Genomic DNA, 56,237 nt, shown 5'->3' with positions numbered 1-56,237 from the left:
TAAGTTATTAGAAAGGCTCTAGGGCGTCACATAAGGTGCGACCGGAAATTGAGCAGAATCAGTTACTTAGCGCATAGTCCGCGCGACCGAAATTCGACTCAGCGCCAACAAAGATCCGATTTTCGCGCCCCGGCGCCATTAAAGTTCCGACTTCCCACGCGGCCAGCCCGCAAGGCACCCAACGCAGGCCGTGAGAATGCTTGCCTGGTCACACGGCGTCATTCACGCGCGGGAAACCGATCCAAGCATGTAGGTCGGGAGTTTGCTGGCGCACAGCTGAGACTTGGTTGGCGATCAGTCGGGTCATATGGTCGTAAGCCCTTGAAGCTTGATGGGAAAGGCCGCTCGCGAACGCCGATCGTGATGAACTGCGAGGCGATCCGGCCGGCTTGGCATCGGACCCAACCATGGCCACCGTCGTTCCGGCCGGATGGCCGCTTACCGTCGGTATTTGTGGGGCGGATCAGGTCACTCGACGGCGATGAGCCGGGATGCGGCAACTCCAACCGTCGTGGGCTTGTCCCGCCCGGTCTGGGCTTCGCACCGCATCCATGCCCCTCTCCCGGGCTCGCATCCGTCCCCATCGCTTTCGACCGCGCAGCTCGCCGCTTCCAGGACGTAGCGGTTCACCCAGCAAATTCCTGCCGGGCGGTTCGGGACCGTGTCGGATGAATGGTGGCGCTTGGTTGCGGCTTGGGTGGCGGCGGATCGAGGCTAAAGTGGCGCGCGGTCGGCCTTTACCCGGTCAAGCGCATGCCCCAGCTCACGATTTCCGTTTCTGCCTCGCGAATGTCCAGTGACGCAGATGATGAAGGCCTCGTCCGTAGGATCACCACGATGCGGTGCGGAGGTTGGCTACCCCCTGTCCTGGCTGTGAGCGGCGAGGACGCCCGCCGGCACAGGCCCGCAGGTCACGTAATGCGGGCATCGCGGACAAGCCCTCTCGTCAGGTTCCGAGGGGAAGTCGCACGCGAGGATGCCCTCCGCGATCAGTCGCAGCTTGCGCTCGCGGTTCGTTCGCTTCCTCGGGGTCAACGGGATGTCCATCACGCCGTCCCCGCTCAGGTGGATGGCCTCGACCCTAGCGCCCGCGCCGTGGCGCAGGCCGGCAGCCATGAGGTAGGCGGCGTAGACGAGGTCGTCCTCCTCCTCCTTCCTCCGTCGGCCGGTCCGCACCCTTCGGTAGACCGTGGCCGCCCCATCGCCGCGCACCTCGTCGGGCAACACGACGAGGCCGAGGCCGCCGAGATCGATGGTGACGGGCTCGCGCAGCCCGGGGACATGTCCTTCCCGGGTTCGCATGAGCGCCTCCACCAGTTCGAACCCCATCCGTCGGAGCTCGTCGGCATATCCCTCGGTCGGTCCCTTCTCGGACCAGACCGCGTCGAAGCGCGCCCGCACCGCCTCAAGCGGGAGGCCCCAATTCCGCGCGTCCTCCCTGAGCCAGCGCAGTACCTCGTGCACCACGTCGTGCATCCTGACGAAGGGGGTCGAGCGGCGACCGCCGGCCGCGCCCAGCACGTGCGTGTAGAAGAAGCGGCGGGGACACCGGTCGTAGAGTGAGATCTGCTCGGCGGTGAAGGAGGGCGACCCCTCCCACGCGACGCCGATCCGGTGACGGTCGGGCTCGGGCGCCTCGCGCAGGTGCAGCGGCGGATCGGGCACGTCCCGCACGACCTCGGCGACCTTGTCGAGGAAGGGCGAGAGCGGGCGCCCGCTTCCGTTCGTCTTGCGGCGCGCCGCGAGGAGGGTGAGGTGACGCCGTGCCCGGGACGCCGCGACGAAGAACAGGCATTCCTCCTCCTCGGCATGACCGCGCCGGACCGCGTCCAAGCCCGACAGACCCTCGGCGCCGGCGACGAGCCCGTCCGGGGGCGGGCAGCGCGGGGTCCGGCCGCCGCTCGGAAATCCCTGGCCGACCATGCCGGGGATGTGCACGGCCTCGAACTCCAGGCCCTTGCTGGCGTGGACGGTCATCAGGCTGACCCCGTCCATCGCGGCCGCGGCCGCAGGCATCTGGCGGAGATCCCGCTCCTCGGACAGGAGGACCAACCGCCTCGTGCGGTCCAGCAGGCGCTGGATCGGGAGCCCCTGGCCCGGCGGCAGCTCGCGGCAGAACGCGAGGAACTGCCAGAGGGCCACCATCCGCATCCGGTCCCGGGTCCGGAGCGGCGGGCGGAGATCGGGCAGCAGGTACCGGCGGTCGAACAGCAGGCGGCAGAGCGCCTCCCAGGGGTGGCTGGCCGCGCCCAGGCCCTGAAGGTCGGCGCGGAGGTTCGCCAGCGCCGTCGCCGCCGGGGCGCCGAGCGGGACCGCCGATTCCGTCGCCCATGCCATCGGCTCCTCGCACCGCGCGAGGACGCGCTGGAGGCGGCCGACATCTTCGAGCGGCATCGCGTACCGCGGCATGCGCGCGACCCGGGCCAGGGTGCCGGCCTTGGGATCGACCAGCAACGCCAGGACGGCGAGCAGGTCGCGGATCTCGTTCCGCTCGAACAGGGTGCCGAGAAACAGCACAGGAACGTCGCGCCGTTCGAGCGCCGCCGCGACCGCGGCCAGGCGGGCGTTGCCTCGGCACAGGACGGCCTGGTCCCGGAAGTCCACGCCGTGGACCTGGCGCAGTTCGAGGATGCGGGCGGCGATCGCGGCGGCCTCGTCCTCGGGGCGTTCGACCTTGCGCGTCTCGGGGTGCGCGTGCGAGGGCCCCGCGTGGGCGGTGAGGTCGAGCGGCAGGACGCCGCGCGAGGCCGCCATGCCGGTCGCGAAGGCCGAGAACGTCGCGACGACCTCCGCCGACGAACGGTAGTTCACCGTCAGGCGCCCGATACGGGCACCGGGAAAATCGGCCCCGAAACCCGTCATGTTGGCCGACGAGGCGCCGCGGAACCGGTATATGGATTGGCGGGAGTCCCCGACGACCCAGAGCCGCTCGCCCCCGCCCGCCAGCGCCTTGAGCAGCCTGACGCTCGCCCGGTTCACGTCCTGGTACTCGTCGACGAGTATGTGGCGGTGCTTGGCGCGCAGGATGTCCAGGGCGCCGTGGTCCCGCTCCAGCAGGAGCGTCGGCCGCATGACGAGATCGCCGAAGTCGAGCCGGCCGAGCCGCCGCATCTCGGCGTCGTAGACGCGATAGACAGCAGCGACCTCGATGGCCTTCTCGGCGCGCAGCCGCTCCTCCCCATCGTCGCCGGCCCGCTCCGCCATCCGCTCGGCAAGGGCCATGTAGTCGTCGGGAAGGGTGAGCTCGTCCTTCGCCCGGGACACCGCGGAGAGGATGTCGCTCAGGTCGAGAGTGGGGTCGTGCAGGTTCCGGAAATGACGGAGCGGCAGCCGCGGGACGAGATCTTCGAGCATGCCGACCGCATCGGCCTTGTCCACGAGCCGCGGATCGTCGGGCAGGGCCTCGCGGTCGTGGAACTGCCTCAGGACGTCGAGGCCGAAGCCGTGGAACGTGCCGATCCAGGCCGCGGCGGCCGCCTCGGGCAGGCGGGCGGTCAACCGCTCGACGGCTCGCCGGCCGCCTTGTTCGAGAAGGTGAGGACGAGGATCTCGGATGCCGCCGCCCCCCGGTCGAGGAGCCATTCGATGCGGCTGACCAGCGTGCGCGTCTTCCCCGTCCCCGGTCCAGCCTGCAGCAGGTACGGGGTGCCCTCATGGAAGGCGGCAGCCCGCTGGCTGTCGTCGAGCGGAGGCCTGGCCCCGGCATCCGGCTCGGCCCGTGGCAGGTGCTCCGGCAGCAGCAGGCAATCGGCCAACTGCTGGGCGACGAGGGCGTCGGGCAGCCCGGTGAGGCGGACGATGTCGGCGGCACCGTGCCCATCCTCCAGGAAGAGGCGTCGTGCCAGGCCCCGCGGCAGGACCAACTCGCGGGCGAACAGGTCGGCCTGCAGCTCCCGGCGCTCGCGCCGGCCGTAGCCCTCGACCTTCTCCACGCCCGTGGCGGTGGCCTCCACCGCGCGGCTCGGGTCGATGTCGCCGTCGACGATGACGTCGTCGGGATCGTGCAGGACGGCGTGTCCCAGCTCGTGCCCCGCGAGCAACGCGTTGGCCGTCGCGTCCCCGCGGTCCTCGCAGGCGATGGCCGGGAGGGTCGGATCGTAGAGGCCGCGCCCGCCGCGGAGGTAGGCATCGCCGGGACGCAGCCAGCTGAGATCGATCTCGTGGGCATCGATGGCCGCGACCACGAGATCCAGGGGGCGGAGCGGATTAGCGCCGCCCTCGACAGCCGCCGCGTGGACCTGCGCCGCCCGCGACCTGACAACCTCGAACGCGTCCACGGCGGCGATGCCCTTCCTAAAGCGATGCCAGGTGCCGCTTCTGCTCGTCGCTCAGCCCGGAGCTCTCGATGGCCTCGGCCAGCGATTGCTTCTCGACGGCCTCCGGCTTGACGTCCGACTTGAACCGCGCGGCCACGGGCACGCGCGCGGGCCCCGCGAGGAAGCGGGCAAGCTCGTCCGCACCGGTCCCGAGCGCCGCGGCCAGCCGTGCCAGGAACCCGGCGCTCAGATCCTCGACGCGGATGAGCCGGTCCTTGAGCCGCCCGAGGAAATTCAGGTTGCAGCCGAAGCTGCGCGCCACGCCGCGCAATCCGCCGTCTTCCTGCACGGCGAAGGGGTCGCTCCCGCCTTCGGCCGCCGACACGACCGTTCGGACCGGGTCGGCGGCCGGTGCGGCAGAGGTGGGAGCGGCGCAGGTGTCGGCGGCGCACGCCGCATGGGCCCGCGCGAAGGCGGCATCCGCGACGGCGGCGAGGGCGTCCGGGTCCTCCCCGAGGGCGAGCAGCTCCGCCTTAAGCTCCTCGGGAGAGGCCGCCAGGATACCCTCGATGTAAAGGTCATCCAGGGCGTCCAGGAATTTTTCGTCTTTGGTCGTCTCTCGGTTCATGATCTCCATCCTTTCGGGAAGCGGAGGGAGAGCGCCTTCCTGATGCGCTTCTTCGCGTAGTCGAGATCGCCCTGGTCCAGCCCGGTGCGCTCCCGCAGCGCCTTGCCCGCCAGCTCATCCCTGAGGGCTTCGAGCACCGCGAGCTCCTCCGGCTGGTCCCGGAACATCTCGAACACCTCATCGATGATCCTCGCCATCTCCTGGGCGTCGATGATGGCGTCCTCGGCGCTCCCGGCCCTCGGCTTCTCGCCGAGCCGGGCGCGCATGTAGGCGTCGACCTCCTCAGCGTCGTCGGTCGTGACCGACCGCTTCTGCTTCTCCCGCTCGTGCGAGACGAGGCTGCGCATCACGCCCACGAGGTAGGCGACGACGTTCAGCTCCCGGCCGCACTGCCTCGTGCCGAGCAGGGTCCGGCAGATCGCCTCGTTCAAGAGGTCGCCCGGGTTGAGCGTGGTACCCCCGCACAACCGCTTCGCGATGACGACCAGTTTCTTGCGGTCGTCGCGCGACAGGTCGCGGTAGGCCGCCCCGAATTCCTCCGGGCTGAGGTCATCGCCCACCCGTTCGCCCCCGGCTCGCCTCCGCAGCCGGTCGCCCGGCCAAAGGTCCGACCGACATCCCCTATGCCCCCTGCACGCGATTTTCAGAATCCGCGCCGGCCAAATTCTGAGACGCGAGCTTGGCCGGCATAGCTCGGCAGGATGCCACGGACGCAGGGGTTTTCAACCTCGACGAGCGTCCAGCCAAGGAGCGACCCCATGAACCACTTTCGACACCCGCCCGACCTCGACCCCTTCGCCAGCGCGCTCGACGCGGTCATGGCCGACATTGCCATCTCGGTGCAGCTGCCGCCCGGCCTGCACGCGAAGGCGGGCGGCCGCTACGAGGCCATCCGCGACTTCGCGGAACGCCCCGGCAGCCCGCTGAACGGGCGCATCCTGCGCTTCTACCCGCAGGGCAGCATGGCCATCGACGCGACGACGTCGACGCGCGGCACGGACGACGAGTACGATCTCGACATCGTCGCGGCGCTGGATCTCGATCCGCATTCCGGGCCGGACGCTGTTCTCGACCTGCTGTACCGCTCGCTGGAAGGATATCCGACCGGTCAAAAGGTCGAGCGCCAGACCCGGTGCGTGACCGTCCGCTACGCCGACCGGATGCACGTCGACGTGACCCCGGCGGTGCGCCTGGGACACGGCGCGGAGCGGGTCAGCCACATCTTCCACGCCCACCCGGACAAGCCCGCGTCCGAGCACTTCCACGTGCCGATGAACGCCTATGGCTTCGCCGAGTGGTACCGGGCGCGCACGCCGCTGGAGCGCCGGTTCGCGGCCGCCTTCAACAAGCGGCTGCACGAGGCCTACGGCATGGAGGTGCGGGCGGACGCCGAGGTCGACGAGATCCTCGACCAGGTGCCCATCATCGTGAAGGCGGTGGCGACCGTCGCCCTGCAGCTTCTAAAGCGCCACCGCAACGTGGCCTACGCCGGAGCCACGGGGCGCATCCCGCCCTCGGTGATGCTCTCCTGCTTCGCAGGGCAGGCCTCGCAGCCGGGCCTGCCGCTCGCCGACATGGTGATCCGCCTCGCCCGCACGGTGGCGAGCGCCCTGCGCGCGGCCAGCGCCCGCCGCGAGCCCATCAGGGTCGTCAACCCCGTCCACGCGGAGGATTGCTTCACCGACCGCTGGCCGGAGAACCTCGCCCAGCAGGACGAGTACGCCGCCAAGCTCACGGACCTCGCCGACGGCCTGGCGTGGATCAAGCAGCACGGTTCGAGCCTGGAGGACATCCAGGAGTGGCTGCGGGAGCGCTTCGGCGGCCACGTGGTCTCGACCTCGGTCCGCCGCTTCAACGACCGGACCGGCCGGGCGGTCCAGTCCGGGCTCCACGCCTACACGCCGCGGGGCGGCCTCTACGTCCCGAGCCGCCCGGCGCTGGTCGGCGTCGGCGGCGCGGCCGCCGCGGCACCGGCCCGGGCGAGCGCCCACACCTTCCGCGGGGGGCGCCGGTGGTGAGCGTCTTCCCCTCCATCGCCGACCAGGACCGGGCCATCCGGGCGTCATGGCCCTCGTTCCGGCTCGTCGAGCGCTCCGAGCGGGCGGCGACCTGGCTCGGCACGCTCAAGCCCTTCATGCTCGCCTACGAGGTGCGGGTCTCGTACCGGGTCCCCCTCGTCATCGAGCGGATCGCCCCCCTGCGGCAGCAGCCCGAGGTCCGGGTGATCTCGCCGGCCCTCCGGCGCCGCCCCGGGGACGGCGAGGGCCCGCTGCCGCACGTCTACGTCGACCGGGCCGGCGACCCGGTCCTGTGCCTGTTCGACCACGAGATCGGCGAGTGGACCCCGTTCCGCCTGATCGCCGAGACGACCATTCCCTGGGCCCTCGACTGGCTCGGTTGCTACGAAGGCTGGCGCGCGACCGGACGGTGGTCCGGGGGCGGCCGGCACGCCGAACCCCCCGCCGCCAAGGAAGCCGGACGATGAGCTACGTTCCCCCGCGCCGCTCCGACGGCACCCAGCAGGACCGCAGACAGCCCCTCCCGTGGCCCAAGGACCGGCCTTTCCGTATCCTCTCCGTCGACGGGGGCGGCATCTGCGGCATCCTCCCGGCCGCGGTGCTCGCCGAGCTTGAGGGCCGATTCCTCGAAGGGCGCTCGATCGCCCGGCACTTCGACATGATCGCCGGGACCTCGACCGGCGTCATCATCGCGCTCGCGCTCGCCCACGGCCTGACGGCGCGCGAGATCCGCGACGTCTACGTCGAGCGCGGCGGCAACATCTTCCCGCCCCCGTCGCGGATCGAGCGCCTCACCCGGTTCGTGCGCCAGCGCTACCGCTACGTCTACGAGCGCAAGCCGCTCGAAGACGAGCTGCTGCGGATCTTCGGGGAGACCACCTTCGGCGAGGCCCGGACCCGGCTCTGCATCCCCGCCTTCGAGGGGTTCCACGGCGAGCCGTTCGTCTTCAAGACGCCCCACCACCCCGCCTACAGGAAGGACCGATCCGAGCGCATGGTCAGGGTCGCCCTGAGCACTGCGGCCGCCCCGACCTACTTCGAGGCGCTGGCGAACAACGGCTACGTGATGGTCGACGGCGGCCTGTGGTCGAACAACCCGACGATGAACGCGGTGGTCGACGCGCTCGCCTGCTTCGACATCGACCGCGGCCAGATCCAGGTGCTCAGCCTCGGCTGCGGGGAGACCGCGTTCAAGGTCGACGCGAACAAGACCTCCGGCGGCATGATCCAGTGGCGCGGCGTCATCCAGGCGGCCATGAAGGCGCAGTCGCACAACGCCATCGGGCAGGCGGGCCTGCTCATCGGCCGTGACCGGCTGACGCGCATCGACGCGCCGGAGAGCACCAACCCCATCGCGCTGGACGACTACCTGCGCGCGAAGGCGGAGCTGCCGGCCATGGCCCGGGTCCTCGTCGAGGGCGCCGGGCGCGAGATCCACCGGAACCTCCTCCTCGACGAGGTCGAGCCGTACACCCCGTGCCCGGTCGTCTGAGGCAGGCGCAAGCGCGGGCGGAAATCTGAAACCCCATCCCGGGCGGCATCGCTGCCAGGGACGCAAAGGCGGCTGTCGCCCATCCCGGGCCCCCGCGTTCCAGAGGCAGGCGGATGCCCAAGAATATCGTGGTCTTCTCCGACGGCACCGGGCAGGACGGCGGCGTCCGCCCCGAGCAGCGGATCAGCAACGTCTACAAGATGTACCGCGTTTGCAAGGTCGGGCCCGAGAGCGGCATCGACCCGGCGGAGCAGGTCGCCTTCTACGACCCGGGGCTGGGCACGGACATCGGCGCCACGGCGCTGACGGCGCCCGTGCGGTTCGTGCAGAAGATGGCGGCCTCCTCTCGGGGCGCGGCATCACCACGAATATCGCGGACTGCTATCGCTTCATCGTCGACCACTATGAGCCGGGCGACCGCATCTACCTGATCGGCTTCAGCCGGGGGCCTACACGGTCCGCTGCGTGGCGAACCTCCTGATGTACTGCGGGGTGCCCGCCACGGGTGCCGGCGGCGCTCTGCTGCGCTTCCGCAAGATGACGCGGGACATCGCGCGCGAGGCGGTCGAGACGGTGCTGGAGCACGGTGCCGGCCACCCGCGCGCGGACTTCGACGCGGAGCGGCATGAGCTCGCCCGCCGGTTCCGGGCGCGGTACGGCTCGGACCATCCCGAGGGCGGCGGCAAGTCCAACGTCGAGCCCTACTTCGTCGGGACCTTTGACACGGTCGCCGCGCTCGGCGTCGCCGGCCCGAAGCGCACCCTGATCAAGGCCGGCCTGGCGGCCGCGGTCGTCATCCCGCTCGGCATCGCCATCGCCGTGACCTCCGCCCTGGTCGGGGGCATCTCCTACCTCTTCGACGGCCCCTTCTGGAAAGCGGACCTGATCACCGCGGGCATCCTCGTGGCCGCTTCCGTTGCGGTCGCAGGGGCGGTACGGCGCCGCGTCGCCGCGGCGAAGACCAAGACCATCGTGGACTGGCCCGGGCCGGGAAGGTCGAAGAGCCACGTGGCGGAGTGGAAGGGCGAGAACTTCGACCGCCTCCTCAGCGCCCAGGTCGGCTACGCCCGCGCGGCAATCGCCATCGACGAGAGGCGCAAGGACTTCGACCGCGTGAAGTGGGGCCCGACCGAGGTCCGACCGCCGCGGGCGCCCGGCGCGCCCGACCAGTTCCGGCAGTTCTGGTTCGCCGGCAACCACTCCGACATCGGCGGCAGCTACGAGGAGACCGAATCCCGCCTGTCCGACATCGCGCTCCGGTGGATGCTGGAGCAGGCCGTCGGCGTCCCGGACGGCCTCAAGGTGGACGGGATGCCGCCCGTCGCCGATCCGCGCCACCCGGTCGAGGTGATGCGGATCCCGCGGCTGCGCCTGCACCCATCCGCCGCGGGCGTGCAGCACTGCGAGGTGGCCGGCATGCGGGACGCCATCGCGGCGCGCGTCTCGGCCTCGTGGGTGCCGGGTTGGGTACGACGCTGGGCGGAGGGCAAGACCTGGGAAGCCAAGGACCGGGAGATCAGGCACGACGCCACGGTGCACCCGAGCGTCGACGAGCGCTACCGGCTCGCGTCCGTGGTCCAGTGCGACGGGGTCGCGCCCTACCGTCCCGCGGCGCTGGCCGACCACGTCCGGTTCAAGCCGTTCTACGCAGGTCCGGTGGCAGCCTCACCGGAACCTCTGGGAGCGGTCGGGCCGGGGGGCCCGAGCGAGGGGCAGGTGCCTGAAGGCTTGGACCGGGACACCACCGGGCGACCGAACGGCAGCTTCACGTCGCGGGCCGTTCGGATCGATCCGTCACCGGGAAGGCCGGCCGCGCCGCCTTGACGCCACCGGGCGCGGTGGCTCCCCGGATCTGCGGGAAGGTCGCGCGCAGCAGCTCGGTGCTGGCGACCGTACGGGCAATCAGGTCCGGCCAGGCGCGCGGCGCCGAGAGCCCGGACGCCGAGACGGTGTCGGCAACCTCCAGCCGTCCGGCCACCTCGCGCCAACGCAGGCGTCCGCCGAGCGCGGCCTGGATCGCCACCTCCCGAGGCGGGCGGCCCCCGCGGGTCAGGACGACCTCCACCGCCTCCCGCTCGGGTTGGACCTCGATCCGGATCGTGAGGTCGCCGGAGGCGCTGGACAGCGTCAGGCCGCGGCTTCGCCCGACGAGCTTGAACGTTCCCCGCCGCCCGAGCGCGCGGAGCAGCGCGGCCTGGAACGCGAGCACGCCGCCGCCCGCCGGGTCGTCGGGGTCGCAGGCCAGCGCCAATATCGAGCGCGCGCCGGCACGGTTGACCAGGTGCGTGACGGTTCCGTCCTTCTGGGCGACCCGCAGCGTCTCGACGCCGAGCTTTTCCAGCGCGGCACCGGCCTCGTGACCCGACCGCGCCGCCCCGGCGATGTCGGCGTAGATGTCCGCGGGGGCCCAGATCCTGCGGAACCCGTCGAGGGAGACCTCGTCGATCCGGCGCCAGCCGCGCCCCCGGAGCACACCCGCAGGTGACCTCCGTCGATCAGGCCGTCGACCGTCTCGACCCTGCATCCGAGCACCGTGGCGGCCTGGTAGCGGCTGAGGCCTGGGAGCGTCCGCAAGGCCGCGCGCGCGGCCCGCATGCCGCCCCCGCGGTCCCGGCGCGGGTCGGGGACCAGGAGGTCGCCGACGGTCGGTCCGAGCCTTCCCCGCGGGACCGCATACCCTTTCAGGATCGCCTCGACCGACCGCGCCGGGTTGGTCTTGCAGGTCCGCCTGAGGTCGGCCAGCCGCAGGTGGCCGTCCGGCACGTCGGTCGCGGGCTCGACCTTGTGCAGCAGGCGCGCTGCGAGCGTGGCCACGTCCTCGGGCCGGAACCGGTCGCGGTCGCGGCCCGTGCCGATCCTGACGAAGCGGGCGATGACGCCGGCGCAGACGAGGGCGTCGAACGTGTCGCGCGGGAGCCCCAGCGCGTCGGCGGCCCCGTCCCGGTCGAGGCATGAGGCCAACGTTCGCCTGACCGACTCCGCCTGCTCCGGGCTGAAGGAGCGGTACCGCGCACGCGCGATGCCGAACTGCCGCTCGTGGATGCCGAGCGCCTCGGACAGGCGCCGCAGGCGCTCCTCCGTGAGGCCGAGCTCGGCCGCCAGGGTCGGGACCGGCAGCCAGCCCGCCTCGCCGGCGTACCAAGCCTCGCAGGTCGACGGCGAGAAGTCGCCCCGCTCGATCGCCACCCGCCGCATGCAACCGGCGAGGATCCCGATGTGCGAGCCCTTCTCCGCGTTCAGGGCCGAGCCGAGCCAGCCGAAGCTCGCGCGCTTGCCGCGCCCGTCCTTGAAGGCCGCGCGCGCGGCTGCGACCGCGTGGAGCAGCATGACGAGCCCGTCCTCCCCCTTGCGCAGCACGTCGTACCCGGCCCGGTTCACGGCGGGCAGGTCGAAACCCTTGGTCACGCCGACGACCGGGCGCGTCCGCAGGGTTCCGCCGAGGGCGACCCGGCCGACGAGCTCCACGGCGTCGAGCACGTCGCCCAGAGTGGGAAGGTCATCGAGCAATGGGACCGCCGGGGGCCCGGCGGCGCCCAGCCGGGCGAGGATGTAGCCCTCCAGGGACGGCCGCGGGACCGTGCGCCGCGGCACGCCGTGTCGCGGCAGCGGCGAGCCGGTCGGGGCGTGCGTGAACGACGCCGACCACCATGGGACGGGGTGGCCCGAGGCGTCGCGGTCGACGATGTCGATATCGTGGTCCGGGCAGCGCGCGAACGCCGGCAGGTCCCACCAGGCCCGGTGATGCGGGCTCTCGGCGAGGCAGGCCGGACAGAAACGGCGCAGGCCGATCTGCCAGTGCCGCCGCCGGACTTCCTGGCCCATGATCACGACCGAGGTCGGGGTGACCACGGGGGTGGCATGGATCAGGTGTTCCTTTCCCGTGATCGGGAAGGACAGCGCGAACTCCAGGCACTCGGCGGGCTGGATGTCCCGCCCGTTCAGCCCGTGCGAGTTCAGCAGGACGGCGACGCTGCCGATCCCGCTCATGGCTCCGAGGCGTACGACGTAGCCGTGGGCGGGCTCGCCCGGATGGGGCGGCCCCCAATCGGGGAGCGGAGGCTCGAAGCGTCCGTGCAGGTCGGTGAAGGTCCTCATGCCGGCCACCTCACTTGACGAAGGCGCCCTGCGCCGGATCCTTCGGCTGGAGCGTCGACTTGGGGACCTGCGTCACGCGGGCCGGGGCATGGTCGATGTCGTCGCGGAACGGGTTGAAGGTCATCCCGACCGGCCTGATGAGGTCCCAGGCATCGGCGAAATGTCCGACCTCGACCCGCTCGGCGCCGTCGTTGAGCGCCCGGCACCCGGCCGCGAAGATGAAGTCCTTCAGCCGGCCGATGATGCCGTCGGTCACCCAGTAGAGCCGCGAGGCGAACCACTGCGAGCCGAGGCCCGACTTCGCCGCGAAGGGCAGCCGGCCGTCGATCTCGGCGCAGAGCAGGCGGAAGAGGGCGCGCTCCTCCTTGCTGTCCCAGGAGTAGGGCAGCATGACGTGGTGCGGCAGGCCGCCCCGCCCCTCCAGCTGCTTGTCCGCCGCCATGATCCCGTAGGTCTCGACGAGCCCTGCGGCGGCGACGTTGAGCGTCCCGAGGTTGAGGATCTTGCGGACGAGTCCCAGGCAGTCCTTCAGGGCGCCTGGTCGTGCGGTGGTGAAGGCTTCCTGAACCTCGTCGAGGAGGACCAGCTCGACCTTCTGCTTGACCAGGGCGTTCAGCACGTTGCCGAAAAGTGAGTCGACCTTCATTCGGGTGACGTCGCCGGCGTTCAGCACTCCCGCGAGGGCGGTCACGAAGCCGGCCTTGTTGCAGCCGACCGGAAGGTCGACGTACGCCACCCGCCGCACGATTCCCTCGGAGCCGGTCAGGTCGGCCGGGAACCCGCGGGCATATCGCTTCAGGGCATAGCTCTTGCCCGTCCGCGGATCGCCGGCGAGCACGAACAAGGACCCGGTGTCCGGCAGGCCGTCCTTCACGGGCCTGTGGAAGCGCGCGACCGCCTCGGTCGCGGTCTCGAAGCGGTCGTGCCCCACGAAGAGGTTCTTCATGATGAGCTGCCGCTCGGCAGCCGGCTTCGCCGCGCGCTCGGCGCGGCGAAGCCGCTCGTCGTCCCGGAGGGTCTCACTCATCGCCCGTACTCCAGTTCCTGTCGGCCCTGAGGGCCGCGAGTTCCTCGTCGAGATCGTCGTCGGGCTCGGGGGCCCGCGCCGCGGGAATGGGCGCCTCCGGCGCCGTGGCCGGCGCGGTGGCCGCCGGGCCCGGCTCGGGCTCGTCCCGGACCGGGGCCGGCGGCATCGGGCCGGGGGCACCGTCGGCCGACGCCATGGCGCCCTGTGGCGGCGCCGGGACCGACGCATCGCGGTGCCCGGCGGCGAGGAGCCTCGGGGCCGGGGGCGGCCCAGCGGGATCGGGCCCTGGCTCCGGCGCCGTCGCGGCCTTCGGACGGCGCGCGATGGCCAGGGGATCGAGGTGCCCCGCGGTGGTGGCGGGAAGCGCCGGCGTGCCCGTGCGCACCTCGCTGCGGAAGCGCCGCTTGCGCTCGCCGTCGAGGAAACGGGCGAGGCCGCGATGGATGGCCTTGCGCTCCGGTTTCGCCCGCGCTGCGGCGGCCGCGTCCCCGAGGAGGTCGAGCGCCCGGGCCATCGCATCGAAATCGAACGCGCCCTTGACCATGCGCCTGGCATTCTCGACGGCGAGGTCGTGGACGTGCCGGTGGCGCCCCTCGGCGTAGGCGCGATGGGCCCGGGTCGCCGGCACCGTGATGATGCGCCCGTCTTGGTCGTACGGGTCGATCACGTAGATCCGGCCGATGTCGCTCGGGTCGCGCACGCACCGGTAGCGCGTGCCCGCGCCGTCCTCCCGCGCGTTCCGGTGCCCCGGGTTGGTGATGAGCGTGATCAGCCCGGGCATTCGTACTTGACGTGGTCCCAGACGATCCCGTCGTTCTGGATCGTGCGATCCTCCCACTCGCCGCACAGGGCGATGAACAGGTCGGCGGGCGGGAGCGGGCCGCTGGGATGGCGGGCCGCCTCCTCGTTCCAGACCCGGAGCGGGATGTCGCCGATGCCGCGCAGGAGGCCCAGGCCCTTCGACCGGTGGACGTTGTGGACGTCGCAGATGAAGAACATCAGCAACGCCTCGAACTCCGATTTCCGGATCTTGGCGCAGTCCAGGGTCTCCGGGTCGGGCTCGCGCCTCTTGACAGTGTTGGACAGCGTCGTGCCCGGGAGCAGGTGGATCAGACCCGTGTTGAGGTAGCCGAAGAATCGTTCGAGGGCGCCCTTGAGCCAGGGGCACTTCGGCTTGAACCGCGGCTTGTTCATCTTCAGCTCGCGTGCGGCGGCCTCGATGTCCTTGCCGATAAAATGCAACGCGTTGTCGACCCAGAGGTTTTCGATCCGGCCGAAGCACGGCCACGGCATCCGCACGGCCGGGAACGGCGACATGTCCTTCGGGTACATCGCGTGCCGCAGGCCGGCGACGAAGCTCGCGAAGCTCGGGGCCTCGTAGCCGAGCGACGCCCCGACGATCATCCCCGTCTTGCGACAGCGGAAAATAATCAGGTCTGGCCGGCCGAGGACGACGTCGCTGTCGTCGTCGACGAGCAGGATGTCGAGTACGCAGTGGTCGACCTCGACGTCCTGGTACGGCCGGTCCGGAAGCGGCTGCACCTCATAGGTGCGGTGCATCTTCGCGGCGTACTCGGGACCCTTGCGGTAGTAATCCCGGACGTACTTGTCGACGTCCTTGCAACGGCGCTGGAACGTGCGGATCGACGGGACCCGGATCTGGTCGAGTTCCTCCGGCGAGAGATGGCGCGAGAGGGTGCGCTTGTAGGCCCCGACCGAGGTGACGACCTTGGCGTAGGCCACCTCCGTGGTCATGTTCGGGCTGAGCCAGCGCCAGACGCCGCGCTCCAGCGCGACCTCGCCCACATGCCCGAACGGCCGGCGCCGGTTGCCCTTGTGCTGGTGCCGGTCGACGAGGCACGCCTTGCCGTGGATGTCGCCGAGCGTCATCCAGAGGTCGAACCAGTTGAGCACCGTGGTGAAGTGCGGCGCCTTCTCGCCCTTGCTCAGCGCCACCCGCACGATAACGGGGTCGAGCGCCGGCTTCGAGCGTCGGAACTCCCAGGGCGCGCGGGGCCGCGCCTCGCCCTCGACGAAGCCCCGGATGCAGGCGTTCACGTAATCGAGCTTCCGGGCCGCCTCGGCGACCTGCTCCTTCGTGAGCTTGAGGCGGTTCGGAAGCGGGCCTCTCGGCTTGCCGTACTTGAAATTGCCGGCGACGAGCCGCGCCTCGCCCCTCGCCGACAGGAAGGCGAGTTGCTCGTCGGTGAGGAACAGCACGTCCTTGTCCTCGACGCGCAGGAACTGCAGCCGCCCGTCGAGGCGGCGCTCGAACTCGTGGGTCCGCCCGTTGAGGTTGAGGATGTCCTTGGTGCGCAGGTCGAAGCGCAGCGTCGCCGCCTGCCCATGGGCGGTTTGGACGGAGGGGACGGAAAACGGCGCGTTCACGGCACCACCTCGCGGATCTCGGCCTGGAAGGAGAGCGGCCGGGCGAGGTCGAGCGCGACCTCGCCCGCCAGCGCCAGGTTCAGCACGGCGGTGTAGGCGCGGCACTCGCCGGGCCGGTCGTTCAGCCGGGCCGCCCTGACCACGGCCGCGATCGTGGTCGGCAGGCCGAGCGTGACGAGGGCGTCGCGGACGCGCAGCAGCGCGACCGCGTCCGGGACGATGTACCGATGCCGCTCCATGATCTGGGCGTTCGAGAGCCGAGGCTCGGCACGGATCTCGGCCTCGTCCAGGGTCAGGAAGGCGACGCCGTGGTCGAGGCGGTAGGCCTCCTCGATGTGTGGCTGCCGTCTCGTCCAGGCCGGCAGCTCGGCGATGAAGCGCGCCTTGGCGTCGATCACGACAACCGAACCGGCGCGGTAGCGGCACACCACGTCCGGGACGTAGACGTGCTTCTCCTGGCCGCCCCGACCGTCCGGGATGAAATAGGTGAGTTCGTGCGGCTCGACCGCATAGTGCGCGATGTCGGGGTTGGCCCCGAGGAGGGTCCGAAGATCACGTTCCAGAAGCGAGCGGAAGGGGGCGTCGCCGAGCGCCTTGTGGTCGCCACCGTCGCCATCGACCGCGCACAGGTAGTTGCGCTTCTTCACCTCCCGGACGACGGGGGCTCCCGGGAAAAGGCCGAGGTTCGCCGGCGTCGCCGACGACTTGAGGCGAAGGGGCGGCTCGTCGACGTCGTTCTTGCTGATACTCATGCCACGGCACCCCGCATGATGCGGGTCTCGGACCCGAGCGGCTGCCTGAGATCGAGCCTGATGGAGCCGGCCAGGGCGAGTTCCATCAGGCAGGCGAGCGTCCGATCGATCCTGCGCGCAGGGAAGGGTTTCGCCGAACGATGGAAGCGGCCGACGGTGGTGGTCAGGCCATGCCGGACCAGGGAGTCGTGCACTCGTTCCAGGTCGGGCTTCGCCCCGGGCCCGGCCCGCTCCTTCAGCATACGGGTGCGATTTTCCCGTTGGACGCGCGAAAAAAGGGTGTGTTCTGTGAGGACACGGAAATCCACGCCCAGCGTACGGTAAGCGGATCGCACCGCCGCCTCGGTCCTCTGCCAATGGGGGGCCGCCCTGTCGCGCTCCCAGGTGGCCAGGAAGGTGTAGGCGACGACGCCGCCGTCGCGGCGGCGGGCGACGACCTGGGGCCGATGGCACGCATCCCGGACGCGGCCATCACGATCCATCTCTTGGTAGTGGAGGACGTGGGCGGACGGCACGACGAGGGTGTTGACCGGGTCGCACAGGACCATCGTGAGACCGGCGGTCTCCAGCAAACTCGTCGTGATCGCCAGGCCACCCGGCAGCTTCTCGTGGCGCACGACATCGGGCACCCAGGAGCGGGGGGCCCGCATGGGGCCGAGGGAACGCGGGACGGGGCCGAGGCCGAGGTCATCCGGCACCGCGAAGGACGCGCGACGGCGCGGGATCGCCGCGCCGTCATCCTCGGCGATGGCTGTCTTGAGGTCTCGGGCGGTCGGCAGGAGGACCGGGGCGAGGCGCGTCGTAAGCAGTGCCTGGGGCTGCATCCGATCCCTCCTCAACGCTTGAGTTCGCAGAGGACGCCGAGTACGGCGCCGGTGGCACTGTCGGTGGTCACACCCAACGAGGGCCGAAGAGCCCGGCCGCTCTCGTCGATCACGACGAAGTCGAGGCGCTCGAAGTCGAAGATCGCCTCGATGGGCATGGAGATGACTTCGTCGGCCGCGTCGTAGGCTTGGTCCCGGATCGACGATGCGGCGGGAGGGAGGCGACGCGCTTTCCGGATTCCGCGCGGCGACGCGGTATCCGCGGCGGCCAGGCCGTGGGGTCTGCTGGGGTTCGTGGCCTTGGTCTTCGTCGACCGGTCCATGGCAAAGTTCTCCCGACCCGCCGAGGCGGAGCGCCGCGCGGGGCTTGATGCTGAAGGTCGAGGGCCGCGCCGATGCGCGGCTCGGGTTGATCGGGCGGCGCGGCCTCGCCTGCGCCGCAAGCCGGCGGCCGGTCCTCATCGACCGGCCACCGGCGGGCCCCGATCAGCGGTCGCTGTCGCTGACGATGCAGGGCGCGCGACCGCGCCCGTCGGGGGGACCGTGGAAACGGCGTCGGCGACCTCGGCCCCGGCTCCCTGTCGGTCGGGTCGGCCGGCCCCGGAAGCGGGGTCGCTCGAAACGCCCGCCCTGGCGGCGGGCGGCCGCCGCGGCGCGATATGATCCGGCAGGACGATGCCGACGCGGGTGAAGAGGTCGGGGATGGGCGGACGCATGGCACAGCTCTCCTGTCGCCTCCCGACGGGGTCGGAGGCGCGGGTCTACGGGATGTGCGGAGTGGTCCCGGCTGGCCCCCGTCCTGTTCGCCGTGAACCAGGACTGGGACTTGGGCTTCTAAGCCGACGACGGGAGACGCACTGCGCGGGTTTTCGGTCAGGGAAAATGACGTCGGGTCTCGGCAAACCCCGTCGGGGTGGCCGAGACATGGACCGGGCGGCTGATGCTCGATCCGTCGTTGTCAAAGGCTTGCAGCGGCGCCCTGGAACAGGACGGCCGCTGCCGCACGCCTGTGGAAAACCATCATGCCCGCTTGCGGTCGGAGCGACTGCGCAGTAACAATGAGATTCTACAGGCGCTTGGCGCCTTTCGTTCGGCTAGAACGAAGTGGTTGTCACGGTGTTGTCACATCGTGACGTCGACGTGGTGTTTGGTAAGTATAGAACACGGCTGGCATGCAGGTGGTGCTGCTCCAGCAAGTAGTCGTACGCGCTGCGCACGACTATCCGGGATTTGTAAACAGGATGCATCCATCCTTCGTTGCACCTCCCTGAAAAGCGTCCGGCCTTGCGTCGGGCGCTTTTTCGTTTGGCGGGGCCCGGGCCCCCATGAGCTTGGCGGTAGGTCTCATTCCCATTCGTCCAGCATCCTCATGAGTTGGAGGTCGACGCGACGGCGTGATGGGTCAGGCCCGACCCGGCCCAAGGCGCCACCGCCCTGTCGTGGGGTCGCGATGGGCGCGTCCGGCAAGCCTTAATTTTGTCTTGTTTTTCTCGGCCGAGTCCTTAGCGAAATTAGCCTTCACGACGATTGCGTTCAGTTCCCCGCCGCTCAGTCCGTGCGGTTCGGCCTCTTCCAAGGCACGCAGGATCAGCCGCGGGACTTCTCCCGTGAGCAGCACCTTCGAGTTACTATCGGCCGCCTCGGATGATTGCACCGTCGTGCCGCCACCTTGCAGGGCCTGATCGACGAGCTGGATCTGGAGCCGGAGATCCTCGACCTCGCGAAAATGAGCCAGGCTTGCCGCTGAATAAGCCTCCTCCTTATCCTTTAGCTTCCGCTCCAGTCTTTCACGAAGGCCCCGATAGTCTTCCGCTCTACCCATCGGGGCCCCGTTAACCGACGCCGCCCAGGGACACCTGAGCGCATTCAATCCTATAGAGGCTCCGTCCGCCCCACGCAAGCGGTCCAGTCCTGGGCGGCGGGGTTTTTTGGCGTTTTCCCCCGCTTCCAGGCATGGAAGTTCGACGCGGAGCCCGGTTCGCTGCGCCACCATGCCATGATGGAGACCAAGCCTTGCCGAGCGGCTTCGTTCGACACCGCTTTCCCAGAGGTCGCCTCCATCGATCCACGTCAATCCCGTCACCGTGCCGGCTGCTGCCGGGATCTGGACATCGGGCGAAACGGCGGTTCTAGGCTTGCCGGCCAGTCCTGGGGTTCGGCGACGTTGGTACTGGGAGAACCGGGATCCGCGATGAGCTCGAATCCTGGCGTGATCCGCCATGGCCTGGGGGCCCGTCGCGGCGCGGTCGCTCATGCCACTTTGCCCACGAACATCGGGGCGGGACGGGATGAACTCATCCACCGGTCGAGGAAGGTGCGAAGGTGTGGGCGCGTCCGGCCCTCGGACGCGAGGTAGTCGACGAGGCTGCGCATGCTCGCGTCATGGCCCGCGACGTCGGTCTTCCCGCAGAGGAGCGCGTGGCGGACGTAGACAGCCATGGTGTTCACCGTGTCGCACTCGCAGTAGGCCCGGACGCCGGCGAGGTCGCCCCGCGTGATCTGGCCGGCGACGTGGGCGCCGTGCTCGCCCGCCTTGCCGGGCAGACCCAGCGCGACCGCGCACTCGTCGAGGCCCATGCGCGGGGAAGCCCCGAAGCCTGACAGGACGTCCATCAGGTCCGTATGCCAGTCGGGCGCGTACCGGCTCTCGTATCCGTTCCACCGGTCGCCGCGGCGATACCAGGCCTGGACGGGGATGCCGTGAACGAGCGCCCGGGCCTGAAGCACGGGCAGGTCGAAACCGCGGCCGTTCCACGACACGATGCGGTAGCGGCCGGCGGCGAAGAACCTCCAGAACGCCGCAAGCAGCCTTCGCTCGTCCCAGTCCTCGTTTCCGCCACTCCGACACTGCTGCACCATGTAGCGCTCGTAGCCGGTGGCCGGGTCGACCGCGATGCGAGCCTCGACGTAGGAGATGGCGACGATCTGGTGCCGGCAGGGTTTTGGGAACGTGTCCGAATCGATGGCCGGCAGTCCGGGATCGGCGACGGTCTCGATGTCGAGGCAGAGGAGCGTGTCCGGTGTCCCGGGGGCGCCGTGCCGGTCGCGGGCGGGGCCACGCCGCTGCCTCGGCGGGGCTGGGTCGATCGGCGAGGCCGGTCCCGGGGATGGCGCGGTTTCGGTGGGATTTGGCTTCATGCGGTCAGGCCTCCAGGATGAGTGTCGGGTCGAAGGGCGACCGGCCGCATTCCCAGCCGGAGATCCTGGGATTGGCGACGATCCGCGTCCGTCCCACCGTGACGTCGACCGGACCGGGCACGTGGCCGTGGATCCAGAGGGCGGGCGCCCCCCAGCCATCCATGATCCCCTCCAGGTCGGAGGCGAGCGAGGCCCCGACCCACTCGTCGGCGAGTTCGGGCAGGACCTCGGGGGGCAGGGCACGCGCGGACGGGGCGTGGTGGGTCACGACGACCGCGCGGTCGCCGGGGCGCGCGTCCTGGACCAGCGCGACCGGCGACGCCCGGAACCCGGTCGCCTGGGCGACGATGGATCCGAGCACGTCCTCGATGAACGCCCGCGACCGGGCGTGCGCGCCGCCCGCGTCGTGGGGCAGGTAGGGGAGCGCGCCGGCGCGGCGGATGCGGCGGCAATCGCCGAGGTGATGCCGGGCGTGGCCACGGGCGAGGGTCGCCCTCCGGGATCCGTGCAGGGCCCAATCTGTCCAGAGGGTGGCCCCCAGGATGTACAGGCCCGTCCCGCGACCGTCGTCGACGCGCAGGCCATCGTCCGAGAGGAGCGCGATGCCGGCCCGGGCCGCCAGTTCGCGACCGCGCGCGAGGATCTCCGCGACGTCCCCGTCGCCCCAGAACTCGCGGTTGCCCGGCACCAGCACGACGGGCCGGGAGCCCTGCCGCCCGTCGAGTGCGCGCGCCAGCCACTCGACCGACGCCCGGAGGTCGTCGGAGACATCGCCGGCCACCACGAGCGCGTCGAAGTCCGGGAGCGGGTCGGGCAGGGCGAGGGGATGGCGGTCGACCACGAGGTCGGACATCACCCAGAGCCGGTACAGGCGCGGGCTCTGCGTCGCGGCGCGCCCGGCTCCGGGCGCCGGGACGGCCCCCCGTCCGAGGGCCATGGGATCGGCGTGCCGGGTCATCGGCCGTCCTCCGCCTGCCTGGCCCGGCCGGGCCGCGCCTCGGCGATGAGCCGGCGCAGCGCGTCGCCGCCGAGAACGCGGCGTTCGAGCAAAGCCTCGGCGACGGCCTGCACGACGTCCTGGTACTCCGAGACCAGGCGCTCCGCCTCGCCCTGGAGCCGGGCGAGGTCGGCCTCGACGGCCGCGCGCAGGGCGTGGTCCGCGGCCAAGGTGTGGGCGACCGCCTCCATCGGGCCGCGGTAGATGATGCCGCCGCCGAGCCCGAACGAGCCGTGGATGCCGGCGACGAATGCGGTGGCACGGGCGAGATCCGAGGTCGCGTCGCCACCGGAGCCCGCGCTCGCCTCCCCGAGGAACACGGTCTCGGCGGCGCGGCCGCACAGGAGGCTGGTCACCATCCTCTCCAGGCCGTCGCGCGTGGGCAGCGGGCCGAGGCGCGAGCGCATGCTGGTGCCGCCCGCGGCGGTCTCGCGCAGGATCAAATCCACCTGCTCGACATGGGCGATGCGCAGCACCTCGGCCCCGACCGCGTGGGCCGCCTCGTGCAGGGCGCTGCGCATTTTTCCCCGGGGGTCCGCGTGTCCGGCGGCGCGACCGCCTCCAGCAGGTCGTCCGCCTGCAGGGGGCGCTTCGCCGCGCGGGCCCTCGCACGCGCAGCCTTGACCCAGCCGACGACCTGCGCCCCCGTGGCGCCGAGGCCCAGCTCGGCGACGACGGTCAGGTCCAGGTCGGGCAGGTCGGCGCCGAGATGCTGGCGGACGATGGCGGCGAGCTCGGGTGCGGCGGGGGGCGAGATGCGGATGACCTGTCCCAGCCGCCCCGGGCGCACCAAGGCGGCGTCCAGCCGGTCCGCATGGTTCGTGGCGCCGATGATGCAGACTCCAGCGCCTTCCCGCGCACAGCATTCGTCAATCTTCAAAAGCATATGCGTCACGACCGGTGTCCACCACGAAGAATTTCTTCCATCCATTGACGATCTACTGGGTATGCTGTCGATCTCATCCAAGAACAAAATCGACGGAGACCGGGCGTAAGCTTCCTCAAACGTAATATCTATGTGCTTGACGACTCCGTCCAAATACCCATTTGACTGAGAAAACCACGACGAGACCGAGCTCACCAGAAGCGGGAGGCGCGCGGACTTCGCCAGCGACCGAACGTAAGTTGACTTTCCCAGTCCGGGACTTGAGGCCAGGACGACGTTCCGGTCGATGGCCGCGAAGGACCCGATGCGGCCTTCGCGCCAAGCTTCGAGTTCTTCGAGCAGGCGCATGCCCCAGGCGTGGGAAGCCCCATAGCCGCGCAGGGCCGGGAACGGCACCGCGTCGGCGACCTGGCCGTCGACCGTGGACCGCGCCTCGGCCGCGGTCGCGAGGCGCTCGACGCAGGCGCGCGCCGACCCGGCGCGGATCGCGGCGCAGAGGTCCCAGATCCCGAGGCCGGCGGCGATGGACGGGGGCATGGCGGTCGGGCGCTGCCCGGTCGCGGCGCGGATGACGCGCGCGACGACCGCGTTCGACGGCACGGGGATCCGGTAGCGCCCGTCGGCGGCGCCGACGAGCGCCGACGGCAGGTGCCGGTCGCAGGCTTGCGCCACCCCCAGCACCCGCCCGCCCTCGGCGAGGCGCCGCGCCACGGCGTCGTTGCCGCGGTCGGGGCGATCCTCGCGGGTGGCGCCGGTGCGGGCGTAGACGACCGGCCAGTTCCCCAGCGTCATGCAGGCCGCGCGGACGGGCTCCACCCACTCCGCCGAGGGGACCTCGATCACGAGGGCGAACGACTTGGCGCGGGCGATGCGGCGGCGGTCGGCCGCCGGGATGGCCTCCTCCAGGGCGAAGAGGGCCAGGGTATCGATGGACGGGACGCGCCGTCCCCGGCGGCCGAGGACGGCCTCGCCGTCCTCGGCGTCGTCGCGGAAGTAGGTGAGATCGGCGATCATGGAGGCTCCCCGTCGTGCAGGTCGGCGTTCGGCGGCGTTCGGCGGCGGCGGCCGGGGCGGGACCCGGTTCAGAGCTCGATCACCAGCCCGGCGTCGAAGCCGGGATTCTCCCCCGGGTAGCCGCGCGGGTTGCAGACGACCCGGGTGGCGCCGAGGCGGTAGTCGAACGACGTGTGGACGTGCCCGTGCACCCAAAGGTCGGGCCGGCCCGCGCGGATCAGCGCGTCGAGGTCCGAGGCGAAGGCCGGGTTGAGGGGGTGGCCGGCATAGGCCGGCGCGACCGAGCCCGGGCTGGGCGCGTGGTGCGTGACCACCACGTGCGGGCGGCCCCGCACGGCGGGCGGGTCGCGCTCCAGCAGGGCCCGCTCAAGGAAGCGGCGCGATGCGTGGTGCAGGCCCAGGGCCTCCTCGGGCCTGAACGGCCTGAAGCGCGGTTCGCGCGACCAAGCCACCAGGCGGTGGTCCATCAGCCCCGCGCGCGCGGCGTCCATCGCCGCGGCGCGACCGGGGAGGCCGTCGAGGGCGTAGTCGGTCCACAGGGTGCAGCCCGTGAACGTGCAGCCCCCGAGCGTGACGGTGTCGTTCTCCAGGAGGTCGATGCCCTGGCGCGCGGCGGCCCGCCGCCCGTGCGCCAGCTCCGCATCGATGGCGCCGCGGTAGAATTCATGGTTCCCCGGCACCAGCACGACCGGCATGGCGGGGCGGATGGCGGCGGCGAGCCATCCGACCGTGTCGGCGAGGCCCTCCCCGACGTCGCCGGCCACGACGGCGACGTCCGCGTCCGGGATGGCCGCCGGCGTCCAGGGTCTCGCGTACGTGCGGCGGTGAAGGTCGGAAAAGATCCAGATACGCAATCCTTGCACCTCTCGGGTTCGGCGGGTCGCGGGTGGGCGGGGCTCACCCGCGTGCGGGCGGCGTCGGGCGCCGGCGGGGCCGGCGGGGGGCCCAGCGCGCGGCCCGGCCGAGCAGTTCGCCCGGCCGGGGATGCCGGCGCGCAAGGGCGGCCAGGCCGTGGGCCAGCACGAGGGCCGCGGTCGGGTCGCCGCGCGCCGCGTGGACGAGCAGGCCGCTCATCGCGAGGTCGGTCGCGGCCGCGCCGGGCGGGTGGCGGCGGAGGACGTCGACCGCCACGGCCACCGTCGCGGCCGGGTCCCCGCGCAGGGCCTCCGGCCAGCGCCGGTGGTGCGGGAGCAGGGCGGCTCCGGCGACCGCCCGCTCGATCTCGGCGACGGTCGCGGGCGCGATCCCGCCCGGATCGCATCGGCGCCACACGGTCAGCGGCCGAATGGCCGGGGACGCGATCCCGGCGTTCCCGGGCCGCCTCCCGCTTCCGGTCTCGCTCGCCTGCATCCGCTTGCCTCCGATCGGACATGGCTCCGCGATCCGGCGCGCGGCCGGTCCGCAAGGGCGGGATTGGGTGGAGGACGGGGCGGGCCCGGCGGCCTAGGACAGCGCGGCGGGGCCCGGGGCGGGGGAGCCCAGGGCGTAGTATCTCGACGTCGTCCTCGCCCACGTCAGCATGTCGGAGGCATAAAGATCGGAGGTCGTGATCCTTCTGCCGTCCGGAATGCTCGGGTGCCCGTAGACGCGGCCGGTGAGGATGCGGACCTCGCGGGTCGCGGGCCGCCAATCCTCCAGGCGCGGCACGTCGGCGAGATCGTCCGCCGTGGGCTTGGCCCCGTCCCGGATGCCCTGGAGCTCGTCGGCGAGGTCGTGCAGCCGGTCGCCCGCCTCCCGCTGGTCGGGCTGCCGCGCGGCCGCGAACTCGGCCCCGAGCGCGACCGCGTACGCCCGCGGATCGACCGCGTCCGCGCGGGGGTTCCGGGCGACGATGCGCAGGGCGGCGAGGAGCGGCACGCCGGCCGCGAGGGTCCGCGCGGTCCGGTCGCCCTCGATGACGCGGGCCGCCTCCGAGCGGCTCAGCCCCGGCAGGACCGCGGGGAGGACGCGCCGGGGCCGGGCGGAGGTCCCGGTGGCGAGGCGCGCCATGGCGAGCGCGAACGCGCCGGCGGCGGGGGCGCCGCCGGAGCGGCCGCAGCCCAGCAGCCATGCCGGCGCCGGCCCGCGCGGGACCGCACCGCCGGCCTCGGGCGGCCCGGCGCCGGCTTCCGCGCCGTCGTCGGCCAGCGCAAGGGCCGCCATGTGCTCGTCGAGCGGGGTGGGGCCGACCACCATCACGGGCGCGTCGATGCGGGCGCGAAGCGCGGGATCCGCGAGGCACGACCCGGGCAGGTCGAGGATCACGTGGCGGCCGGCCGCTGCGGCGATCTCCCCGGCGACCAGGGCGTCGGCCTCGCCGACCGTCCCGGCCTCGCGCTCCGCCACCGTGACCTCGTCGAGGCGGTAACGGCGTTCGGGGAGGTGCGCCTCACCGGGCAAGGTGATGCGCACGAGGGTCACCGCCTCGCCGAGCGCGGCATGGGTATCGGTGAGGATCAGGGCGGCGTGCGTGGCGTCCGTGCGCCCGGAGCATCCGAAGGTGGCGCTGATCACGAGAGCCTCCGTGAAAGGCACGGACGCGACCGCCCGGCGAAGCGGTCGCCGGCTCGGTCGCGTCAGTCATGCGTTGCTGAGGAGGCGAATATTAGCGCAAAACCTACTAGAAATGCAATGTTTTTCGGAACGAGGCAAGTAGTCTCGCGTACTGATGGTTAATATCCACAGCAACCTGTGGACATCATCGCCCCCCGCCTGGCGGCGGAGCGGGCACGCCGGAGCCGCGCATCCGGGTCTGGCGATCAGCCCCAGTCATCCTCCTCGTCGCGGATCGCGCGATGCAGGCGACCGGCGAGGTCCACCGCCCCGCCGTCACCGCCGTGGTCGAAGTCGAAGTCGCCGTCGAGCAACAGCGGCAGCGGGGGCTCGTCCCAGCCGGCATGCGGTTCGGGGACGTGGGGGGCGAGCCCGACGTGCGGCACCGCGAGGCGCCCCATCGTCCGGTCGAGGGCCCGCCTGGCGGCGGAGCGCCTGCGGGCGCGGCGGCCCTTGCCGGGGTCCGGCATCGGACGCGTGGCGGGCGTGTCGTTCCGGGCGGGCTTGGTGCGGATGGTCATGGCGTCCCCCTCAGATTCGTGTGGCAAACGCGCATCCCGCCGCGTGGCGTGGCGCGATGTGTGGCTTGGCGGTCCCGAGCTTGCGCGGTCCCGGCGCCCTCGGCTTCCGCCGCGGGTTCGGACGCCGGGTCGGCGTCCTCGGCGCGGGCGCCGTCGCGGCATCGCCTTCGTCGCCGTCGAGGTCGGCGGCGAGGTCCAGCAGGGTCGTCCGGAGCGCCAGGTCGGCGGCGGTTCCGGCCTCGTCGAACAGCGCTTTGAGGCGGCCGGGATCGAGGCGCGGCGCGTACGGGTCCTCGGCGACGAGGTGCAACGCGGCGGCGAGGCCGGCGGAGAGGAGCCCAGGCCGGCGCAGGGCTCGCCGTCGAGCAGTCGGGCCGCTCCCTCGTGCCGGAGGCCCCTCAGCGTCATCGGCAGGGCGCGCAGGCCGGCCGGACGGGCGCTGCCGCAACAGGCGAGCAGCCAGGGCGGCGGAAGGTCGGGCAGCGCGTCCGCGGCCATCGCGCGCAAGGCCGCGGAGGCCGCCAACGGCCTCGGCCCGAACGAGACGACCGCGACGTCGACCCGGCTCCTGACGGCGCGGTCGCCGAGGTGCGCAAGCGGCAGCGCGACCATGAGATGGCGCCCGTGGATGCGCGCGGCGTCGAGGGCGTTCGGGAGCGCCTCGACGATCCGGCCGCTGCCGGCCACGAGGCTCGGCGGGGCGTCATCGTCGGCGGCGCGGCGGTCGAGGGCGCTGCTCGCGAGCAGCGCCGCCTGGTTGGCCGACATGTCTTCGGAAAAGAAAGCTGCGATCACGGGAATTCTCCGTGAGTGAGTCCGTGCCTCTTGGCACGAACGAATATTACCGCAGGTCCGATCAACTAGGCTATAGAAATCTATAGTCACTAGAGATTTCCGGCCCCTTCGGTTAAGGCGGGGTTGCTTTCCGTGGCCGCGTCCGGGCCGCCTCGGCTCGATGATGCGGCATGCGCCTCGGCACGCCGTCCGACGCCGGCGCCGCTCCCGATCGTCCCGCCGGACCGAACGGGCCTTCGACGAGGCGGATCGGGCCGGATGTAACGGGTCACGCATAACGCTACGGTTTACCCGTTACGGTCCTCAGCACCTCGACCGGCGCCCTTGGGCCGTGGAACCGCTCGCAGGCACCGTCGGGGGCGCGTCGCGCGACCGGCCCGGTCATCCCGGCCTCGCCGAAGGCTTCCCGGTGCGGGCGGGGGCGTGCGCGACGACCATTCCTTCACCGCTCGCGTCCATCATGCCGGCATCGGTCGGGGATGACGGGCATGGTCACTGAGAACGAGGTCAGGTCGGCGGCGGCACGGATACGCGCGCGGCCGGCGCCGCCCGGGAGCTTGAAGGAGCGCGTCTCCGTCCGCTCGGTCAGGAAGGAACTCGGGGGCGGCTCGTTCGGCGACATCGCCCAACCGCTCGCCAGGTGGAAGGCGGACGAGGGCTACCATCCGGTCATCGAGCAGGCGGACCTGCCGGAGGCGTTCGAGAAGCGCCTCGCCGCTCTGGCCAGGGACCTGCTTGAACAGGCCCGGGTCGAGGCGACGCGGGAGCGGTTGTCGGACTTCGCCGAGGTCGAGCGCCGCCGGGAGCGGCACGAGGAGATCCTCGCGGAGGCCGCGGCGCAGGTGGACCACCTTGAGGACAAGGTCGCGGCGCTGCAGTCCGAGCTGGACCGGTTGCGGGCGGCCGGCGTCGCGAAGCCCGAGGCCGAAGCCGGCCCGGGGAGCGCCGCGGCGCCCGGGACGCAGGCGGCCGCGGCACGTGGCTTCGTCGATGCCCTCATGGGGCGGAAGTTCGCCCGTGAGGCGGACGCGTTCTGGGCCGAGGTGCGCGACGCGGTCGAGGCGGCGATGCGCGAGCGCGGGCCCATGCCGGCCCACGCGATCTACCGGGCATTGCCGGACGCGCTGCGGCGACGGGGCGAGAAAGTCGGCTTCCCGCTGACCCCGGCCTGGCTGCGGTACCACCTGCTCCGGATGGCTGCGTCGGGCGAGGGACTCACCGAGATCGAGGGCCGCTTCGGCCTCGCGGGGCCACGACCCGAACCCGGGGCCGACCGGTCGGCAAAGCCGTCCCCCGCGGCCGAGGTCCAGGAGATGGGCAGGCGCCGGTTCTGGCGCCGCTTCGTGCACGCGGTCCACGACCTCCTCTCGGAGGCGGGCCCGCTGACGGCGGACGAGATCCTGGAGCGGATGGACCCCACGTGGATCGGGGCGTCCGAGCGGTTCCAGAGGATCAGCCCCGGCCGGCTCCGGTTCAAGCTGCGCGGACGGATCCAAGAGGGCAGGCCGTTCGCGGAGCTCGCGGGCGAGCGGTTCGCCGCCGTGGCCGGCGAGGAGCCATGGGACGGCGAGAGCGCGATGTCCGGGGCGGGGCGGAACGGGTGACACCCTGTGCCGTCGCCCGCTCGCCCTAACGGGAGGCGATGACGTGACCCCTGCGGAAATCGGGGCCTAGGTCCGGCGCGCGCACGTGGAGGCGCTGGCAGACCGCTTCCTGCAAAGGCGGTCGAGCTCGCGCATCAACGGCTTGGTCCGCGACGATAGGCTGTACGGCCGGTAGGCGGGGGCCGACTTCGCCGAGACGCATCTCGGTCGGCTCGTCGACGAGGCCGTCGGGGTTGCCGGATGCCGGGAAGGCGCGTTGGACCTGACGCTGCACGGCTCGGGCCACGCAGCCCTCGAAGGGCTGGCGCAGGCGCTTCGGGAACTCACCGGTCTGAAGGCCGAAGTGGACGGGACGACCGTTGGGCTGAGCTGGGCCTGATCGGCCGGGAACCGTCCTCGGGCGCGCCGGGTCGGACCTGCCTTGCGCGCGTCAGGCCTTGCCCGGCTTGCGCACGGGTTTTTTCGCGCCGTCCCGGGCGGGCTTCGGGTGACGGCCCGCGGAGTTTCCGTCTTGACGGCGGATGCAGCCTTGGTCGGGGCATCTGGTCTGGCCTTAGGGGCGGCGCGTTTCGTCCGCACGGGCGGGCCGGGGTTGCGGCCATGTCCCTGCGAACCGCCGCGACGACGCGTCGTATGCCCTGGGCGACGTAGGTGCGAGACTCCGCGGGGAACGCGTAACGCATGACGGCATCCGCTACGTGTTACGCCGCCGGTCGGCGGGCGCCGCGGTCTCTTGACCCTCTAGCCGCTTGAGGACGTACGGTGACCGCCGAGAGATCCGGAAGGCGCCGGCGATGAGCGACGCTGTAGCCCGGGACCGTCAGGCAGCGCGGGCGATACGTGGGCCCATGCGCCGAGCGTACGTGAAGGACGGTATGGCAAACGAGGTTTCGATGAGGCGGCGCGCGCTTCTCGGCTACGCAGGCATCCTGCTGCCGCTCCTATCGGGATGTGGGGGAGGAACGCTACCGGGTATCCAGCTTGGCTCGGACGATGGCGGCAGCACGGTCGGCTTCGACTCCCTGCCTTTCCGGATCCAACGCATCGACGGCAGCGTCCTGACCGGCCACGCGTCGGTCCGCCTCCTACGGGTCAGCTTCTTCACGCGCGACGGGACGGGGTACGTCGCCTGCAGCGGCAGCTTCACGTTGGATCTCAAGCATGCGCCCGTACCGGTGAGCGTCGACTGCACCGGCGCGGGCATCCTGCACGGCACCGTGACGACGGCGCGAGCCGACCATGGGGAGGGTACATTCACCGAGCGGTCCGGGGGCACCTCGACGTTCCGCTACGGCGCGCCGCTTTCGCCGGCCACGGGTAGTTGAGGGCCACCCCCGGGACCGGAGCTGCGCCCCGCTCGGACTGCGGCGTCTCAGTCGTCCGTCCTCTCGGACAGCATCGCCCCCGTCCGCGGATCGACATGGAACCGCACCTCCATGCCGTTTTTGATCCCCTTGCCGTCCCACAGCCCGTCATCCGGCTTGAGCTCCGTGACCGACGTGTAGCCCGTGTCCAAAAGCTTCTGGCGGATTTCCGCGGCCGGCATCCAGTCCGCGCCGATACGACCGTCGGCCAGGGTCGTCGGCGGGACCTGTCCCGTCTCGCGTGGCGTCATCCAGGACCAAAGCCCGAGGCCGCCGAGGGCGATGAGGATGAGCAGCCCGCCGGCGAGCGCGCGACGTCTCGGCAACCGGCGCGCCGCGGGCCGGACCCGGACCCCATGTTCGGTCTGCCCGTCATCCTCGGCCGGCATCGACAGTATGGCCGCGGCGGGCAGTGCGAACATGCCGACCGGCCGGGCGATGTTCTTCAACGCCTGCTTGCCCCGGTCCTCGAATGGGTAGCCGAGTTTGTCCCGTACCTGATCGTGAACCGTGTGCGAGATGCAGATCCCGCCCGGCTCCGCCAAGGGTTCGAGCCGAGCCGCCACGTTGACGCCGTCGCCGTAGAGGTCGCCGTCAGGCTCGGCGACCACGTCGCCGACGTTGATGCCGATGCGCAGCCTGAACGCGTGGTCGTCGGACACGCCGGCCTCGCGCGTCAGCATCGCTCGCTGGATCGCGACGGCGCAGGACACCGCCCGGACCGGGCTGGGGAACTCGGCGATCAGGCCGTCGCCGGTCGACTTCACGACGCGGCCCCGGGCCGCCTCGATGCGCGGATCGAGCAGTTCCCGGCGCAGGCCCCTGAGGCGGCGCAGCGTCCCCGCTTCGTCGACGCCCATGAGGCGGCTATAGCCGACGACATCGGCAACCAGGATGGCGGCGAGCCGTCGCTCGTCGACCTCGTCCATGCGTTTCTCCCGGGACCATCCCGTCCAGCCTGCACCGCGACCGCCGCGGATGGAAGGTCATGTCCCGAAGGAATCGCGCGGGCGGGCGTCCGGGATCACGACAGGCTGGCACCGGGTTCATCGTCGACCCGTCGCTCCGCGCGGTCTTTCCGACCGACGGCGGCCCCGACGCGACCTGCGGTCCGCTTGTCGGCAAAGGTGCCGGCCGCCCCGGCGGCGGGGCACCCGGCTTGCAGGTCCAGGAGTCAAACACTGGATATCGCGATTGCCGTGTCGGCCTCGCTGCTCGCGCTCGAAGCCCTGCTCAAGGAGCTGAACGTCACCCATGCGGCGGCCCGCCCCAACGTCACCCTGGCGTCCGCGCATGCGGAGCGAACCGGCCCATACGTGGCTGCGGAGGCAGGTGCATCGCTGCGCGGAGACGGCAGCGGGGAAGGTTGCCGCCTCTGCCGGGCTTGAGCGATGGCAACTTCGGATGCGGAAGCGGACCCGGGAAGCCTGACGTCCCGGCCGGGGCGATCAAGCGCCTCCTCGCGCAGGGCCCCGAGGGAACCGGCCTGGCCGTGCCGGGCATGCCGGCCGGTTCGACCGGCATGGAGGCCGAGGACATGCAGCCCGATACCTACGACGTCATCCTGTTCGGGAAGGACGGACGGTCAACGTTCGCGTGGTCCCGGGGCGGGGAACCGGCCTGAGGCCGCGGCGCGTTCAGCGCTCGGGCATCGCCGCCGCCGGCGCGGCCGCCTTCGCCCCCGATTTGGGCGCGGGCTTCGGACGCTGGTCCCACATCACGTATCCGGCCGGCGGGTCGTACTCGTGCGGGCGCATGACGGAAGCCTGCCCCTCCGCGGTGACGAGCCCCGGGAACAGCGCCCTCTCGATATGCTCACGGTTGAGCGCGATCTTGTGCGGGGTGTGCGACAGGATATGCTGCGAGTGGGTCCGGCCCGGGGGGCTGACGCTGACGAGCTTCTTGCCGGGAAAGCGCTTGGCGAACAGCTTGGCTGTCGCCGCCTGGTCCGTATCTGCCGTCAGGAGATATGCAGTATCCATGACGTCCTGTACGGCATCGTCATAGACGCTGAGCGCGAGATTGATGTCCGTCGCCTTCTCGGTCGGCTTCTGCCAAATGGAGCCGCAATCCCGGCACTTGGCATCTTCATGGCTGAAGTGGCCTAGGACGGTCTCGACGCCGACCAGCTTGAGGGCCCGGACCAGGCGTTCGTGGCGGATTTTCTTGCTGTGATCGCCCGGGTAATAGGCCGTGCAGAACACGACGCGGACGAGCTCCTCCGACTGGCGCGGGATGATCGACTCCCCCAGCTTCCAGAAGTTGCACCACTTCAGGAAGGACTCTCCTAAATCATTGACGGAATGATACAAATTGAACCCGTCGATGTAGAGTGCGGCCCGGATCCTGGATTTTCCCGCTTGACTATCCAGCCCCATGCACTCATATCCGATCCGTCAACGCTGAACGGTGCGCCGTCAGCAACCCATGGGCTCCGGCCCGTGTGAAGCCCACAGGTTCCAACCTGTGGGCTTCTTGGTTTCCGAGGCCGTTCTATTCTGAGTTCGCCTCGCGTGGTACTGTCTTTTTTCGTTCGTGGGCTGGCCGCGCCGGCCTGTCCGGCCTTGGCCGCTGGCCTGTTATCCCCGGGTCCCGGATGGTCGCGGCGGCAAGCCCGCGATGCTGGTCGGGCCGAGCGGGGATGTTCGCGTGGAACGCCACTTTCGGGCCGGAGGAACGCGGGTCGTCGCCGTCGCGTGCCGCGGGTTCGTGGCCAAGGGGTTGTTCGGGAGCCGGGTGCCGATGCCCCCTACGTCGGCCGCTGACCTTGGGCCCAGATCGCTTAGGCGGGCTCACCCAACGGCGACAGGGCCTCGATGATGCGGCAGTCGGCGACCGACCCGCAGCCGCACTGGCCGATGACCTCGCGCAGTTCCGAGGCGAGCCGGGTCAGGTCGGCCAGCTTGCGCTCCACGTCGGCGAGATGGGCGCGGGCGATGGTGTCGACCTCGCCGCAGGAGCGTTCCCGGTCGTCCGCCAGGGCGAGCAGGTCCCGGATCTGCTCCACGGTGAAGCCCAGTGCGCGACCGCGGCGGATGAAGCTCAGCCGGCGCAGGTGTTCGGGCCCGTAGAGCCGGTAGTTCCCGCTCGACCGCGCCGGCGGGGGCAGCAACCCGACCTTCTCGTACCACCGGACCGTCTCGACACGGGTCTGCGTGGCCTCCGCGAGGCTGCCGATGGTCATGGAAGAGGCGGTGCGCACGGCCTTGACCCTGTAGCGACTACAGGGTGCATGTAGGGGGCCTTCCCGGTCCGGACCAGGAGCCCGGCGAACGGAGCGCACCATGAACCAGGCCGCCGGCGCGGACCGCACCTCCTTCCCCACGAACGGTCCGCAGGCCCTGCGCTACAGGGTCAAGGGCATGGACTGCCCGACCTGCGCCGGGAAGATCGAGACCGCCGTCTCCCGGCTGCCGGGCGTCGCGAACGTGCGCGTGAACTACGGCAGCCAGGTCCTCGACCTCGCGCTCGACGAGGCCGCGACGCCGAGGACCGAATTGGAGGGGCGCATCGAGCGCCTTGGCTACGGCGTCGCGCCGCTCCCCACGGCCGCGGACCTGGCCATGGCGCAAGCCTCGGGTGGCGCCCCGCCCGCCGAGACCGCGGCTGAGCCCGAGCCGCCGGTCTGGCGGAGCCGCAAGGCGCTGCTGGGCATCCTGATCGGCGCCCTGTTCGCCGCCGGCTTCCTGGTCGAGCGGATCGCGCCGGGCGTGGCGGGCGAGTACGCCTACTGGCCCGGGGCGCTCGTCGGGCTCGCCTATTACGGGCGCCGCGCGGCCGTGGCGGCATTCGCCGGCACGCCCTTCTCCATCGAGATGCTGATGTCGGTCGCGACCGCGGGGGCGCTCGCCATCCACGCCGCCGAGGAGGCTGCCATCGTCGTGCTGCTGTTCACGGTCGGCGAGATGCTGGAGGTGGTGGCGGCGGGCCGGGCGCGGGCCGGCATCAAGGCACTCGCGGCCCTGGTGCCGAAGATTGCCCGCGTCGTCGACGAGGCCGATGGCACCATCCGCGAGGTGCCCGCGGCGTCGCTGGCCATCGGGCAGGTCGTCGTGGTCAGGCCGGGCGACCGCGTGCCCGCCGACGGCGTCATCACCGACGGCGCGTCGAGCCTCGACGAGTCCCCCATCACCGGCGAGTCGGTCCCGAAGCCCAAGGAGGTCGGCGACCCGGTCTATGCCGGCAGCGTCAACGCCGACGGCGCGCTCCAGGTCCGGGTCACCAAGACGGCGGCCGACAACACGGTCGCCCGCATCCTGCACCTCGTCGAGGAGGCGCAGGCGTCGAAATCGCCCACGGCGCGCTTCATCGACCGGTTCAGCGCGGTCTACACGCCCATCGCCTTCGTGTTCGCCGCCGCGGTCGCAATCGTGCCGCCGCTGCTGCTCGGCGCCGACTGGGGCACCTGGGTCTATCGGGGCCTGGCGCTCCTCCTGATCGCCTGCCCCTGCGCGCTGGTGCTCTCGACACCGGCGGCCATCGCCTCGGGACTGGCCGCCGGTGCGCGGCGCGGGCTGCTCGTGAAAGGCGGGGCCGCGCTGGAAGTCATCGGGCGGGTGCGCACGGTCGCGTTCGACAAGACCGGAACGCTGACCGCGGGACGTCCGCGGGTCTCGGATATCCTAGTCTTCGCCCCGGACGCATCGGAACGCTCGCTTCTCGGGCTGGCCGCCGCGGTCGAGAACGGGTCCAGCCACCCCATCGCCCGAGCCATCCTCGACCGGGCGAGCGCGGACGGGGTGCCGCTGCGGCCGACGCGGGACGCCCGCGCCATCCCCGGCAAGGCGGTGCAGGCCACGGTCATGGGGCAGACGGTGCTCGTCGCCTCGCCGCGCCACGCCGCCGAGAGCGCGCGGCTCAGCCCCGAGGCCGAGCGCGCCGTCGCGGCACTGGAGGCCGGCGGCAAGACGGTGGTCATCGTCGTCCGGGGCGCCGAGGCCTTGGGTGCCATCGCGGTCCGGGACGAGCCCCGCGCCGACGCGGCCGCCGGCATCGCGGCCCTGCGCAAGCTCGGCGTGCGCAGCGTGATGCTGACCGGCGACAACCGGCGCACGGGCGAGGCGGTCGCGTCCGAGCTCGGCCTCGACGTGAAGGCCGAGCTCCTGCCACAGGACAAGCTCGCCGATATCGCTGCCCTGAAGGAGATGGGCCCGGTCGCCATGGTCGGCGACGGCATCAACGACGCGCCGGCCCTCGCCGCCGCCAGCGTCGGCATCGCGATGGGCGGCGGCACCGACGCGGCCCTGGAGACGGCGGACGCGGCGGTGCTGAACGACCGGGTGGGCGACGTGGCCGCGCTGGTTTCCCTCTCGCGGGCGACCCTGGGCAACATCCGCCAGAACGTCGCCATCGCCCTCGGCCTGAAGGCGGTGTTCCTGGTGACGACCATCGCCGGCATCACCGGCCTCTGGCCGGCCATCCTGGCCGACACCGGCGCGACCGTCCTGGTGACGGCCAACGCGCTCCGTCTCCTGAGGGCGTGATGATCTTCCTGTCGGGGTGGGCCGGCCGGGCCGGGACCGTGGCCGGGGTGGCGTTGGCCGCCGCGGCCATCGACCTCGGCGCGAAGGCCGTGGCCGAGGCGTGGCTGGACGAAGGCGCCGTCAGGGGCGCGCTGCCCTTCGTCGACCTGAGCCTGTCGTTCAACCACGGCATCAGCTTCAGCCTGTTCCCGGCGCACGATCCGTCCTCCCTGGCGCTGCTCCTCGCCATCCAGGGCACGCTCACCTGCCTCGTGGCCGGCTGGGCCCTGGCCGCGGGCGGGGGCCTCGAACGCCTCGGGCTCGCCGCGATGGCGGGCGGGGCGGCCGGCAATTTCGTCGACCGGCTCATGGACGGCGTCGTCACCGACTACCTCGACCTGCACACCGGCGGCATCCGCTGGTTTACCTTCAACCTGGCCGACGTCTGGATCTCCGCCGGGGCGGTCCTGCTGTTCCTCGGCGGATTCCTCGTGTCCGATCGGCGCCGCGCCGGTGCCGCGGGGGAGATTTCGTGAGGGGCTCGATCCGGGCGGTCGCCGCCTCGCCGGCGACCGCCGGCGCCGCCCTGCGGACCCGGTGCGTCCTCGGCTCGCGCAAGCCGTTCGGCGCGGCCGCACCGGTCCTTCCGGAGGGCCGGGCCGAGCGCCCTCCGACCGGCCGACCACGCGCTTCGGGCGAGCGCCGCCGGGGTGATGGCGGCGGGATCGGGCGCGGTCGCCGGAGACATCGGGCGGGGTGCCCGGCGCGGTTCGGTCACCCTGTCGCGGCCATGGGTCCGCCCGCCGGCGGCGCCCGCCGAAGAGGACCGCCCGCGCCCGGCGGCCGCGGCCCGGGCGTGTGACGAGGAGGGACGGAATGGGACGCTTCCTGATGCTCGTCGCCCTCGTGGTCGCGGCGGCGACGCCGGCCCTGACCTTGCGGCTGACCGGCCTGCAGGTCGGGCCCATCGGCGAGACGGCGGCCTTCGGGGCCGCCATCCTCGCGGCCGGCTTCCTGCTGTCCTGGGGGGCGGAAGCCGCCGAGCGGCACGTCTCGCAGGGGCTGATCATCGCGGTCGTCGCCCTCGTGACCGTGCTGCCCGAATATGCGGTCGACCTCTACTACGCCTACCAGGCCGGCAAGGTGGGGCCGGGGTCGGAGTACGTGCACTACGCCGCCGCCAACATGACGGGGGCCAACCGGCTGCTCGTCGGCTTGGCCTGGCCGCTCCTGGTCGCCATCCATTGGGCTCGGGGGGCGGCCGCGCGGTGGAATTGACCCGAGCCAACGCGGTCGAGGTCGCCTTTTTGCTCCTGGCAAGCCTGTACGCCTTCGTCATCGTGCTCAAGGACGGCATCGGGCTGCTCGATTTCATGGTCCTGGCGGCGTTCTTCGGCGCCTACGTCTGGCGCACCCGCGGCGCGCCCGAGGCCGAGGGTGAGGACGAGGAGCCCGGCCCTGCCGCCGCTCTGAACGCGTTGCCCGTGGCAGGACGGTGGGCCGCGACGGCGGCCCTGACGTTGGCCGCCTGCGGGGTCATCCTGATCTCGGCCGAGCCGTTCGCCGAGGCGTTGGTCGGCGCCGGCCGGGTCCTCGGCCTCGACGAGTTCCTGCTCATCCAGTGGCTCGCGCCGCTGGCGAGCGAAGCCCCGGCCATGACCGTCGCGGTCCTGTTCGTTCTGGCGGGCCGGGCCGCCAACGGGCTCGGCGCCCTGGTCAGCGACAAGATCAGCCAGTGGACGCTGCTGGTCGGCATGCTGCCGCTCGCGATGAGCGTCGGCGCGGGCTCGCTGGCGAACCTGCCGCTCGACGCCCGCCAGGCGGAGGAGTTCTTCCTGACCGCCGCGCAATCGCTGTTCGCGTTGGGCCTGCTGCTGCGGCTACGCCTCGGCCTCGTCTCGGCATTCGCCCTGGCGAGCCTCTTCTGCCTGCAGCTGGGGCTGGCCTTCGCCTACCGGGACGACGCGGCGCGCACGGTGGCGACCCTGTCCGTGCTCGCCTGGGTCTATCTCGGGCTCGCCGCGATCCTGTTCCTCGTGAACCGCCGCCACCTCGTCGACCTCCTGCGCCTCGCCTTCCTGCCGCCCGCCGCGGGCGCGCCGGGCCGGCCGGAGCGACCGGGTTGAGCGCTTGGCCGCTCGGGCCTACCGGGGCGCAGGGCCGGGCGGAGCGGGGCGGATCGCCGTCGTGACCTCCTCGAACCGGGCGTTCGCGTCGGACCAGCTCTGGACGAAATCGAACACCTCGCGCATGGCCGGCGCGATCTCCCTGTAGGCCGCCAGCGCGGCGACGAGCGCGCCGAGCGAGAGGCGCTCCTGCACGACCAGGTAGCCGCCGATCGCGAAGAAGAAGAACGGCGTCAGGTTGGAGGTGTAGTTGTACAGGCCTTTGAGACGGCCCTTGAGGTCGTTGATCTCGACGCGCACGCGCTCAAGGTCCTCGGCCAGGCGCATCTGCCGCGACCGGGCCGGCGTCCGTGCGGGCCGGTCGCGAGGCGGCGCGGCCTCCCGACCGGACGGCGCCGCGGTCAGGAGGCCTCCCAGGGCCCGCGTCGCGTGGACCCGTTCGCGCACCTTCGCGTTCAGGCGCCGCTGCAGGGGCGGCAGCAGCGTGAGCTGGACCGGCAGCATCATCAGCGCCGCCAGCGCGAGGGCGGCGTTCTGGAGGAGCAGGAAGGCGATGCTGGTCGCGAGCGTGCCGCCCTGCACGAGCGGCACGACGACGAGGCTCCCGCCGAAATAGCCGATCGGCTCGACTTCCTGCATGGCCGCGGCCGCCAGCGCCGCCCGTCGGTCGGGCGAGGGTTCGTCGCGCGCGCGACGGAGGATGGCGAGGCGCAGGCGGCGCACGAGACGCTCGTTGACGCGCCCGCGCGAGCGGTTGACCGCATACTTGGCGAGCCCGCCGAGCGTGAGCACGGCCAGGTAGCTCCCGCACAGGGCGAACAGCAGCTCCACCTGGCTCAGGGTGAAGCCGAGGACGACCATCTCCGGATGCCCGTCCCCATCGGCGTCGGTGATGGCGCGATTGATGATGTGCTTGGGGATTTCGAGGAGGAGCCACGCCGCGGGCAGCGTCAGCAGCGAGAGCAGCACGAGACGCAGCTGGAAGCGCAGCGTCGCACGGACGACGAAACGCTCCAGGCACCAGCCATAGCTGCCGTCGCGGGCGCCCCCCGGCCTCGGCGGCACCGATCCGGCCCGGGGCTCGCGCGACGGAACGGCGACCGGATGGAGCCGTCGACGTCTTCCCGGTCCCAGCCATCGCAGGCCGAGCCGGATCGCCAGCCATCCCATCCAGGCCGGTGCGACCACGAAGGCGAGCAGGGCCAGGAGGTCGACCCACCAGTGGCTGTCGGGGTAGTCGACCCAGGCCATCCGGTGGGCCAGGGCATGGATCAGGGAGGGCGTGACCAAGAAGGGCTCCGACATGGTGTCCGGCCCTCTCTCGTGAGGGCTTCGGGGCTTCCCGCGCCGTTCCGCAGCGGCGGGCTTGGGAGTTGGGGTGGCGCAGGGTGGCCGGGCCGCGGGCGATCCCGGGGGAAGGCGGCCCCGGGCGGCGGCACGCGGTCCGGGCGTCAGCGGCCGTCGGGGGTGCGCAGGCCCGCCCAGAGATCCTCGACCTGGTCGAAGTGGGCCTTGGCGCCGTAGGGGGGCACGGGCAGCTCGGCGAGGCGCGCGGTGAGGCGGCCGAGCGCTTGGACCACGCCGTAGGAGAACACGACGCGGTCGCGCTGCGCCACGACCAAGCCCACCCGGGCGTTGAGCAATTCCTGCTGCGCGTTCAGGACGTCGAGGGTGGTGCGCTGGCCGGCGCGCGCCTCCTCCCGCACGCCGGCCAGCGCCACCTCGTTGGCCTGGACCTGGGCCTGCGAGGCGGCGACCTGCGCCTTCGAGGCCTCAAGCTGCGCCCAGGCGGCCACGATGCCGGCGCGGACGGCGTCGCGCACCTGCTCCGCCTCGATGCGCGCCTGTCCGGCCTGCTCCTTGGCCTGCCGGACCTGCGCGTAGACCTGCCCGCCCTCGTAGACGGGAACCGTCACCTGCCCGACGAGCCCGGCCGCGAGGACATCGTCCCCCGGCTCCTCCTCGTCGCGGCGCCTCTGGACGACGCCCGAGGCGCCGGCCCGCGGGTAGAGCCGCCCCTCGACGACCTTCGCCTGCGCCTCGGCGGCATCGACCGCGTGGAGCGCGGAGAGGATCCGTGGATGTTCGGCCAGCCCCAAGCCGAGCGCGAGGTCGAGACGTGGCGGGACCAGGCGGTCGAGCGGGCGCCCGGGGGCGAGCCGGCGCGGGTCCACGCCGATGACCTGGCGGAAGACGCCGGTGCGGGCGCGGAGCTGCGCCTCCGCCGCGCTCGCTGCGAGCGGGCTCCGGCCAGGCGGGCGTCGGCCTGCGCGGCATCCGTCCGGGTCAACTCGCCGAGCCGGAAGCGCAGGCTCGTCTGGCGGCGCTGCTCTTCCAGGACCGCGATGTTGTTGCGGTTGAGCCCACGGTCGCGGTGTCGCGCAGGACGTCCATGTAGGCCTGCGCGGCGTTGAACAGGGTCGTGTTCTCGGCGGAGCGCAAGGACTCGCGCTGGCCGAGCACATTCGATTCCGCGCGACGGGTGTCGTTGTCCGTCTGGAACCCGTTGAACAGGGTCTGTCCGACGGTCAGCCCCGCACCGCGCGGGAACGAGGTTCGCGCCAGGCGCTCGCCGCCGGCGGCCCCCTGCACGTTCCGTACCCCGGCGTCCGCGTCCGCGGTGACGGTCGGGCGATAGCCGGCCCGCGCCAGCGCGACCTCCTCGTCCGTCGCCCGCAAGGCCGCCCGCGTCGCGTTCAGCTCCGGGTTCGCGCGGTAGGCGCGCGCCAGCGAGCCCTCCAGCGTCTCGGCCCGCGGACTGCCGACCGCGCTCGCCGCGAGGGCCGCGAGCGCCGCCGCGAGGGTGCGCCGACCGAGCCGACATGGACCGAGCCCCGCTCGGGGCGGGCAGTCCGTTTTCGGGGTGTCCGACGGCAGTGGGCTCCCTCGCACCGACGGGCCCGGGACGTCCGACGGGCGTGATCGGGCTGGCCGGAGACCTTCGGCTCCGGGGTCGACGGTCGGCCGTGCGAGGTTGGTCAAGGGGGGACTGGGAACGCGCATCGCTCCACCCGATTTCGTAGGCGGTTCCGACCTGCGGCTTCGTCACGGCGACGGGCCGCGCGCTCACGCGAGGCGAGCGCACTCACATCCGGGTCACGGGACGGGGCTTCTCGACCCGGGGCGCCGCCGCGGCTCGCGGCGGCCGAGCGGTCAGGCGCGTGGCGGATCGTGGGGCGGGGCGGCCTTTTGGGACCGGAAGCCGACGCCGGAAATCGGGAATTCCAGGGCCCGCGCGACGCGTGCGGGCACCGCGAAGCCGCCGTCGGGCCGAATGGCCGCGTGGCAGGAGCAGCAACCGTTGCACCGGGCCGATCCATGGCGCCCTCGGTCCGAGCGGTCGTCCGCGGCCGACACGGTCGCATCCGGGTCGAACAGGGACAACGTGCCGAGCCTATTCTCGTGGTCCGGTCCGACCCGGGGCGATGTCGGGGCCGGGGCCACGAGGGCGACGATCAGGGTGAAGGCGAGCAGGCACGCCAATGCACGGCGCCAGGCGCCGTCGGGGCCCCGGCCCCGAGGCCGCCGAAGCCCGATCAGGGGCGCGGCCATGGACCGAGGCGTTCCGGCCGCCGTGGGGCTTGCCAGGGCAGCCGGTGCCGACCGCCCGCCCGGTGCAGGCTTCCGGCGGGCGATGCATGCTCCGCCATCGAGCACGCCAGCCCTCACCATCCGACCCTGCTCGTGGCTCCTCTCGACAGGAGGCTTCGTCGCGGCCTCGTCACTTCGCCCCGCCGTGCCGCATTGGAACGTCGCGGGGCCGACGCCGGCCATGCCCGTCGTCCGGGCACCACCGAACGTGCGTCCGTCTTCGAGCGATCCGCTCCCGCGCATGCCGTCCCGGCCGGGATGTGTACCGTGGAGCCTCATCAGGGGGCGTCGACACCGATCAGGTCGGCGACGTGCGCGCCGGCCGGGTGTCCGGTCGCGTCGCGATGGGCCGCCGAGCAGGCCGGGTAGCCGGGGCCGAATGCGGTCATGACGAGTTCGCGCCGCCCATCCGTGACTTCACGGCTGGCCAGGAGCGCGCGGCCCCCCGGCCAGAGCCGGAATCGGCCAGGGGCCCCGGTCCGGGCTCGCCATAGCGGCGTACGCCCTCGTCGTGGATGGCGCGCCGCGTCCTCGCCAGGACCTCGCCCGACATCGGCAGGCCGACCCAAACCACCTGTTGCAGCCCTTCGTCCCGGCAGACCACGAGGACCACCTCCGCGGTGCCCGCCCCGAGGGCCGGCGGCCAGCCATGCGGATAGTGGAGCGCGGTCAGGTTGGCCTCGCGGTCGACCTTGAGCGGATGTGGCACCGCGTCGACCGGTCCCCAGGACAATTCGAACGGTGCGTCGCCGCCGTCGCCCCCCACCGCGGGCGATGCGGAAATGGTGGCGAAGGCGGCCAGGGAGGCCATGGCGGCCGTGATCGCGAAGACGCGCATCGGGGCTACTCCGCCGCCTTGAGGTGCCGCGGCACCGTCTCCGTCGGCCGCTTGGTGGCCTTCGGCGTCGCGGCCTTGCCGAAGCGGGCGTAGAGCGCCGGCAGCACGATCAGCGTCAGCAGGGTCGCGCTGATCAAGCCGCCGATGACCACGGTTGCGAGCGGCCGCTGGATCTCGGCCCCCGTCTCGGTGGCGATGGCCATCGGCACGAAGCCGAGCGATGCGACGAGCGCCGTCATCGCCACCGGACGCAGGCGGGTCATGGCACCCTCCAGGATGGCCTCGCGCTTCGGTCGCCCCTCCGCGATCAACTGCTTGATGAAGGTCAGCATCACCAGGCCGTTGAGGACCGCCACGCCCGAGAGCGCGATGAACCCGACGGCGGCCGGCACCGAGACCGGCATGCCGCGCAGCCACAGGGCGAGGATGCCGCCCGTGAGCGCCAGCGGCACGGCGCTGAACACCAGCAGCGCGTCGCGCGGGCTGCCCAGCGCCGAGTACAGGAGCAGGAAGATCAGGAAGAAGCAGACCGGCACCACCACCATCAGGCGCCGCTTGGCCGAGGCGAGGTTCTCGAACTGCCCCCCCAGGTCACGTAGTAACCCGGCGGAAGCTGCACCTGGTCGCCCACCTTCGCCTGCGCCTCCGCCACGAGCGAGCCGATGTCGCGCGCCCGCACATTGGCGGTGACCACCACACGGCGCTTGCCGTTCTCGCGCGAGATCTGGTTCGGTCCCTCGGCGACCGAGAACGATGCCACCTGCTTCAGCAGCACGGAGCTCGCACGCCCGTTCGGTCCCGGGGGCAGCGGCACCGGGATGTTCTCCAGGGCCTCCCGGTCCTCCCGGACCTTGTCGGTCAGGCGCACGACGATGGGGAAGCGGCGGTCGCCCTCGAACACGACGCCGGCCTCGCGCCCCCCGATGGCGGCCCCGATGACCTCCTGGATGGCGCCTGTGCTCAAGCCGTAGCGGGCCGCCTCGCCCTTGTTGATCTTGATCTCCAGGAACGGCAGGCCGGCCGTCTGCTCGACCTTCACGTCCTCCGCCCCGGCGATGCCCTTCAGCGCCGCCGCGACCTGGTTGGCCGCCTTGAGCATCGGCTCGAACTCCTCGCCGAACACCTTCACGGCGAGGTCGCCCCGGGTGCCGGCCAGGAGCTCGTTGAAGCGCAACTGGATCGGTTGGGAGAACTCGTAGACGTTGCCGGCGAGCGCCCCCACCGCCCTCTCGATCCGCTCCTGCAGGTCGGCTTTCGACAGGCTCGGGTCGGGCCACTCCTCCTGCGGCTTCAGGATCACGAAGGTGTCCGACGAGTTCGGCGGCATCGGGTCGGAAGCGACCTCGGCGGTGCCGGTCTTCGAGAACACGTAGGCCACCTCCGGAAACTTCGAGACCGTCCTTTCGACGTTGATCTGCATCGCCTGCGACTGGGTCAGGGAAGTCGATGGGATCCGGGTGGCGTTCAGCGCGATGCTCTTCTCGTCGAGCTGCGGGATGAACTCGGTCCCGAGCCGCGTGAACAGCACGCCGGCCCCGACGAGGAGCAGCACGGCCCCGCCGACGAACGGGACGGGCATCCGCACCGCCGCGGCGAGCACCGGTCGATAGGCGGCCTTGAACGCGCGGATGATGAGGTTGTCCGTCTCCGTCACCTTGCCGGTGATCACGATGGCGATCAGGGCCGGCACGAAGGTCAGCGACAGCACGAAGGCCGAGACCAGCGCGATGATCACGGTCAGCGCCATCGGCTCGAACATCTTGCCCTCGACCCCCGTGAAGGTCAGGAGCGGCACGTAGACCAGGATGATGATCGCCTGCCCGTAGAGGGACGGCTTGATCATCTCCTCGGCCGAGGCCCGGACCGTCTCCAGGCGCTCCTCGGTGTCGAGCGGCCGCCCGAGGGCGTGCTGCCGCTCGGCGAGGTGGCGCAGGGCGTTCTCGGTGATGATCACCGCCCCGTCGACGATCAGCCCGAAATCCAGCGCCCCGAGGCTCATCAGGTTGGCCGAGATCCTCGCCTCGACCATGCCGGTCATGGTCATCAGCATGGCGACCGGGATGACCAGGGCCGTGATGATGGCGGCCCGGATGTTGCCGAGCAGCAGGAACAGGACGACGATCACGAGGGACGCGCCCTCGGCGAGGTTCTTGGCGACCGTCCGGATCGTCGCCTCGACGAGGCGGGTGCGGTCGAGGACCGTCTGGACCTCGACGCCCGGCGGCAGGGACTTGCGGATCTGCGCCATGCGGGCGTCGACGGCGGCCGCCACCGTGCGGCTGTTCTCGCCGATCAGCATCAGGGCGGTGCCGACGACGACCTCCTGCCCATCCTCGCTGCCGGAGCCCGTCCGGAGGTCGCGCCCGATGCGGACGTCGGCGACATCCTTGATCCGGACGGGCACGCCGCCGCGCGTGGCCACGACGACGTCGGCGATCTCGTCCATGCTCTCCAGGCGGCCGGCCGCACGCACGACGTAGCCCTCGCCGTTGTCCTCCAGGTAGCGCGCCCCCTGGTTGGCGTTATTCGTCTCCAGGGCCCGTGCGACGTCCGCGAAGGAGAGGTCGCGCGCGGCGAGCTTCGTCGGGTCGGGCTGGACGTGGTACTGCTTCTCGAACCCGCCGATGCCGTCGACGCCCGCGACCCCCGGGACCGTCTTGATCAGGGGGCGGATGATCCAGTCCTGGACCGTGCGCAGGTAGGCGGTCTGCTCCAGCTCGGTCCGCAGGCGCTGACCCTCCGGGGTCAGGTAGCTGCCGTCCGGCTGCCAGCCCGGCTTTCCCGGGGCGGCGGTCTTGCGCTCGGCGGGCTTGGCGTAGTGGATCGACCACATGTAGATCTCGCCGAGCCCCGTGGAGATCGGGCCCATATGCGGCTCGGCCCCGGGCGGCAGGTCCTGCTTGACCTGGGCGAGGCGCTCGGCGACCTGCTGGCGGGCGAAGTAGATGTCGAGCTTCTCCGCGAAGACGGCAGTGACCTGCGAGAAGCCGTTGCGCGAGAGCGAGCGGGTGTATTCCAGCCCCTTGATGCCGGCGAGCGCGGTCTCCACCGGGTAGGTCACCTGTTTCTCGATGTCGACCGGCGAGAGCGAGGGGGCCGTCGTGTTGATCTGCACCTGGTTGTTGGTGATGTCCGGGACCGCGTCGATGGGCAGCCTCGTCAGCGCGTAGCCGCCGAAGCCCGCCGCCAGCAGCGTGAGGAGCAGCACCAGCCAGCGCTGGCGGACGGAGAAGTCGAGAACACGGCTGATCATGACCCGCTCCTCAATGGTCGTGGTCGGCTTCGCTCTTCCCGAGCTCGGCCTTGAGGAGGAAGGTGTTGGCGACGGCGATATCCTCGCCTGCCCTCAGGCCCGAGGCGACCTCGTAGGCCTCGTCGTCGGAGCGCCCGAGCTCGACCTCGCGCTTCTCGAAGCCCTCCTCGGTTCGCACGAAGACCACGCGCTTGCCCTCGATGGTCTGCAGCGCCGCCTTGGCCACGCGCACGGGAACCTGGTCGGTCGCGATCTCGACCTCGGCGGTGACGTAGGTGCCGGGCCGCCACGCCATGTCCTTGTTCGGGAGGGCGACGACGACCCGGGCGGCGCGGGTGTCGGCGTTCAGCAGCGGGCTCACGAAGATCACCTTGCCCCGCTCGTGCCGTTCGCCGCCTTCCTGGCTCGGCGTGACGGTGACGTCGGCGCCCTCCTTGACCTTGGCGAGGTCCGACGTCGGCACCGAGAGCTCGATCCAGACCGTCGAGAGATCGGCCACGGTGTAGAGGTCGGCCGGGTCGCCCTGGCTGCCGACCGTGGTGCCGACGTCGACCTTGCGCTCGACGATGCGGCCCGAGAGCGACGAACGCAGCTCGTAACGGCGCAGGGTCGAGGTATTCGGCGTGGCTTCGTCCCGCTTCTGCGCGGCCGCCACCTCGGCGGCGTTCAGACCCAGGGCGGACAGCTTCTGGCGGGCGAGGTCGACCCGCAGCTGGTTCTCCAGGAACGCGGCGCGCGCATTCTGGAAGGCGGCCTCGGACGCCGCCTGCGACGCGAGCAGCTTCTGCTGGCGGTCGTAGTTGATCTTCTGGGCTCGGCCTGGACCAGGGCGGTGAGATAGTCGCTCTTGGCATCGGCCACCTCGCGGCTGTCGAGCACGGCGACGACCTCATCCTTTTGCACGGAATCGCCCAGGCGCTTGCGCATCTCGGCCACGGTCCCGACCACGCGGGCGGGGACGCGGGCGATCCGGTCGGTGTCCGGGGTGATGGTTCCCGGAACGAGGAGGTGGCGGGCCAGGGTCCCGCCGTGGGCCTTGGCGACCTGGATCCCCTGCGTCTCGATCTGCTCCGCCGACATCTTGACGTGGCCTTCCTCGCCCTCGGCCTCGGAGTGCGCATGCTCGCCGTGGGCGTGCCCCTCCGCGGCCTTCGCGGGCTCGGCGTGGTCGTGGCCGTCCCCCGCGGCATGGTCGGCCTTGGCCGCGGGCGACGTGGCCTCGGGTCCGGCGGTGAACGCGAACAGGGTCGGCGGCACCCCCGCCGCCGACAGGGTGTTGCGGACGAAGCCCGAGACGGCGGGCACGGTCGCGCCGACGGCGATGCCGGCGGCCAGGGCGACCGCGAGAAGGAGGATGCGCATTTGGGCCTCGACCGGAACGCCGGGTGGGCACGCATGCCCCCGCGGTCGGTCCGCTGGTTTCATGAAGGGACGGATCCGGGGCCCGCAGGGGCGGCCGGATGCAATCCGCGCGCATTCGCGCGCGGCGTCACCTCAGGCGCGGGGCGGTCGTGCCAGCCGGTCGGGCGCGATTGCGGCCGTAGCCTCCACGGTCCGTGCGTAGGACGGCTGCCGAGGGTCCGGCGTCGGCGCGACGGGGGCGCCATGCAGGGCGGCCACTTGGTGGCAGCCACAATGGACGTGGCAGGCGAGGCCGGGATCGGCGGCCTCGGACGAGGCGAAGATCTCGACCGACGTCAGTTCCGTGGCCCGATGCCGGCTGCCGGCATGGAAGGCCAGATCCTCGACGAGCCCTGCGGACGGGGCGGCGAACGCGAGAGCCAGCACGAGCATGACCGTGCGGACGGCGAACGCCCACCCGTCACGCACCGCTCGCCGGCGCCTATGCCATCCACCGAAGCCCATCGCCGCCCTTATCCGCGATTCCGGCCCATCAACACAAGCCGTGCCGCCTGCGACTTGAACTCACGATGAACGCCACGGCCTGCCAAGTCCATCGACGGCTCCCGTCGGTCCGCACGCGTGGTCGTACGTTGCTCTTCAGCAAGTGGCGCATCCACGACGGGACCCCCCTCGATGCGCCAAGCACAATTCAATGGTTCGGTCTCGAATATTCGCCCTGTGCGCGAACGGAAACCGAGCAGAAATAGTCCCGGAACGGTTTTGCAAAGACGTGCATTTCAAGATCGATTCGAACCGAAGGAGATGCTGATGAAGCTCACGATTGCCGCCCTGGCCGCCTCGGCTGCCCTCATGCTCACCCCAATCGGCGCATTCGCCCAGCACGTGGATGTCGGTCCTGGCGGTGTCGCGATCCACGGGGACCGTCACCATGACGAGGTCGAGCACACCCATTCGACCGTCGAGGAGCATCATCGCGACCGCCCGGTCGTTCACGACCACCACGACGACGTTCATGAACGCACCGTGGTGGAAGAGCACCGCCACTGATTTGGATGCCGGAAGGGCCGCGGGGCCGGGTGGAAAGCCCGCACCGCGGCCCTTCGCTTTTCGGGACGCGCGAAGGTTGCCGGTTGCTGAACGTCGGTCTCAGGGTGCGTTCAATCCGGTCGTCCCAGGATGCCCGCCTATGATCGAGCTTCGGAGCGACCCATGAAAACGATCTTCACCGGCCTGGCAGTGGCCCTGGCCTTCGCGCCTATGGCGGCGTCGGCGCAATACTACGAGGGCGGTTATGGCCAAAGGCGGCCGCACGACCACGTCGATGTCTACCGGCATGGTGACCACGAAGACGTCGTCGTCCGGCACCATCACCCCCGACGCTACGAGGAACGGCCGTTCTTCGAGGAGCGGGGCCATCACCATCACCACCACCACGATGACTGAGCCGGGTTTCGCCGGGGCGGACGACGCCGGTCCTCGGGGAACGCCTGTTCAAGAAACCGCCTCGTCGAGGAGCAGCAGCAGTGGGAACCGGCGAAGAACATCGCCGTGACCCAGGGCCGGTCCTCGGTCTCGCGCGCCTCGACGAGCAGCTCCTCCGTCACGAGGTAGAGCAGCGCGATCAGGCCGAACGCGAGGAAGCCGCCCTGGACGAAGTGCGGCAGCGAGCCGACCGGGCCGCCGAGGAGCGCCCCCAGCGGCAGCGGCATGACGAGGGCCGCCGTCAGGCCGACGACCCTGCGCTTCGAGGCGCCTCCCTCGCCGAGCTCGTTCGCGACGGTGAGACCGAGGAACAGCACCTCGACGGTCAACGCGACGGGGTGAGCAGGATGCCTGCCTTGGCGCCCGCCGCGAAGGCGATGCCGAGGACGAGGCCGTCCACGAGGATGTCGATGCCCGTGACGGACATCAGCCCGAACGGGCCCGTCGGCCGCTTTTCGAGGCCGCGCACGGCCAGCATCGCCGCGACGCCGAGGCCGCCGCCGACGAGGGTCGCCCAGGCCGACCCGGCGTGCTTGAGGTCGGGCAGGATCTCGCCCGCGGCCGCGGCGAAGACGACACCGGCGGCGAAGTGCCGGATGGCGCTGACCAGGACGGGTCCCGGCCGCAGGTTCACGGCTACGGCGGCGCCGACGATGGCCGCCGCCGCGGGGATCAGGGTGTAGGCCCAGGCTTGCATCCCGACCTCAGACCACGTGATCGGGCACGAGCGAGCAGGCGTTGTTCGCGCTCGTCTCGACTTGCAGGGTGGTGTGGCCGATCCCGAAACGCCCATCCATCGCGTGCGCGGTTCGGCTCGCGACGGTCGAGGGGGCCGCCCGAGGCAATCGGATGGACCTACTTCCTCTAGCGGCTAGAGAAGCAAGGCCTCATTCCCGGGCCCGGTCGGTGCAGGTCGCCCAGGCACTCCCATGATGTCCTGCAGCCCGGACTTGGCCGCCGATGCACCGAAAACCCGGCCATGCCGCCTCCGCCCGCCCCGCCCGCCGTTGCAGGAACGCGACAGCCAGATCGGCAGCGCCGTCGAGGATCCGTCGTCGGCCGAACTCCTGTACCGACACCCGGTCAGCGAGCAGGGGCGCCCCGCCGACGCGGCGGCTCGGTCGTCAGCTGCATGGATATCGAACGGCACGTCGCGGGCGCGCTCGGGAGGGTGAGGGACCCGGGCGCGACAAGCCGAGGCAGTGCCTCCGTGCAACGGCCGGAGATGCCCGGCCCCGCTCGAAGGGTGTTGCCGTCGCCGCGAATCCGTCCCCGGGAGCGGCACCTCCGGTGGAGACGACGCGTACCTGCGAAGTGGGCCGGGCTGCTCACTGGTGGCCGAGCGAAGCATCGCCGGCCGCATTGTCGTGGTCAGGGAGCGCTTCGTGCGCGTGCCGATGGCAGCCGTGGTCCATCGGGTGCTTGCGGTCGAGCCAGAACAAGTAAGCCGCGAGCGCCCCGAAGGCCACGTTCAGCCAGAACGTGTAGTTCAGGCTGAACGTGCTCATCTGCGCCCGGGCGTCCACGTCGCGCGCCGGGACCCAGCCGAGCGCCGTGAAAGCCAAGTCGACCACGAGGGCCGCGACCGCCATGGTGACGAAGAACACGCCTCCGATGTATGCCGCCATTCGCCAACCGAAGTAGCGCCGGTAGATGTCGAGCAGCGGGATGACGATCAGATCGGCGTAGAGGAACGCCAGCACGCCGGAGAAGCTCGCGCCGCCGGCCCACAGCACCGCGGCGAGCGGCACGTTTCCGATGGAGCAGACGAACGTCAGGACGGCGATGATGGGCCCGAGCACCACGTTGACCGGCACCTGCACCCATCCGGGTGCGTCCGTCAGAAAAATTGTCTTCCAGACGCCGTCCGGCACCAAGGCTGCGAGGAATCCGCCGATCAGGAACCCGAGCGCGAGGTCCTTCCAGAGCATCCGCCATTCCATGGCGAAGTTCTGGGCCACGCGTACGCGGGTCTCGGGCTTCCTCAGCCGCTCGCGCCAAGTCGCGCCCTCGACGGTCATGCTCATATGCTCGTGGCCGCTGCTCTCCTCCTTATGCCGGCGTGCCTCCTCGGCCAGCTTCTTCGGGTAGGTGAGCTTTACCAGAACGCTCATGATGGCGATCAGGACGACGCCGCCGACCCACTCGCCGAGCATGAATTGCCACCCGAGCAGCACGTAGAGGATAAGGCCGAGCCCAGTACGAGATTGGTCGAGGCGAACAGGAATGCGAGTGAGGTAACCAGGGCCGCGCCTTTCTTGAACAAGGTCCGCATGATCGCGGCCGAGGCGTAGGAGCACGAGGAGGACGCAGCCCCCGCGAGCGTCGCGAAGGCGATCTCACGCACGCTGCCGCCCCCGAATGCCCGACGCATCTGGTCCGCAGAGACCACCGACTGCAGCACGGCCGAGATCGTGAACCCGAGCACGAGGCTCCAGCCGGTCTGCCAGAACATGCCGACGGCCATCAGGAGACCGTGACCGAGTTCGTGCAGGATCATGTCCATCGCGTCTCCCGTCATGGTCTGGGACGGCCGGCGCCGACCCGTGACCTTCGCCGCACGCATTTGCGGACGGCTCGCCGGGCGACGGATGCGGCACCGCGCCTGGACGAACCGGTCAATCTCGGGACGCCGATCGTGGATCGAGATATGCGACGTCGCGTGATTGCCCCGCGGTCGTGGGCGACGCGTCGAAGTGTCCGATCATGCGACGCGTGCCGAGTTTCGACCCGAGGGTTCCCGCGTTGCCCATCCGGCTCCGGAGCTTCGAGCGGACGCACAACGGCGCGGGTTGTGCATCGTCGACCTTCGTGGATGACGCGCGACTACCGGTGACCCATCCCAGGACGGCGCCGGCAATCGCGCCTGTACCGTCAAGGTGAGATTGTCCGCGTCAAAAGCGAGGCAGGATTTCTGGTCCATTGCCATAAGGCAGGCTCGACCATGGTCCGTCGAGATGGGCACTCTGCGCCGGCCCACGGTTCCAGTATCCTCGGACGGCAGCCCGAGAGGGTGCCGCCCGTTGACGGGATCAGCCGCGCTTGTCCGGGTTCTCCTGGCTGGACCCGCCCTGGTTCTGCCGATCCATCATGGTCTGCATCATCTTGTTGCAGTTCCCCATCATCTTCGACATCTCCTGCATCATCGGCATCATGCCGTCACCCTGCATCATGCCGCCCATGGTCCCCTTGTCCGCGGGTGCGGGGTTCGCGGCGGGTTCGGCCGAGGCAGCGGCGATGCCGGCAAACAGGGCAAGGCCGAGAGCGGCGGGTGCGAGCCGTGAGATCTTGGACATGAGGTTCTCCTGTCGTCCGTGCGTTTCGAGGCAGTCCTGCCTTCGCGCTACTCGCGCGCGAAGACCTTCGGGGCACCGTCGCCGATCTCGTAGACCGTGAACGGCGCCGTCTTCTCCCCGTCCATGCCCGGCGAGCCCGCGGGCATGCCGGGCAGCGATATGCCCCTGATGGCGGGCCGCTCGGCCAGCAGCCGCCTGACCGCGGCGACCGGCACGTGCCCCTCGACCACGTAGCCGTCGATGAGCAGCGTATGGCAGCCCTGGAGCGGCTCGGGCACGCCGTGCTCGCGCTTGAGTGCCGCAAGCGCGGGAGTCTCCTTGACGGTGACCGCAATCCCGCTGCGCTGGAGCACGTCAGCGTAGGCGTCGCAGCACTGGCACTGCGGGTTCTTGTAGAGAATGGCGGTCTGGGCGCCTTGCGCCGCGGCCAGGGACGGAGCGGTCACCGAGAGAAGCACGCCGAGGAGCGTACGGCGGTGGATCATGGCGGGTCCTCCAGCCTCGTTGGCCTACGGGGCCGGGGTGATCGACTGAACGGTGTAGGAGCCCTTGCTCCCACTCAGGGTAAACTTGACCTTCTCGCCCGGCTTGACCTTCGAGAGATCGACCGAGGAGATCGCCGGGAACTCCATGTGCATGGCGGGCCAGTTGATCGCCGGGATCGGCTCGTGGTCGAAGGTCACCTTGTGCTGGCTCGCGTTCACGGCCGCGACGGTGCCGGTGGCGCTGGCCGTCTGCTGCTTTCCGCTCTCCGCGCCAGCCTTGCCGCTCATGCCTGGCATGTCGTCCATCGGCGCGGCCTGCGCCTGCACGCCTCCCGCAAGCAGCAGCGCGGCGACGCTCGCGGCGAGCGCACCCTTACGGTTCGACCGATCGAGATCAGACATCGGTGTTCCTTCTTTCTGGTCCGGCTGGCCGGGACGGCTCAGGCGCCGCCTTCGAGAGCCTGGACGCCCCTTGGAAGCGGAGGGCACGCGCGTCGCGGCCCCTTCACATCAAACTTCGGGACCGCCGTGGGAAAGGTTACAATGCGCCGCCGGCTGCAAGGGCTCGCAAGCCCCAGCCGCGGCCCCGACGTCGCCTTACGGCTTCCCGGCCCGGCCCGACCGGGGGGTGTGCTCGGAGCGGGCGTCCGTCCTGTTGATCGAGCCGGTCACCAGGACGCCATCGACAGTCTCCGATGTCCGGGACTGGTTCCCACCCGGACGGTTATGGCCTGGGAGAAAACGGGCCGGGACGTTGTCCATCCAACCTGCAGAGGCGTAACCCGCTCCCGTCGAAGCAATGATGGCTCCGAGGAGCAGGGCAGAAATACTGCGTTTCATGGCAAGGTCTTTCTTGAATGTGCTTGGCGCTTGGTGCGTCGAGTATAAATTCGGGACGGCCCGGCGAACGGTTACAGTGAGAATGTCTTTGCGCGACAGCGGCAGGACGGCCAAGCGGATCGGATGGGGCTGACGCTGGTGGCCGACGCGGAGGGCCTCTCGACGGGAGCATGCATGGGCGGCGGGGCGTGCGCGGGAACCGGCGTTCGCCCCGCGTCGAACGCCCTCGACCGCTCATCTGCGGGGTGTTGCCGGTCCGTCAGAACTTGGCGGTCCGGGGCCGAGTAGCAGCCACAGCCCACCCAGGAAGCCGGCCACATAGGCGCCGACCCCGACCGCCCCCAACCTGAGGAGCGGTTCCAGGACCACGATGGTCATGCCGCGGCCATGAGCACCAACCCGAACCCGGCGCGAGGGCCGCGAGCCAAGGGCACGAGGCCGAGTATGGCACCGAGCCCGATCAGGACGACCGGCGCATGGGTGGCAAGGCCCGCCACCCGGAAAGCGTTCAGCATGCGAGAACAAGCTCTGGCGTAGAGAGCGAGCGCTAATCGAGGGACCGCGGGCGGAGTCGAGGACGCCGAGGGACTTCGCGCCCGACCGGCCGCATTGCAATGTCGTCCGTCCACGAGCTCAGCGTCGTCCTGCTTCGGGCGACGAACAGCAGCTGCACAGGTTCTGGGGTGAGAACGACAGCGTGTCGTCCGGAGCCTCCTTCGGCGACGGCACCCCGCGCAGCAGATTGTGGATTGCCGTCGCGGCGATGGCAGCCTGCCCCATCGCGACGCTGATCTGGTCGAGGCTGCGCACCACGTCGCCGGCCGCGAACAGGCCCTCGGTCGAGCTCCGCTGATGCTCGTCCGTCACCACGCAGCCCTTGTCGTCGAGTCGGGTGCCCAGGTCGTGCACGAGCATCGAGCGCGCATCACTGCCCAGGGCCGAGTACAGCGCATCGAACGAGCGGCACTCCCCATCCCGCATCGCCAGCGCGCGGACCTGGTCGCCCTCCACCACCACGCGCTCCACCGCCTCCTCCACGACCGCGATGCCGGCCTCCGCCGCCGCGCGGCGTTCATCCCGCGAGAGGGTCAGCGGACAACCGAGAGACAGCAACGTGATGTCGGCGGTGTAGGTTCGCAGGAACAGCGCCTCGTGCAGCCCGCTGCTGCCGTGCCCGATCACCGCGACCCGCTTGCCCAGGACCTCGTAGCCGTCGCAGATCCCGCAATGGCGCACCAGCCCGCGCTGGATCGCGTCCGGCACGTCGGGCAGGTCCGGCTCGCGGTCGACGACCCCTGTCGCCAGCAGGACCGTGTGCGCGGCGATCCGGTCCGGGCCGACACGCGCGACGAAGACGCCGTCCGCCCGGCGCTCCAGGTCGGTGACGCGGCCGTGGACGATGTGGGCACCGTACTTGCGCGCCTGCTCCGTCATCCGGCTCAAAAGCGCTTTGCCGTGAATGCCCTCAGGAAAGCCCGCGTGATTATGCGAGGTCGGGATCAGGGCGGCGCGGCTTGCCCCGGCATCGACCACCTGAAAGCGCCGGCGGAACCGGGCCAGATAGATCGCGGCCGTCAGGCCTGCCGGTCCGCCGCCGATGACGAGGCAATCCAGGACGTTTTCCGGCATGGTTCCGGCTTCCTCGCGTCGCGTCTGATGAAGATTTTTCCCGATGACCGGGGCGGCGACGCCGCCCCGCACTCACTCTGCGGGATTGACCAGGCGCGGCTGCACGCGGACCAGAGCCTTGCCGGGCTTCGGAGCGCCGGTGCGCGGCGGGCTTCGGTGCGGAAGCCCGCGCGCCTTGACCAGGCCGTAGATGGCCGGGATCACCACGAGCGTCAGCACGGTCGAGGAGACCATGCCACCGATCATCGGCACCGCGATGCGCTGCATCACCTCGGAGCCCGCGCCCGTGCTCCACAGGATCGGGACCAGGCCGGCCATGATGGCGACCACGGTCATCATCTTCGGCCGCACGCGCTCGACCGCCCCGACCATGATCGCCCGGTACAGGTCCGCCCGCGTCGCCTCCCGGCCCGCGGAGGCGACCTCGGCCCGCTGCTCGTCCCAGGCGTGATCGAGATAGATCAGCATGATCACCCCGGTCTCGGCGGCGACGCCGGCCAGCGCGATGAAGCCGACCGCCACCGCGACCGACATGTTGAAGCCCATCCACCACATCAGCCAGACCCCGCCGACCAGCGAGAACGGCAGCGAGAGCATGACGATGAACGTCTCGGTGAGCCGGCGGAAGTTCAGGTAGAGCAGCAGGAAGATGATCAGCAGGGTGACCGGCACCACGATCTTCAGCCGCGCCTCGGCCCGCTCCAGGTACTCGAACTGCCCGCTCCACTGGATGCTCATGCCCTGCGGCAGCTGGACCTCCTTGTCGACCGCCGCACGCGCCTCGGCCACGTAGCCACCGAGATCGCGGCCGGTCAGGTCGACGAAGATGTAGACCGCGAGCTGGCCGTTCTCGGTCCGGATTGAGGTCGGGCCGCGGGTGAGCTGCACTTTGGCCACCTCGCCGAGCGGCACGGTTCCACCGCCTGGCAGCGGCACTTGCACCTCCCGTGCGATGGATTGCGGATCCGAGCGGAAGGCGCGCGGGTAGCGGACGTTGACGGTGTAGCGCTCGCGGCCCTCGACCGTGTTGGTCACGCTCTGGCCGCCGAGCGCCGTGGCGATGACGTCCTGCACGTCCCCGACCATCAGGCCGTAGCGCCCGAGCGCCTCGCGGTTCGGCGTGATGTCGAGGAAGTAGCCGCCGATAACCCGCTCCGCGTAGGCGCTCGATGTGCCCGGAACCGCCCGGACCACCGCCTCGACCTGACGGGCAATCTTCTCCATCTCGGTGAGGTCCGTACCGTACACCTTGATGCCGACGGGTGTGCGGATGCCGGTCGAGAGCATGTCGATGCGAGCGCGGATCGGCTGCGTCCAGGCATTCGAGACGCCGGGAAACTGTAGGGCCTTGTCCATCTCGGCCTTGAGGCTCGCGAGCGTCATGCCGGGACGCCATTCATTCTGCGGCTTCAACCGAATGATCGTCTCGAACATCTCCATCGGCGCCGGGTCGGTCGCGGTACTTGCGCGTCCGGCCTTGCCGTAGACCGACGCGACCTCCGGGAAGGACTTGATGATCCGGTCCTGAGTGGCGAGGAG

At 71.2% G+C, this 56,237-nt stretch carries 49 protein-coding genes and 8 pseudogenes (1 of these 57 running past the window's edge); 16 read left to right on the top strand and 41 right to left on the bottom strand.

Translation table 11 applies throughout. From position 1 onward, the window contains the following. Positions 1-855 precede the first annotated feature (855 nt). From ACFQE0_RS27690 to ACFQE0_RS20605, 4 genes and pseudogenes are all read right to left on the bottom strand, one after another. Entirely contained in the window at positions 856-2,862 is a 2,007-nt protein-coding gene (locus ACFQE0_RS27690; RefSeq protein WP_465264094.1) for a 3'-5' exonuclease, read from the bottom strand. 33 nt (positions 2,863-2,895) lie between these two features. Beyond that, positions 2,896-3,932: pseudogene (locus tag ACFQE0_RS27685) on the bottom strand (UvrD-helicase domain-containing protein); the annotation flags it as partial. A gap of 361 nt (positions 3,933-4,293) precedes the next feature. Beyond that, on the bottom strand, positions 4,294-4,884 hold the full coding sequence (locus ACFQE0_RS20610) for a hypothetical protein (RefSeq protein WP_133250888.1): 591 nt from the start codon (positions 4,882-4,884) through the stop codon (positions 4,294-4,296). Further along, positions 4,881-5,444: a hypothetical protein gene (locus ACFQE0_RS20605; RefSeq protein WP_116655869.1), complete on the bottom strand. Its 564-nt coding sequence runs from the start codon at positions 5,442-5,444 to the stop codon at positions 4,881-4,883. The genes ACFQE0_RS20610 and ACFQE0_RS20605 overlap by 4 nt, the downstream gene beginning before the upstream one ends. Before the next feature lie 198 nt (positions 5,445-5,642). On the opposite strand from ACFQE0_RS20605, the gene ACFQE0_RS20600 reads away from it, so the two are divergent. From ACFQE0_RS20600 to ACFQE0_RS20585, 4 genes and pseudogenes are all read left to right on the top strand, one after another. Further along, the gene (locus tag ACFQE0_RS20600) at positions 5,643-6,902 is read left to right on the top strand and encodes a nucleotidyltransferase domain-containing protein (protein ID WP_116655868.1); all 1,260 of its coding nucleotides are present in this window, start codon (positions 5,643-5,645) and stop codon (positions 6,900-6,902) included. After that, positions 6,899-7,369: a type II CBASS E2 protein gene (locus ACFQE0_RS20595; protein WP_274852386.1), complete on the top strand. Its 471-nt coding sequence runs from the start codon at positions 6,899-6,901 to the stop codon at positions 7,367-7,369. Before ACFQE0_RS20600 ends, ACFQE0_RS20595 begins: the two co-directional genes overlap by 4 nt. Next, a complete protein-coding gene (locus tag ACFQE0_RS20590; RefSeq protein WP_116655866.1) occupies positions 7,366-8,394 on the top strand; it encodes a CBASS cGAMP-activated phospholipase in 1,029 nt (342 codons plus the stop codon). Before ACFQE0_RS20595 ends, ACFQE0_RS20590 begins: the two co-directional genes overlap by 4 nt. Positions 8,395-8,507: 113 nt before the next feature. Then, positions 8,508-10,065: pseudogene (locus ACFQE0_RS20585) on the top strand (DUF2235 domain-containing protein); the annotation flags it as partial. A 94-nt stretch (positions 10,066-10,159) separates the two neighbouring features. Here the strand turns inward: ACFQE0_RS20585 and ACFQE0_RS20580 are convergent. From ACFQE0_RS20580 to ACFQE0_RS20495, 18 genes are all read right to left on the bottom strand, one after another. Next, the gene (locus ACFQE0_RS20580; protein ID WP_378972921.1) at positions 10,160-10,603 is read right to left on the bottom strand and encodes a hypothetical protein; all 444 of its coding nucleotides are present in this window, start codon (positions 10,601-10,603) and stop codon (positions 10,160-10,162) included. Further along, positions 10,522-12,489 (bottom strand): TniQ family protein, encoded by a 1,968-nt coding sequence (locus tag ACFQE0_RS20575; protein ID WP_378972919.1) that lies wholly within the window; start codon positions 12,487-12,489, stop codon positions 10,522-10,524. The genes ACFQE0_RS20580 and ACFQE0_RS20575 overlap by 82 nt, the downstream gene beginning before the upstream one ends. Positions 12,490-12,499: 10 nt before the next feature. Further along, a complete protein-coding gene (locus ACFQE0_RS20570) occupies positions 12,500-13,516 on the bottom strand; it encodes a TniB family NTP-binding protein (RefSeq protein ID WP_116655886.1) in 1,017 nt (338 codons plus the stop codon). Further along, entirely contained in the window at positions 13,509-14,297 is a 789-nt protein-coding gene (locus tag ACFQE0_RS20565; protein WP_378972915.1) for a hypothetical protein, read from the bottom strand. The genes ACFQE0_RS20570 and ACFQE0_RS20565 overlap by 8 nt, the downstream gene beginning before the upstream one ends. Beyond that, the gene (locus ACFQE0_RS20560) at positions 14,285-15,904 is read right to left on the bottom strand and encodes a hypothetical protein (protein WP_378972912.1); all 1,620 of its coding nucleotides are present in this window, start codon (positions 15,902-15,904) and stop codon (positions 14,285-14,287) included. The genes ACFQE0_RS20565 and ACFQE0_RS20560 overlap by 13 nt, the downstream gene beginning before the upstream one ends. Beyond that, the gene (locus tag ACFQE0_RS20555) at positions 15,901-16,656 is read right to left on the bottom strand and encodes a hypothetical protein (RefSeq protein ID WP_116655863.1); all 756 of its coding nucleotides are present in this window, start codon (positions 16,654-16,656) and stop codon (positions 15,901-15,903) included. Before ACFQE0_RS20555 ends, ACFQE0_RS20560 begins: the two co-directional genes overlap by 4 nt. Beyond that, positions 16,653-17,480 carry a hypothetical protein gene (locus ACFQE0_RS20550; protein ID WP_116655862.1) on the bottom strand — a complete coding sequence of 276 codons (828 nt, stop codon included), beginning with the start codon at positions 17,478-17,480 and terminating at the stop codon, positions 16,653-16,655. The genes ACFQE0_RS20555 and ACFQE0_RS20550 overlap by 4 nt, the downstream gene beginning before the upstream one ends. Before the next feature lie 11 nt (positions 17,481-17,491). Continuing rightward, positions 17,492-17,803, bottom strand: a complete 312-nt coding sequence (locus ACFQE0_RS20545; protein WP_116655861.1) for a hypothetical protein — start codon at positions 17,801-17,803, stop codon at positions 17,492-17,494. A 1,079-nt stretch (positions 17,804-18,882) separates the two neighbouring features. Next, entirely contained in the window at positions 18,883-19,734 is an 852-nt protein-coding gene (locus ACFQE0_RS20540) for a hypothetical protein (RefSeq protein WP_133250885.1), read from the bottom strand. Then, positions 19,731-20,618: a 3'-5' exonuclease gene (locus ACFQE0_RS20535; protein WP_378972908.1), complete on the bottom strand. Its 888-nt coding sequence runs from the start codon at positions 20,616-20,618 to the stop codon at positions 19,731-19,733. The genes ACFQE0_RS20540 and ACFQE0_RS20535 overlap by 4 nt, the downstream gene beginning before the upstream one ends. 4 nt (positions 20,619-20,622) lie before the next feature. Then, the gene (locus ACFQE0_RS20530) at positions 20,623-21,576 is read right to left on the bottom strand and encodes a metallophosphoesterase family protein (RefSeq protein WP_116655858.1); all 954 of its coding nucleotides are present in this window, start codon (positions 21,574-21,576) and stop codon (positions 20,623-20,625) included. After that, positions 21,573-22,136, bottom strand: a complete 564-nt coding sequence (locus tag ACFQE0_RS20525) for an ATP-dependent metallopeptidase FtsH/Yme1/Tma family protein (RefSeq protein WP_378972905.1) — start codon at positions 22,134-22,136, stop codon at positions 21,573-21,575. The genes ACFQE0_RS20530 and ACFQE0_RS20525 overlap by 4 nt, the downstream gene beginning before the upstream one ends. After that, the gene (locus ACFQE0_RS20520; protein WP_378972903.1) at positions 22,055-23,515 is read right to left on the bottom strand and encodes an ATP-binding protein; all 1,461 of its coding nucleotides are present in this window, start codon (positions 23,513-23,515) and stop codon (positions 22,055-22,057) included. Before ACFQE0_RS20520 ends, ACFQE0_RS20525 begins: the two co-directional genes overlap by 82 nt. Before the next feature lie 68 nt (positions 23,516-23,583). Then, on the bottom strand, positions 23,584-24,378 hold the full coding sequence (locus tag ACFQE0_RS20515) for a metallophosphoesterase (protein ID WP_274852389.1): 795 nt from the start codon (positions 24,376-24,378) through the stop codon (positions 23,584-23,586). Between the two features lie 34 nt (positions 24,379-24,412). Further along, complete coding sequence (locus tag ACFQE0_RS20510; RefSeq protein WP_116655855.1) at positions 24,413-24,865, bottom strand: hypothetical protein; 453 nt, start codon at positions 24,863-24,865, stop codon at positions 24,413-24,415. 93 nt (positions 24,866-24,958) lie between these two features. Then, positions 24,959-26,008, bottom strand: a complete 1,050-nt coding sequence (locus tag ACFQE0_RS20505) for a DUF6634 family protein (protein ID WP_116655854.1) — start codon at positions 26,006-26,008, stop codon at positions 24,959-24,961. Positions 26,009-26,253: 245 nt separating this feature from the next. Next, positions 26,254-26,568 carry a hypothetical protein gene (locus tag ACFQE0_RS20500; protein WP_116655853.1) on the bottom strand — a complete coding sequence of 105 codons (315 nt, stop codon included), beginning with the start codon at positions 26,566-26,568 and terminating at the stop codon, positions 26,254-26,256. A 10-nt stretch (positions 26,569-26,578) separates the two neighbouring features. After that, positions 26,579-26,878: a hypothetical protein gene (locus ACFQE0_RS20495; protein WP_378972899.1), complete on the bottom strand. Its 300-nt coding sequence runs from the start codon at positions 26,876-26,878 to the stop codon at positions 26,579-26,581. A gap of 278 nt (positions 26,879-27,156) precedes the next feature. Between ACFQE0_RS20495 and ACFQE0_RS20490 the strand changes: the two genes are divergently transcribed. The 4 genes from ACFQE0_RS20490 (at position 27,157) to ACFQE0_RS20475 (ending at position 30,292) form a co-directional block, all read left to right on the top strand. Further along, positions 27,157-27,378: a hypothetical protein gene (locus ACFQE0_RS20490; protein WP_378972897.1), complete on the top strand. Its 222-nt coding sequence runs from the start codon at positions 27,157-27,159 to the stop codon at positions 27,376-27,378. A 464-nt stretch (positions 27,379-27,842) separates the two neighbouring features. Then, a complete protein-coding gene (locus ACFQE0_RS20485; protein ID WP_378972894.1) occupies positions 27,843-28,967 on the top strand; it encodes a DNA-binding protein in 1,125 nt (374 codons plus the stop codon). Between the two features lie 256 nt (positions 28,968-29,223). After that, entirely contained in the window at positions 29,224-29,346 is a 123-nt protein-coding gene (locus tag ACFQE0_RS20480) for a hypothetical protein (RefSeq protein ID WP_274852390.1), read from the top strand. 514 nt (positions 29,347-29,860) lie between these two features. Then, positions 29,861-30,292: a hypothetical protein gene (locus tag ACFQE0_RS20475; protein WP_378972892.1), complete on the top strand. Its 432-nt coding sequence runs from the start codon at positions 29,861-29,863 to the stop codon at positions 30,290-30,292. A gap of 47 nt (positions 30,293-30,339) precedes the next feature. Here the strand turns inward: ACFQE0_RS20475 and ACFQE0_RS20470 are convergent, their stop codons facing one another. Then, on the bottom strand, positions 30,340-31,260 hold the full coding sequence (locus ACFQE0_RS20470) for an adenylate/guanylate cyclase domain-containing protein (RefSeq protein ID WP_116655849.1): 921 nt from the start codon (positions 31,258-31,260) through the stop codon (positions 30,340-30,342). A 270-nt stretch (positions 31,261-31,530) separates the two neighbouring features. Between ACFQE0_RS20470 and ACFQE0_RS20465 the strand changes: the two genes are divergently transcribed. Both ACFQE0_RS20465 and ACFQE0_RS20460 read left to right on the top strand, forming a co-directional pair. Next, positions 31,531-31,719 (top strand): hypothetical protein, encoded by a 189-nt coding sequence (locus tag ACFQE0_RS20465; protein ID WP_378972889.1) that lies wholly within the window; start codon positions 31,531-31,533, stop codon positions 31,717-31,719. A 44-nt stretch (positions 31,720-31,763) separates the two neighbouring features. Next, positions 31,764-31,955, top strand: a pseudogene (locus tag ACFQE0_RS20460) (DUF411 domain-containing protein); the annotation flags it as partial. 13 nt (positions 31,956-31,968) lie between these two features. Here ACFQE0_RS20460 and ACFQE0_RS20455 read toward each other — a convergent pair. Continuing rightward, on the bottom strand, positions 31,969-32,709 hold the full coding sequence (locus tag ACFQE0_RS20455; RefSeq protein ID WP_116655848.1) for an NYN domain-containing protein: 741 nt from the start codon (positions 32,707-32,709) through the stop codon (positions 31,969-31,971). Positions 32,710-33,113: 404 nt separating this feature from the next. Continuing rightward, entirely contained in the window at positions 33,114-33,515 is a 402-nt protein-coding gene (locus ACFQE0_RS20450; protein ID WP_063110606.1) for a MerR family transcriptional regulator, read from the bottom strand. Positions 33,516-33,615: 100 nt separating this feature from the next. Between ACFQE0_RS20450 and ACFQE0_RS20445 the strand changes: the two genes are divergently transcribed. The 4 genes from ACFQE0_RS20445 to ACFQE0_RS20430 all read left to right on the top strand — a co-directional run bounded on the left by ACFQE0_RS20445 (position 33,616) and on the right by ACFQE0_RS20430 (position 37,919). Beyond that, positions 33,616-35,814 (top strand): heavy metal translocating P-type ATPase, encoded by a 2,199-nt coding sequence (locus ACFQE0_RS20445; RefSeq protein ID WP_116655846.1) that lies wholly within the window; start codon positions 33,616-33,618, stop codon positions 35,812-35,814. Further along, positions 35,814-36,329: a signal peptidase II gene (gene lspA / locus ACFQE0_RS20440; protein ID WP_116655845.1), complete on the top strand. Its 516-nt coding sequence runs from the start codon at positions 35,814-35,816 to the stop codon at positions 36,327-36,329. Before ACFQE0_RS20445 ends, lspA begins: the two co-directional genes overlap by 1 nt. Positions 36,330-36,669: 340 nt before the next feature. Then, positions 36,670-37,071: a hypothetical protein gene (locus ACFQE0_RS20435; protein WP_378972885.1), complete on the top strand. Its 402-nt coding sequence runs from the start codon at positions 36,670-36,672 to the stop codon at positions 37,069-37,071. Continuing rightward, positions 37,062-37,919, top strand: a complete 858-nt coding sequence (locus tag ACFQE0_RS20430) for a hypothetical protein (RefSeq protein ID WP_378972883.1) — start codon at positions 37,062-37,064, stop codon at positions 37,917-37,919. The genes ACFQE0_RS20435 and ACFQE0_RS20430 overlap by 10 nt, the downstream gene beginning before the upstream one ends. Positions 37,920-37,937: 18 nt before the next feature. Here ACFQE0_RS20430 and ACFQE0_RS20425 read toward each other — a convergent pair whose 3' ends face one another. The 7 genes and pseudogenes from ACFQE0_RS20425 to ACFQE0_RS20395 form a co-directional block, all read right to left on the bottom strand. Continuing rightward, a complete protein-coding gene (locus tag ACFQE0_RS20425) occupies positions 37,938-39,224 on the bottom strand; it encodes a multidrug ABC transporter ATPase (RefSeq protein ID WP_274925959.1) in 1,287 nt (428 codons plus the stop codon). Positions 39,225-39,370: 146 nt separating this feature from the next. After that, a pseudogene (locus tag ACFQE0_RS20420) lies at positions 39,371-40,922 on the bottom strand (TolC family outer membrane protein). Positions 40,923-41,072: 150 nt separating this feature from the next. Then, a complete protein-coding gene (locus tag ACFQE0_RS20415; protein ID WP_378972881.1) occupies positions 41,073-41,789 on the bottom strand; it encodes a hypothetical protein in 717 nt (238 codons plus the stop codon). A gap of 106 nt (positions 41,790-41,895) precedes the next feature. Next, the gene (locus ACFQE0_RS20410) at positions 41,896-42,348 is read right to left on the bottom strand and encodes a hypothetical protein (protein WP_378972878.1); all 453 of its coding nucleotides are present in this window, start codon (positions 42,346-42,348) and stop codon (positions 41,896-41,898) included. Positions 42,349-42,353: 5 nt separating this feature from the next. Beyond that, positions 42,354-45,601 (bottom strand): annotated as a pseudogene (locus ACFQE0_RS20405) (efflux RND transporter permease subunit). 10 nt (positions 45,602-45,611) lie between these two features. After that, a pseudogene (locus ACFQE0_RS20400) lies at positions 45,612-46,963 on the bottom strand (efflux RND transporter periplasmic adaptor subunit). A gap of 132 nt (positions 46,964-47,095) precedes the next feature. Next, on the bottom strand, positions 47,096-47,431 hold the full coding sequence (locus ACFQE0_RS20395; protein ID WP_274852392.1) for a hypothetical protein: 336 nt from the start codon (positions 47,429-47,431) through the stop codon (positions 47,096-47,098). A 342-nt stretch (positions 47,432-47,773) separates the two neighbouring features. Between ACFQE0_RS20395 and ACFQE0_RS20390 the strand changes: the two genes are divergently transcribed. Together ACFQE0_RS20390 and ACFQE0_RS20385 are read left to right on the top strand one after the other, a co-directional pair. Continuing rightward, positions 47,774-48,013 (top strand): hypothetical protein, encoded by a 240-nt coding sequence (locus ACFQE0_RS20390; RefSeq protein ID WP_164891320.1) that lies wholly within the window; start codon positions 47,774-47,776, stop codon positions 48,011-48,013. A gap of 162 nt (positions 48,014-48,175) precedes the next feature. Then, positions 48,176-48,409: a hypothetical protein gene (locus tag ACFQE0_RS20385; RefSeq protein WP_116655835.1), complete on the top strand. Its 234-nt coding sequence runs from the start codon at positions 48,176-48,178 to the stop codon at positions 48,407-48,409. Between the two features lie 48 nt (positions 48,410-48,457). Here the strand turns inward: ACFQE0_RS20385 and ACFQE0_RS20380 are convergent. The 9 genes and pseudogenes from ACFQE0_RS20380 to ACFQE0_RS20340 form a co-directional block, all read right to left on the bottom strand. Next, a pseudogene (locus tag ACFQE0_RS20380) lies at positions 48,458-49,145 on the bottom strand (ZIP family metal transporter). Positions 49,146-49,776: 631 nt separating this feature from the next. Then, entirely contained in the window at positions 49,777-50,604 is an 828-nt protein-coding gene (locus tag ACFQE0_RS20375; RefSeq protein WP_378972875.1) for a permease, read from the bottom strand. Beyond that, the gene (locus ACFQE0_RS20370; protein ID WP_378972872.1) at positions 50,571-50,954 is read right to left on the bottom strand and encodes a permease; all 384 of its coding nucleotides are present in this window, start codon (positions 50,952-50,954) and stop codon (positions 50,571-50,573) included. Before ACFQE0_RS20370 ends, ACFQE0_RS20375 begins: the two co-directional genes overlap by 34 nt. A gap of 526 nt (positions 50,955-51,480) precedes the next feature. Then, positions 51,481-51,744, bottom strand: a complete 264-nt coding sequence (locus tag ACFQE0_RS20365; protein ID WP_378972870.1) for a hypothetical protein — start codon at positions 51,742-51,744, stop codon at positions 51,481-51,483. 47 nt (positions 51,745-51,791) lie between these two features. After that, positions 51,792-52,229 carry a DUF411 domain-containing protein gene (locus ACFQE0_RS20360; protein WP_116655832.1) on the bottom strand — a complete coding sequence of 146 codons (438 nt, stop codon included), beginning with the start codon at positions 52,227-52,229 and terminating at the stop codon, positions 51,792-51,794. 24 nt (positions 52,230-52,253) lie between these two features. After that, on the bottom strand, positions 52,254-52,631 hold the full coding sequence (locus ACFQE0_RS20355; protein ID WP_116655831.1) for a copper-binding protein: 378 nt from the start codon (positions 52,629-52,631) through the stop codon (positions 52,254-52,256). Between the two features lie 812 nt (positions 52,632-53,443). Beyond that, positions 53,444-53,584 carry a hypothetical protein gene (locus ACFQE0_RS20350; protein WP_164891318.1) on the bottom strand — a complete coding sequence of 47 codons (141 nt, stop codon included), beginning with the start codon at positions 53,582-53,584 and terminating at the stop codon, positions 53,444-53,446. A gap of 118 nt (positions 53,585-53,702) precedes the next feature. Beyond that, the gene (locus ACFQE0_RS20345; protein WP_127991697.1) at positions 53,703-54,698 is read right to left on the bottom strand and encodes an NAD(P)/FAD-dependent oxidoreductase; all 996 of its coding nucleotides are present in this window, start codon (positions 54,696-54,698) and stop codon (positions 53,703-53,705) included. Between the two features lie 72 nt (positions 54,699-54,770). After that, positions 54,771-56,237, bottom strand: a pseudogene (locus ACFQE0_RS20340) (efflux RND transporter permease subunit) (it continues 1,727 nt past the right edge of the window).

Origin of the sequence: Methylobacterium komagatae (genome assembly GCF_042661665.1) — a bacterium.
Classification (GTDB): domain Bacteria; phylum Pseudomonadota; class Alphaproteobacteria; order Rhizobiales; family Beijerinckiaceae; genus Methylobacterium; species Methylobacterium komagatae.
Note: the sequence above shows the minus strand (reverse complement) of the source record. Positions and strands in the feature narration are given on the sequence as shown.

Coding starts and splice junctions, on each gene's coding strand:
- ACFQE0_RS27690 (WP_465264094.1), bottom strand. CDS start 2,862: ATGACGGGTTTCGGGGCCGATTTTCCCGGTGCCCGTATCGGGCGCCTG.
- ACFQE0_RS20610 (WP_133250888.1), bottom strand. CDS start 4,884: ATGAACCGAGAGACGACCAAAGACGAAAAATTCCTGGACGCCCTGGAT.
- ACFQE0_RS20600 (WP_116655868.1), top strand. CDS start 5,643: ATGAACCACTTTCGACACCCGCCCGACCTCGACCCCTTCGCCAGCGCG.
- ACFQE0_RS20590 (WP_116655866.1), top strand. CDS start 7,366: ATGAGCTACGTTCCCCCGCGCCGCTCCGACGGCACCCAGCAGGACCGC.
- ACFQE0_RS20575 (WP_378972919.1), bottom strand. CDS start 12,489: ATGAGGACCTTCACCGACCTGCACGGACGCTTCGAGCCTCCGCTCCCC.
- ACFQE0_RS20570 (WP_116655886.1), bottom strand. CDS start 13,516: ATGAGTGAGACCCTCCGGGACGACGAGCGGCTTCGCCGCGCCGAGCGC.
- ACFQE0_RS20565 (WP_378972915.1), bottom strand. CDS start 14,297: ATGCCCGGGCTGATCACGCTCATCACCAACCCGGGGCACCGGAACGCG.
- ACFQE0_RS20555 (WP_116655863.1), bottom strand. CDS start 16,656: ATGAGTATCAGCAAGAACGACGTCGACGAGCCGCCCCTTCGCCTCAAG.
- ACFQE0_RS20550 (WP_116655862.1), bottom strand. CDS start 17,480: ATGCAGCCCCAGGCACTGCTTACGACGCGCCTCGCCCCGGTCCTCCTG.
- ACFQE0_RS20545 (WP_116655861.1), bottom strand. CDS start 17,803: ATGGACCGGTCGACGAAGACCAAGGCCACGAACCCCAGCAGACCCCAC.
- ACFQE0_RS20540 (WP_133250885.1), bottom strand. CDS start 19,734: ATGAGCGACCGCGCCGCGACGGGCCCCCAGGCCATGGCGGATCACGCC.
- ACFQE0_RS20535 (WP_378972908.1), bottom strand. CDS start 20,618: ATGAAGCCAAATCCCACCGAAACCGCGCCATCCCCGGGACCGGCCTCG.
- ACFQE0_RS20530 (WP_116655858.1), bottom strand. CDS start 21,576: ATGACCCGGCACGCCGATCCCATGGCCCTCGGACGGGGGGCCGTCCCG.
- ACFQE0_RS20525 (WP_378972905.1), bottom strand. CDS start 22,136: ATGCGCAGCGCCCTGCACGAGGCGGCCCACGCGGTCGGGGCCGAGGTG.
- ACFQE0_RS20520 (WP_378972903.1), bottom strand. CDS start 23,515: ATGATCGCCGATCTCACCTACTTCCGCGACGACGCCGAGGACGGCGAG.
- ACFQE0_RS20510 (WP_116655855.1), bottom strand. CDS start 24,865: ATGCAGGCGAGCGAGACCGGAAGCGGGAGGCGGCCCGGGAACGCCGGG.
- ACFQE0_RS20500 (WP_116655853.1), bottom strand. CDS start 26,568: ATGACCATCCGCACCAAGCCCGCCCGGAACGACACGCCCGCCACGCGT.
- ACFQE0_RS20485 (WP_378972894.1), top strand. CDS start 27,843: ATGACGGGCATGGTCACTGAGAACGAGGTCAGGTCGGCGGCGGCACGG.
- ACFQE0_RS20475 (WP_378972892.1), top strand. CDS start 29,861: ATGAGGCGGCGCGCGCTTCTCGGCTACGCAGGCATCCTGCTGCCGCTC.
- ACFQE0_RS20470 (WP_116655849.1), bottom strand. CDS start 31,260: ATGGACGAGGTCGACGAGCGACGGCTCGCCGCCATCCTGGTTGCCGAT.
- ACFQE0_RS20455 (WP_116655848.1), bottom strand. CDS start 32,709: ATGGGGCTGGATAGTCAAGCGGGAAAATCCAGGATCCGGGCCGCACTC.
- ACFQE0_RS20450 (WP_063110606.1), bottom strand. CDS start 33,515: ATGACCATCGGCAGCCTCGCGGAGGCCACGCAGACCCGTGTCGAGACG.
- ACFQE0_RS20445 (WP_116655846.1), top strand. CDS start 33,616: ATGAACCAGGCCGCCGGCGCGGACCGCACCTCCTTCCCCACGAACGGT.
- lspA (WP_116655845.1), top strand. CDS start 35,814: ATGATCTTCCTGTCGGGGTGGGCCGGCCGGGCCGGGACCGTGGCCGGG.
- ACFQE0_RS20435 (WP_378972885.1), top strand. CDS start 36,670: ATGGGACGCTTCCTGATGCTCGTCGCCCTCGTGGTCGCGGCGGCGACG.
- ACFQE0_RS20425 (WP_274925959.1), bottom strand. CDS start 39,224: ATGTCGGAGCCCTTCTTGGTCACGCCCTCCCTGATCCATGCCCTGGCC.
- ACFQE0_RS20415 (WP_378972881.1), bottom strand. CDS start 41,789: ATGAGGCTCCACGGTACACATCCCGGCCGGGACGGCATGCGCGGGAGC.
- ACFQE0_RS20410 (WP_378972878.1), bottom strand. CDS start 42,348: ATGCGCGTCTTCGCGATCACGGCCGCCATGGCCTCCCTGGCCGCCTTC.
- ACFQE0_RS20390 (WP_164891320.1), top strand. CDS start 47,774: ATGAAGCTCACGATTGCCGCCCTGGCCGCCTCGGCTGCCCTCATGCTC.
- ACFQE0_RS20385 (WP_116655835.1), top strand. CDS start 48,176: ATGAAAACGATCTTCACCGGCCTGGCAGTGGCCCTGGCCTTCGCGCCT.
- ACFQE0_RS20375 (WP_378972875.1), bottom strand. CDS start 50,604: ATGCTCGGCGAGTGGGTCGGCGGCGTCGTCCTGATCGCCATCATGAGC.
- ACFQE0_RS20370 (WP_378972872.1), bottom strand. CDS start 50,954: ATGGACATGATCCTGCACGAACTCGGTCACGGTCTCCTGATGGCCGTC.
- ACFQE0_RS20365 (WP_378972870.1), bottom strand. CDS start 51,744: ATGTCCAAGATCTCACGGCTCGCACCCGCCGCTCTCGGCCTTGCCCTG.
- ACFQE0_RS20360 (WP_116655832.1), bottom strand. CDS start 52,229: ATGATCCACCGCCGTACGCTCCTCGGCGTGCTTCTCTCGGTGACCGCT.
- ACFQE0_RS20355 (WP_116655831.1), bottom strand. CDS start 52,631: ATGTCTGATCTCGATCGGTCGAACCGTAAGGGTGCGCTCGCCGCGAGC.
- ACFQE0_RS20350 (WP_164891318.1), bottom strand. CDS start 53,584: ATGCTGAACGCTTTCCGGGTGGCGGGCCTTGCCACCCATGCGCCGGTC.
- ACFQE0_RS20345 (WP_127991697.1), bottom strand. CDS start 54,698: ATGCCGGAAAACGTCCTGGATTGCCTCGTCATCGGCGGCGGACCGGCA.